We start from the raw sequence: 55,338 nt of genomic DNA on the forward strand, positions 1-55,338 counted from the left end.
TCATCTGGTCGGGGGTGCGGGCCTCGCGGAGGGGAACTACCTTGTAAACGTAGGGCGAGGGGGCGAAGCGGAAGGGTTTGACGATTTTGTCCAGACCCGGCAGAGGAGGCTGGAGGCTCGGGTTACCCGGTTCCGTGCCACGCTGATGACTGGGAGTGTTTAGGAGGTCCTCTCGTAAAGTTGTTGTGTTTTTCATGGCGTTTTTTTGTGCTCCGCTGCCCGGTCGGTTTTATCGGTCCTCACAAGTCAGGCCAGACGACGGGAGGCGGCCAGCGGGCGTAGGCTTCAGAGGGCACCGCGACCGGCCCCTCCCTGAAGGCTGGCCGTGAGGACCGATAAAGCCGGCCGGAGCAGCGGGGGTTTCGGGGGCACTACAAAAAAGCGCCTGAAAAAACACACTGACCGGGGAGGAGGGGCCGCCGCTTCGCGGCGGAAATCCGAAGTTCGAAGGCCGAAGGACGAAGGACGCTTAGGCTATGCCTCTCTCCAGCTGATGGTGAGAGGCTGTTTGCGGGGGTGCTTGCCGTCGTTGGCCAGGGCGCCAGCCCTGGGCGACGTGGGCGAGCGCGGGGGGCCGCCGGAGGCGGGATTCTTAGCCGGTCTTACGTGGCTTGCGACGCGCGGGGCTGCGCCGCGCCGTTGGTCTCGGCGCGGGTTTCCTGGCTTTGGGGGCCTGGCCTGAGAAATCGAATTCGACTTGGCGGTCGTCGTCCAGCCAGTGCTGGAACAGGACCTTGACCGTAGCCTTATCCGCGAGTTCGGGTGTCAGGGGCTGCGGCGGTTCGTCGGGCAGATTCAGGAGCGCAAAGGCGAAGACAGGGCGATGGAACCATTTGCGGAACTTGAGGCGGACGATGCGGTTCCAGAGCAGGTTTTCATAGCCACCCATGCTGAAGGAGGCGATGAGCCCGCACTTGTACCCCGTGATTTGCGGAAGGTGAAGGAAGAAGCCGACCGCGTTGAAACCCTTGGGGCCTTTCTTGGTGCGGTCGCGCTCGCCGACGGTGATCTGGGTAGAAGCGATGGTTCCCTTGCCTTTGGTGTGGAAATTGGTGCAAGCCATGAGGCTGAACTCCGGGGGGAGCAGGTTGGCCGTTTCCGGTTTAAGGGTGACGAAATAGCGGCAGAGGTGTTTGAAGAAGCGGCGCAGGTCTTTGTGGATGGCCTTTTCGAGGTGGTCGTCGCTGCGTTCGATTCGTCGCCAGTCTTTGTCTTTGCCGAGGACATCGTCGAGGGGCGGACGGGTAGTGGAAACCACGAGGTCGCCCGGCTCCAGGAAGGTGAAATGGCGGGCCGACAAGCGGTGACGGGGATAATTGTGGATGAAGGTGCCGTGGCGGTAGCCCTCGGCATAGAGGGGGTCTATCAGCTCGTCGAAGGCGGCGCCGTCGCGGCTGTGATGTAACCTGGGTTTGCCTTCCCTCGGCGGATTGGTGTAACCGAAACGATAGAATCTGTGGCTCATACGCGTGTCTCTGAGTCGCCAAAGATTTTAGGCGAACGCGGAAAGCATACCAGATGTTTGCCGGCCGGGCCTGAAAAAATTGTTTGGGGTTACCGCCGGAATGAACATTCCGACAGAATGACGATACCGCGGGGATGACGCTGCCAGGGGGACGGCGTTCTGTCGGGAAGGGCGTTTGAGCGGTAAGCGGGTTCCGAAGACGTAAGCGGTTTTGGGGTTCTGTGATAAAAAGGACGCGCAGATTGTGAAAGCGTCCTCGCGTAAGCCACCGGAATCTGTCAGAGGACTCGCGCAGTGCGCGAGCTGTGTCGGGGCTTATGGGCGGGCGGGGAATGGTGACCGGCGGTCGGTGACGAGCGATCAGACATCGGGCGTCGGCGAACAAGGTTCAGAGGACAGAGTTCAGGAGGATGGGAAGAGCAAGGGAGGGGGGAGGTTGATGTTCAGCGGCTGATGGAATGAATGTCGCTCCCTTCAACGGGGAACCAGTGGAGCCACTGCTGGCCACGGCGGAACAGGTGAAGGCCATTGCCGGGGCGGTGGGAGGCGGGCGAAAGCTCAAGGGCGCGCTGTTGTTCTTCGAGTGCGAAGAGGACGGTGGGGGCGTGGCGGCGGCGGTGAGGCGCATCGAACGGAAGCTTGATGTAGTGGCCGAGCGCACGGAGGCGGCCGGGAGGGCGGGCGTGTTGAGCGACAAGACAGCGGAACAGATTTTCGAATTGATGAGGCGATTGGAGACTGATCCGAAGAAGAAAAAGGCACAGTTACTGACGGTGTTCCGGATCACAGTTTTAGACGGTCGGACGCAAAGGGAGGCGGCGGCCATTTGCGAGTGCAAGGAGTCGCTGGTGTCGCGGCGCGTGGCGGAGCTTGAGGAGCGATTCGGGATGTCCGTCGAGCAGCTTCGTTATTACGCCTCCAAGGTTTTGGATCTGGAGTCGGCGGCGAAGGGGGGACGCAGCAGGAAAAAGAAACAGGGGGCGCGCCCGGACGCGGATGAGGCGGAACCGGCCGAGGGGGATGATTTCGGGGGTGGGGAGGAGGAGGTGTGAAGTTGTCGTGAAGTATTCACAGTCGAGAAGCGCCCGTGTTTACGGGCGCTTTTGCATTTTTGGGGTCTCGCATCGTGAAGTTTTTCCACTTGGCAGGAGCACTCGCATGTGGCGGGCGCCCGAAGAAGACGAAAACGGTGAAGACAACAGTGAACGAATCGAGAGCGGTGCGGACGGCGCGGCGGCGGCGGCGCTGGACGCAGCTTGAACTGGCCCGGCGAGTGGGGTGCTCGGAGTCGCAGATCGCGAAGATCGAGACGGGGCGGGTGACGGAGGTTGCGCCCTGGCTGAAAGAGGGGATCGCGCGGGAGTTGGGAATCGCGACCTGGGAGGTGGGCCAGTGAGAAGCCCGAAATCCGAAATCCGAAATCCGAAGCCGAACGAGCGGCTGAAACGGTTTCTCGAGGCAGCACCGATAGACGACAACGGCGGCTTCGAACCGTTCATTACGAAGCCGGTGGTCGCGGAGCGGATGGATGTCGAGGTGCGGACGGTGTCGCGGCTGATGCGGCGGGGGGTGTTGCGGTATTACAAGCTGGGGCCGATGGTGAGGTTTAAGTGGAGCGAGGTGGAGGAGGACATGCGGGCGCATTTCCGTGTGTGCTCCGATTCGAGAGGAGGACGCGCGTGAAGACGTTGATTGCGGTTGATCCGGGGCTTTCGGGCGGGGTGGCGGTGAGCGCGTTCGGAGTGGCCGGGTGCCGGCCCATGCCGGCAACCGGTGGTGACCTGGTTGCCTTGCTGCGAGGTATCAAGGTGTCGTCGGACAAGTCGGGCGTGGAGACCATCTGCGTGATGGAGGCCACGAGTGGGTACGTCGGGCGAGCCCAGCCGGCGTCGGCCGCATACCGCTTTGGCGAGAATGCCGGGTTTCTCAAGGGCGTGGTCCAGGCGCTCGGAATGAGGCTGGTGATGGTGCGCCCGCAGGTTTGGCAGAAGAGCTTCGGCCTGGGCACCGCGTCGGCGTGCGCGTCGAAGACGATCTGGAAGAACAAGCTCAAGGCGGAGGCGCAACGGCGATTCCCACACTTGGAGGTCACGCTCAAAACGTCTGATGCGCTGCTGATCCTGGAGTACGCGCTGGGGAGGGGATTTAACCACACGGATGGACACGGATTTTGGGGGCGGCGCGCTCGGCGAGCGACGCCCTACCAAGAACAAACAACAACAAAGCAACACACAAATGAAACACATCGTATTCGACATTGAAACCATTCCGCAGGACGAGGCGAAGCTGCTGGCGCTCGCGCCAGAGTTCACCGCGCCGGCGAATTTGAAGGACCCCGCAAAGATTGAAGCAGCCATTGCGCGCAAGAAGGCCGATTACCTGGCCGATGCGGCGCTGAATTGGAAGACGGCGGAGATCGTGCTGATCGGCGCGGGGGATGACACGGGAATTCAGTCGTTCACCGCCGGCACTGAGAAGGACCTCGTGGGTGAATTCCTGATGCTGTTGGAGGGAGCGCTGATGGATGGCGTGGTCGTGGGCGGGCACAACGTGAAGGGATTCGACCTGCCGATGCTGGTGAACCGGGCTCGCGTGCACGGGTTGAAGACGCCGGGCTCGGTATTGCAGTTCTGGCGGGGGCGGCCGACCTGGCACGAGTCGGTGTTCGACACGCTGGAGCTGTTGTCGTTCGGGCGGTCGTTCGAGGGCAACGGTGTCGAGGATGTCGCGCGGGTGTTGGGGCTGCCCCCGAAGCTCGGTAATGGCCGGGACTTTCCATTGCTGTGGCGGGCGGATCGCGAGGGGGCCGTGGCCTACAACCGGCGCGACGTGGAAATCGAAATCGAAATCGCCCGCATCTGCGGGTGCATCTAGGGGGAAAACCTGAAACGCGGAAATGCTGAAAGCTGAAACCAAAATGAACACGAACGAAATCAGGATTGAGAAAGGTGTCCCGCTGCCGCCGAAGAAGCCTACTGGCAACCGCCGCGGCCGCTGGGTCGATGTTGTCCGGAAGATGGAGATCGGAGACAGCGTGTTGTTACCCGGACACGCGATGACTTCGATTTATGCGGCGTGCAAACGGAACGGGTGGAAGGTGCGGGTTCAAGTTCAGCCCGATAATCCCAGGCTGCGGCTGTGGCGCGTAGCGATGGAGGGCCAGATATGACGAGATCTGAATCGATCACTCACCTGGCCGCGGCGCTGGCGATGGCGCAGGCAGAAATGCCGGTGGCGGTCTTTGATGCGACCAACCCGTTCCTGAAGAGCAAATACGCATCGCTCGGGTCGGTGATCCAAGCGAGCCGGCCGATTCTGGCGAAGCACAAGCTGAGCCTGATGCAGTTCCCGATCAGCGGTGGCGGCGCCACTGGCCAGGGTTCAGGGGAATACATCGGCGTGGAGTCGGTGCTCACGCACGAGTCGGGTGAATTTGTGTCGGAGCGCGTAGTGATTCCGCTCACGGAGGAAAAGGGCAAGACGCGGGTGCAGTGCGCGGGGAGCACGCTGACTTACCTCCGCCGCTACTCGTGGGCGGCGATTCTGGGCATGTATTCCGACGAGGACTCGGACGGTGGGTCGCCCGTGCAGGCGTTCGCGCCGAAAGGGGCGCCGATGTTGCCGCCGCCGCCGATGAAGTCGTTCCAGAACAACTGAGGAGTGCCACCACGGATGAACACAGATGAACACGGATTTTTGGGGGGCACGTCTGCTCCCCGGTAGAAAACAAACAAACAACGAAAGGACAGTTATGGAAGTACCGCAGGAAGGAAAATACGTCTGCAAGCTGAATGGCCAGTTGGTCATTTACGAGGCCTCCACCGGATCACTGTGCGGCGCCGTGCCGTGCGTGATGGTGGGGTCGGCGACCCCTGCCTATGAGGGGTTCACCTTCAAGCACACGCTGGTGCTGGTGAAGGCGGACGGAACGATCCAGACCAAAACGACGGACACGCTGCGCGCGGTGTTCGGTTGGGATGGGCTGGACCCGTTCTGGTTGATGGACAACTCGGAGGACGGCGGGCCGATGCGTTCGGTCGAGTTCGAGATCGTGGGCGGGCCGGAGACAGGGGACAAGGGGGGGGTCTATTTCAAGAGCCAGTGGCTCAACCCGCTGGGTGGGGGGATGAGGACGCCCGTGGCGGCTGATCGGCGGTCCGTACTGGCGAAGTACGGAACGAAGTTCCAAGCGCTCGCCGGTGTGTCAGCTCCGGTCGCGCAACGAGCGGCGGTTCCGACGGCCGCGCCGAGGATCCCCGCTGTTCCGAGGTCTGCGCCGGTTGCTCCACCGCAGGGTGCGAAGGCCACGATGGAAGAAGCGTGGGCGGCGCTGAATGAGGCGCAGACCGGAAAGCCGGCCGAGGCAATCGAGAAGGTGTGGTTCGACACGATTGCGCGGCTGTTCCCGAACAAGAGCAACACGGACCTGAAGCCGCACGAGTGGGGGAAGCTCAAGGCGGAGTTCGAAGACAACATCCCGATGTAGGAGGCGAAAACGGAAAGCAGAAAGCTGAACTACGAAATGAAAAGAGAGCAACAACTGTGTGAAGAGAGAACTGCGCAAGGCCTGGACAAGGTCGCGCGCTACAACTTGAGCGTCCGCAATGCGCCGGGGGAGTTCTTGATGATCCCCAAGACGGAGCTGGAGGTGGACTGGGCCTACCAGCGCAACAAAATCAACCAGCGGCGCGTGGATACCTTGACTCGCACGTGGGATTGGATCGCCTGCGGGTGCCTGGTCGTGGCGCTGCGCGACGACAACAAGTGGTTCGTCGTGGACGGCCAGCACCGGAAACTCGCCGCCGACCAGCGTTCGGACATCCGGGAACTGCCGTGCCTGGTGTTCGAGACGGCGAACCGGCGCGAGGAGGCGCAGAGCTTCCTGGCTATCAACCAGGGCCGCGTGGGGGTCGGCAGCCTCGACCGGTACCGCGCCCAACTGCTCTCCGGCGACAAGACCGCGTATGCGGTGGAGTCCATGCTGAAGAGCACGGGGCATCGGGCTGGGGACAAGCCTTCGGCGCGGACGGTGTCTTGCGTGCAGTGCCTGTACAACCTGGCGAACGAGGACCGGGCTCGGTTCGAGCGGCTGTGGCCGTTGTTGGCGGAGCTGCATCCGGACGGGCCGATGACCGACGCGGTGATCCGGGGCCTGTGGACCGTGGACAAGTGGCTCGGCGAACGAAGCGTCACGGAGCCGCCGTATCGGGAGAAGCTGCTGGTGATCGGGGGCAACGGGTTGAACCACGAAATCCGGCGCGAAATGGCGGTGATCGGGCAAGGCGGCTCGCGCGTGTGCGCGTGCGCCATTGCGAAATACCTGAACAAGCAACGGATGCCGGCGCATCTGAAAATCCGATTGAGCTGACCTATGAAGAATCACGAATTGGTAGTCAGGATCCGGGACGATGAACGGCTGGTGCTGTTGGAAAAGGTGATCACAAGGGGCCAGAAGACCTTTGTGGAGGTGGGATTGGCGCTGGCGGAAATCCGGGATATGAGGCTTTACAAGAGGGAATACGCGAGTTTCCGCGAGTACTGCCAGAAGAAGTGGGGGTGGACGAAGCAGCATGCATACCGGCTGATCGAGGCTGCGCCGATCGCAAAAGGTCACCAATTGGTGACCTCTGAGGGGGCAGCGCGGGAACTGGCCAAGGCGGCACCCGAGCAGCGTGCGGGGGTCGTCCAAGCGGTGGTGGACTCGGGTAGGCCGGTGACGGCGAAGGAGATCAGGCGGCATCTGCCCCCGCCGCCAATGCAGCCTAGCGGCGGGCGGGGGACCGGGAACCCTGCCTTGCCGCCGCCGCCGCCCGGGCAGGTTCTGGATGCGACAGGCTGGCCGATTCCGACGCAGTTGATACCCCTGTGGCAGCGGGCGGACGAAGTGCAGGAGTTGCTGACGATCCTGAGCCGGGTCAAGGGGGCGTTGCGGTCCGCGCAGGAGAAGCGGGATATGCTGTTCGCGGAGGTCAACTTCTCGTCGGCGCTGTCGCAACTGGATCAGGCCTGGACGGACGTGAAGACGGCGAAGCCGTTTGCCGTGTGCCCGAGCTGCCAGGGCCAGGTGCCGGAAAACTGCACGCTATGCCGGGGGCGGGGGCTGCTTTCCGAATACCGGTGGAGCACCTGCGTGACGCGCGAGCATAAGGAGTTCCGGGCCAAGGGGAAAAAGGCGACCACGGAGTGCGGGCCGCACCTGCCATCACGCAGATGAACACGGATCGAAACATGATCCTGCGCCCTTATCAATCCGCGGCGTCGGACGCCATTTTCAAGGAATGGCAGGACAACGACTCGACGTTAGTCGTGATGCCGACCGGCGGCGGCAAGACGATCCTGTTTGCCGATGTCATCCGGCGCGTGTTTCCGCGCCGGGCGTTGGTGATCGCCCATCGCGAGGAACTGATTTTCCAGGCACGGGACAAGATCGAGCGCGTCACTGGGCTCAAGGCCGACGTGGAGATGGGCGAATACCGGGCCGAGGGCGGGTTGTTTGGGATGGCGCGGGTGGTCGTCTCGACGATCCAGACGCAATGCTCCGGCGGGGACGGGGGCGGGCGAATGTCCAAGTTCGACCCGTCCCAGTTCGGCCTGCTGATCATTGATGAGGCGCACCACGCGACGTCGCCCAGTTATCGGCGGGTCATCGACTACTACCGCAGCAACCAGGCGCTGAAGGTCCTCGGTGTTACGGCGACGCCTGACCGCGCCGATGAGGAGGCGCTGGGGCAGGTCTTTCAGTCGGTGGCGTTCGACTATGAAGTGTTGGACGCCATACACGACGGCTGGTTGGTGCCAATCGAGCAGCAAATGGTGCATGTCGAGGGGCTGGATTACTCCAGCATCCGCACTACCGCCGGCGACCTGAACGGCGGCGACCTGGCCGCGGTATTGGAGGCGGAGAAGAACCTGCAGCAAATGGCGTCGGCGTCGGTAACGATCATCGGGGGGCGGCGGGCGCTGGTTTTTACGGCGAGCGTGAAGGCGGCGGAGATGACGGCGGAGATCTTCAACCGGCATCGAGAGGGGATGGCGGCGTGGGTGTGCGGGGAAACCGACCGTGAGGAGCGCCGGCGCACGCTGGCGGAGTTCGCGGCGGGGAAACGGCAGGTGGTGTGCAACTGCGGCGTGCTGACTGAGGGTTTCGATGATCCGGGCGTGGAGGTCGTGATCATGGGGCGGCCGACGAAGAGCCGGTCGCTGTATTCGCAGATGGTGGGCCGCTCGACACGCCCGTTGCCGGGGGTGGTGGACGGGCCGGAGACGCCGGAGGCGCGGAAGGCGGCCATCGCCGCGAGCGGCAAGCCCTCCTGCCTGGTGGTGGATTTCGTAGGCAACGCCGGCAAGCACAAGCTGGTCACCAGCGCCGACATCCTGGGTGGCAAGGTGAGTGAGGAGGCGATGGAGCGGGCCGTGGAACGGGTCCGGGCCGCAGGGGGCCCGGTGAACATGACCGAGGCGCTGGACGAAGCCGAGGCCGAGCTGCGTGAGCGGAGGCGGCTTGCGGAGGCCGCGCGCCGGGCGAAGCTGGTGGCGACGGCGCGGTTCACGACGCAGTCGGTGGACCCGTTTGACGTGCTGTCGCTGGAGCCCGTGCGAGCGCGGGGCTGGGACCGGGGCCGGCAGCTCAGCGAGAAGCAGCGGGCGCTGCTGGCGAAGCAGGGGATCAACCCGGATCGGGTGTCGTACGTGGAGGGCCGGCAGCTCATCTCGGAGATCTTCCGGCGCTGGGACGGGAAGCTGTGCTCGTTCAAGCAGGCCAAGGTGCTCCGCAAGTACGGCTACGATGCCGAGGTCAGCTTTGCGGAGGCGTCAGCCATCATTGATGGGCTAGCCCGCAATGGCTGGCGGCGAGTGCCGGAGCCGGCGGTGGCACCGGAGAAGGGAAGCCCGGCATGGAACTGAGAGGTGATGCGTGATGGAGGAGAAGATGAGGCGTGAGCTGTTCGGAATTCGGAGAGTGAGCCCGGAAGGGTTCGAGTCAGTAACGATGGTGGCTCGTGGGGACGACGGGAGTTTCTGGATGGAGCCGGAGTACCTGGAGTTGCGGCCAGCCGAGGTGGAAGCCCTGCGGCGGAGGGATGCGTCGAAGGTGGAGCGAGAGCCGAGAACGGGCAGGCTGTTTGTGGAGATGAGCGCCCTGTTGCAGCATGTCTGCCCGGAGGAAAGGCGCATCGAGCTCTACCTGATCGCCAGCGAACACCTCGGGATTGTGGGGCAGAGCTTCCCGGGAAAGTGGGACTTGCTGTGAGCGTGGGGAAACAGAGGTTGCTATGAACTTTCGGCGCGTCAGCAAAGGTAGTCCGTGCCCGCAATGCGGCAAGCCCGACTGGTGCACCGTAGGTGACTACGGCGTCGTGTGCATGCGGGTGCGATCCGAGCGGCCCGTGAAGAACGGCGGCTGGTTCCATCCGTTCGACGCCGCCCGCGGGCGACCCGTGCCGCCTCCGCCGAGGCAGCGACCGCCGGGGATCAACGCCACGGCGATGCACCGCGCCTGGCTGGCCCACACGACTCCGGAGGCGCTGGCAGTGTTCGCCGCATCGCTCGGCGTGTGCGCGCGCTCGTTGGCGGCGGTGGGCGCGGCCTGGGCGGCCCCGTACGCGGCGTGGGCGTTTCCGATGTGCGACGGCTACGGGAACGTGGTCGGCATCCGGCTGCGCAACGAGCGCGGCAAATTCGCCGTGCGGGGCAGCCGGCAGGGCATATTCACGACCACGGACCATGGACCACAGACCACAGAACCCCAGAAGACGCTGTTCGTCTGCGAGGGCCCCACCGACACCGCCGCCGCGCTTGACCTGGGCTTGTTCGCTGTCGGCCGGCCCAACTGCTGTTGCGGCGGCCTTGAGGTCCGCACCTACGCGCGCCGGCACCAGTGCGCCACGGCGGTCGTCGTCTCTGACAATGACAAGCCGGGCCTCGATGGCGCTCGCCGCGTCGGTCGCGAGCTGTTGTTGCCCTACGCCATCTACGTGCCCCCGGCGAAGGACCTCCGGGAATTTGTCCGGCTCGGTGGAACCCGGGCCATGATCGAAACCACACTGAAAGGAACTGTTTGGAACCAATGAAAAAACCATCCGCGTATCTGCCGCTGTACGGCAATGACTTCTTCGAGGCCATCGCGGGGTATTCCGATGCCGTCGGCATGGGGTATCTCCGCGCGATTTGGCACTACTGGAACCACACGGGTTGCACCGGGCTGCCTGATGACGACGAATACCTGCGCCGCGTCTGCGCCTGCGAGGGGGCCCACTGGGCTCGGACCAAGGGGATCATCTTCGACAACCGGTATCATTTCCGGCTGGAGGAGGGTGTCTGGCATCAGCCGCGTTGTCGGGAGGAGTGGGAGAAATCCAAGCAGGTGTTCGAGCAGCGATCCGCGGCTGGCAGGGCTGCGGCGATGAAGCGATGGGACAGGGAGTGAGGCCATGCGAGCGACGTGCTTGTACCCGGAGTTGGCGGAGAAGCTCGAGGGCCTTGGGCGGCGCGGCCAAGTGCTGATGGGTATTTGGGCCGGCAAGGGGACGAAGGAGATCGCGGCAGAGATGGGTATCAGCCCGAAGACGGTGGAATACCATCGGGCGCGGCTGTACGGGGTCTTCGGGGTGAATGACCTGGTGAGCCTGTGCCGGCGGGCGATAGCGGTGGGGTTGATCAATCCGGGGTCGGAGGAAGGGATGCCGGAGGCAGTGCGTGACGCATCGCGGACGCATTGCTCGCGCATATGCGAAGCGACGCGGAGCGAGGCGAGTCGGCCAGCGCTGCGGGCGCGAGGACGGAGCGAGCATGCGAGAAATCGAGCAATTTGAAAAGGCGGATGCCGGGGGCAATGCCTGACGCAATGCGCGAGGCATTGCCTGACGTATGCCATTCAGAATCAGAATCAGAATCAGAATCAGATAAGAGACATAGGTAAGAAAGGTATTAAGGTATGAGTGTAGAAGGTAGAGAAGGTACTGAGGGAACAAGGATACCAGCAGATAGTCCTAAGGGACGGCTGCTTCGGTTTTTGTTTTGTGCGCCGCCGCTCGGGCCGGTGCCGGCTCGTCCTGGCGGATTCGCCGCCCGGCTGGCGCGGTGGCCTGTGGACCTGGTCACACACCTCGGGATGGTCCGCTCCAACGCCTACTATGCCGCCGGGTGCCCAGTGGAACTCTGTGACCATGCAGCGGCCCGGGACCTGTGGCGCGTGATATACCGGGACGCAATCGCGGAGGAGGGAGTATGCCGATGATCTTCGAGAGGCAGCCGCGGGAGAGCGCAAAGGCGTTCGCCGCGTTCCAGGAGTATCTCGCGATGGGGCCGGAGCGGTCGCTGGCGGCCGTCGGGGCGAAGCTCGGCAAGAGCAAGGTGATGATGGAGAAGTGGTCGGGCAAGTTCGACTGGCCGGCGCGCGTAGCGGCGCACGGCGCCCACCTGGCTCTGGTCGAGCGCGAGGCCGCCGAGGCCGTGGCGCGAGCCAAGGGGGTGGATTGGGCGGAGCGGTATCTGGAACTCCGGGAATCGGAGTGGAGGGCGCGGAAGGAGCTGGTGGACTTGGCGTGGGAAGTGATCCGGCGCTGGCGAAGCAAGGGGGAGCGGTGCGGCAGCCTGGAGGGGCTGGCGCGCCTGCTGGACCTGATGAGCACGCTCGGGCGACGAGCCTGCGAAGTCGCAACCGAGCGGAAGGAAGTGAGTGGGCCGGACGGTGGGCCGATCCGCGTGGAGATCGAGGCGGCGCTGGACAAGATCTACGGCAAGCCGATACCGGGGGAGGTCATTGAAGTGGAGAGTGCGGAATGCGGAGCGCGGAATGGCGGGGCCTCCTCTCTCCAACTCTCTCCTCCAGAGGAGGAGAGAGGGAGTGGCAGTGAAGCGGAGGCGAAGCGATGACGGCGCTGGAGCGGTACCTGGCGATGGGGCAGCGGGCGGGGTGCCCGCGGGACCAGATGCGGAACTTTGCGCGGATTGACGTGATCCTGCAGGAGCGGCAGCTCGCCGCCTCGGCGGCGGCGCGGCTCTGTGACCAAGCCGACGGGCCGACGGCAGTCGGCTACGGCGGCGCGCGGGGAGGCGGCAAGAGCCACTGGCTCTTGGCGCAGATGGGCGCGGACGACTGCCAGCGGGTGCCGGGGCTGAAGTGCCTCCTGCTGCGAAAGGTGGGGAAGGCGAACCTGGAGCACTTCGAGGATCTGAGGCGCCGGCTCTTCGTGGGGCTCAAGCACGAGTTCTCAGCCTACCGGGGTGTGCTGACCTTCGGGAATGGCTCGCGGATCATTGCGGGCCACTTCCAGGCGGAGAAGGACATAGACGCCTACCTGGGGCTCGAATACGACGTGATCGGGATTGAGGAGGCAACGACACTGTCGAGCCGGAAGCACACGGACATCTCGACGTGCTGTCGGACCAGCAAGTCGAACTGGCGGCCGAGAATCTACTCGACCTCCAATCCCGGAGGGATTGGGCATGCCTGGTATCGGACCAAGTTCATCGTGCCATTTCAGGAAAAGCGCGAAACTGAAACAAGGTTCCTGCCGGCGAGGGTGACGGACAACGCGTACAACAACCCGGAGTATCGGAAGGTTCTGGAATCCCTGCACGGCTGGCAGAGGCGGGCTTGGCTGGATGGGGATTGGGACCTGGCTGCGGGGCAGTTCTTCACGACCTTCAGGCGTGAGGTGCACGTCATCCCGGACTTCGATGAGACCCGAGCCCGCGAGTGGTTTGCGGCGCTGGACTACGGGTTTGCCCACTATACCGTGGTGCTGCTCGGGTGCACGGATGGTGATGGCAATGTGTTCGTGGTGGACGAACACGCCGAGCGCATGTGGCTGCCTCAGCGGCATGCCGAGGCGGTCCGCGCGATGGTGGGCCGGCATCGAGTAGGCGGCAGGGCGCTGGAGCTTGGTGACCTGCGCCGCATCGTGGCTGGAACCGATGTTTTCAGCCGGCAGAGCGATGGGACCACCATCGCGGGGCAATATGCCCGGGAGGGGATAACGCTGAAACCTGCGAACATGGACCGGGTAAATGGTTGGGCGGAAGTATTGCAAAGGTTGGGTGATGTGGAGGCGGGTGTTCGAGCGCGAATGTTTATCCACCAGCGATGCGCGCGACTGGCTGAGACCTTGCCGGCGATGCAGCATGACCCGAATCGGCCCGAAGATGTGCTGAAAGTGGATGCCGACGAGGATGGGGTCGGCGGCGACGATGCGGCCGATGCACTCCGCTACCTGGTCGCGACGAAGTCGCGAACAGTGGCACAGCGGAAGCTGCGCGGGCTCTGAGCGCGGCCCCCTGGGATGGAGGGGGCCAGCGCTCTCCCGGGGGTGGGTGGGCTGCGACCCCGCGTGACTGACTTCTCCAGCGGAGTGAGGGGTGTGGCGTGAAGGATGCGGGAGCGACTGGCGCGCGCACTGCCACCGGCCGGGGGGGAAAGGGCCGGTGAAAGCAGTGAGCGTGACAGGCGCGGACAGGCTTCCGGCCACAAGACGCTGTTATCTTTAGTGCACCGGGCCGCCGAAGGTCCCCTGTGTGGCGCCCGCGGCAGGGGACTTGCGATGAGGCGGCGGGGACCCGTTTGCCGAGGGGCTCCCGCGTCAGCGGGATACGGCAACGGGGCGGCACTACAGATAACAGCTCTTGTGGCTGGAGCCGGAAGCATCCTTCATGACACACCCCGAACGAAGCGTAGCACCACTGGCGGGGTCGCGGTTCGTGGGGGGCGCGGGGGTCGCGCTGTTCTGGCTTCTGCGGCGGCGGAACGAAGCGATGGCGGGCGTCGGCTGAGGGGATAGGGAGCCGTCGCCCGCTGCGCGTAGTGGAGCCGGCGCAGAGGCCAGACTGACTTTGCCTCAAGCGCCAGTCTGCCAGCTTTCAGCATTAGCTTGCGGTGCTGATAGCTGGCAGTCTGGCGCGTTTCGTTTGGGTCGCGGGGGCACGCGCTATCCTCACTTCTGGGCGGGAGTGCGGAGCGCCTGGCCGTGGCTCAAGGGTTACAGGGTGAGCCTTTAGGCCAAGCGCTCCGCAGTCCCGGCCAGAGGTGAGGCTGACATTGGGGGCCAGCGCATGACCAGGCCGCAGCGGAGGCCAGCGAACTTGAGAGCGTTTCCGTAGCTAGGACTGGTGATGCGCTGGCCGGGGTTGGAGTCTGCGTTCTGGCGGTCTGAGTTTCCACGGGTGTCCAGGTGTAGGTTTTCAAAAACCCAGAGAGTTTTTGGTTTCCATGTGTTCCACACTCCTCCAGGGAGTGTGGCTGATTTGCTGTGGCGTGTTCGGTTCACGGGACGGGCGTTCGGTTGCACTGCGACTGTTTCGACGAATCCAGGCCGTTGGATCGCAGTGAAGACGTCCAAGTTTTACATGGGGGTTCTGAAAGAACCCCTGGTTGGATTGCACGAAGAGCGTTCGAGTTTTAGATGCTGTCTCCAAGACAGCATTGGAAGGAAGCGTAGAGTTATCACGGCGTTGAGAGGTGGCGTTGTGGTCGTAGTTGTGTCGGCCGTTATCGGAGGCGAACGGGAAGAAATGGGCTACTCAGCCGCCCACGGAGGACGCTGACGGCGCGCAGGCAACCAACCGGAAAGAACGAGCCACTGCCAAACGAACGGCTGCCACCACGGGAGACGAGGGCGAAACTGAGGAGGCCGACCACACGCAACCCACCACTGCACCGGCAACGAAACGCGCTGGTAATAGAACCCAGCAACGCGACACTGAAAACGCTCCCAACGAACGCCGACCAGGAGATGCCAACGCCTAGCGGCCCTACCGACCTGAAAATGCTCTCTCACACTTTTTTCTTGAGAGAGCATTTTCAGGGCGGTAGGGACGCGGGCAGCACTGGACGCGTAGGAAAACCCGAGACGCCCGACGGGCCGAAGGAGTCGTTTTAACTGACTTGGTCTTCGTCCGGAGCGAGTGGCAGGGCGCATTCCAATTATTGCAGTAGGCGTGCCAGCCTGTTGGGGGAAAGGGAGGCTGGCGCGACTACTGCATCGTGTCTGCGCCCGAACGGAGCGGGTCCGGGGGCGTTGGAATTGCTCAGGGCTTTGGTTCCGCTGCTTGCGTTCGATGACGCGAAGCGGTGGGACATCCAGACTGAGACGAGCGAAGCAGACAGCGTGACAGGCGGGAGGGAGGTGGGGCGACTGGCGCGCTGACTGCTCGCGGACGTTCGACTTGGTTAAGGCGTGTCGACGGCGCGAAGCGGGGGCGCGTTGGATGTGGCGAGATGCTGGTTCCGGGACTGGCGTTCGTGGTCGCGAAGCGGTGGGACGTTGGCTCGTGCTGCGACATCCGAATTGCCCAGAGCGAGCAGCCAGCGTGACAGCCCCGCATCCATTAACACCCCACTAACATTGTCTTTGCGGGGCTGGCGCGATGGCTGCGGTCGGGGTGGTTGGGATCGCGGCTGGCGTTGGTGGTCGTGCCGGCGGAGTGCTGGTTGAATCGTCCATGCGCGAGCCGCAGGACCCCGGAACCCACATTGCGTAAGCACTGTGGGTGGAGGGGGCTGCGGCGGTCGTGTGGGTTGTAGCGGACGGCGGGCCCCGGAGGCGCGGTTGCGTCAGCATCCCGCGCCGGAGGGGGCGCCGGACGCGGGCGTCCGTGCTGTCGTGAGCGACTGGCAGGCGGAGCGCCGGTTGCGCCGCCGAGGCGCAATCCGGCGCGGAGCCTGGCAGGAGCGGTGCCCGGTGCTGGAGGTCGTCAACGGTTTCTTTCGGGAAAAGTGACGACTCCTGATGGCGGGGGATGGCTGCTGATAGCGTGTGATGACACGGCCAGTGGAGCATCGGTTAGAGGGCAAAAAGCGATGCTAAGGTTGCGCCGATGGCAGTCAATGCGACTCATCCTGATTACGACGCCGCGGCCGTGGACTGGTCGCGAGCGCGTGATGTCCTCGCCGGCGAGGATGCGGTCAAGGCCGGGGGTGAGCATTATCTCCCGCGGTTGGATTCGCAGACGGATGAGGAGTTTGCGGCGTATGTGAAGCGGGCTTCGTTCTTCAACGCGACGGCTCGCACGTCTGAAGCCTACCAGGGTTTGATCTTCCGCCGACCTCCGTTTGTGAAGCTGCCGGAAGGCAACTCCGGTCTCGGGCTGGCGATGCAGGAGTTCGCGAATGATGCCGACATGCTGGGCACGTCGTTGACTGCCTACGCGAAGATGGTGGTCGGCGATGTGATCGGTTTGGGGCGAGCCGGAACACTGGTGGATTGGGAATCGGAAGCCGAGGAGCGTGCTTATGCCGTGTTCTATCGGGCGGAGCAGATCATCAACTGGCGGGTGGAGCGGGTGAATGGGCGGAATGTGCCTACGCTGGTCGTGTTGCGGGAGCAGGTCATCGCGAAGCCCCGCCCGGACAGCGATGAGTTCGAGCTGGGGATGGTGGATCAAATTCGGGTGCTGCGGTTGGTGGCGGATGACAATGGCGAGCCGTTTTGTCGGGTTGACTTGTGGCAGGAGCTTGATCCGGGTTCGCGGAAGTTGCGGCGTGGGAAACGGGAGTGGGTGTTGATGGAATCGCGCGTGCCGCGTCGGCTGGGGCGGGCGTTGCCGCTGATTCCGTTTGTGTTCCATGGGCCGCGTCATTCGCGGCCGGATGTGGATCGCGGGCCGCTGGAGGACATCATCGCCGTCAATCTGGATCACTACCGCCTCGATGCTGATTTCAAGCATGGGCTGCATTTCACCGCGCTGCCCACGGCGTGGGTCAGTGGGTTTGATAAGGGCGCGAGCCTGAGGATTGGTTCCAGCCAGGCGTGGGTGAGTGAGACTCCCGGTGCGAATGCGGGCTTCCTGGAGTTCAAAGGTCAGGGGTTGGAGACCTTCGAGCGCGCGATGGATCGCGACGAGCGGCTGATGACGATCCTGGGCTCGCGGATGCTGGAGGAAGCAAAGCGCGTGGGCGAGACGGCGACCGCAATCGAGCTACGCCAGTCCGGCGAATACAGCATCCTCGGTGGTGTTGCGTTCAGTGTGAGCGAATCGCTGACGCAAGTGTTGCGCTGGGTCTATTGGTGGAACTCGACAGAGGAGCTACCGGACGATGTGAGCGATACGCAAGTGTTGATGCAGCTCAACACGGATTTCAGCACGAAGGGTCTGGCAAGTCAGGATGTGCAGGCGATTGTGGCGGCGTGGCAGGCGGGAGCGATCAGCCAGGACACGATGCATGAGTTGTTCCGCCGGGGTGAAGTTCTACCCGAGGGCAGAACCAATGAGGAGGAGGCCGCACTGATTGAACAACAAAGGCGCGAAGACGCGAAGAAGGCGGCTGCTGCAGGTGAGGGCCTGGAACAGCGCCGACTGACGTCGGCGGCAACGAAGTGAGGAAGGATCTATGGCACTGAGAAAGAAATACGATTCGTTGAAGGAAATCCCGGCGGAGGATGTTCGCCTGTATGTGGAGCGCGAAGGTGCGTGGCACCTGGACGTGGACATGAAGGAAGAGAAGGCGAAGCTGGATGAATTCCGCGCGAACAACATCGCGCTCAGTAATCAGCTCGCGGAGCAGAAAAAGCGCTTCGAGGGCATCGACCCGGACCAGGTGCGGAAGCTGGCTGAGGAAAAGCAGCGACTCGAGGAAGCGCAGCAGATCAAGAGCGGCGAAGTGGAGAAGGTCATGGAGAATCGGCTCAAGACCGCTAAGGGCGAATGGGACAAGCAATTCGCGGCGGTGACTTCGGAGCGGGATTCGTTGAATGCTCGGCTCACGGCTATTCAGATTGACCAGGGCGTGATCACGGTGGCGACGAAGCGGGGGCTGCGGCCTACAGCAATTCCCGACATCACCGCCCGGGCGCGCAGTGTGTTCCGTTTGGTGGATGGCGCTCCTCGCGCTTACGAGGCCGATGGTCAGACAGTGCGCGTGGGGAAGGATGGCATCACACCTATGACTTTGGATGAGTGGGTGGAGCAGCAGGTTGCTGACGCTCCTCATCTGTTTGAATCGAATGCGGGCGGCGGTGCCGCCAGCAACGGCTCCGGTGGAGTCGGGAACAAGTCCGTGAAGAATCCGTTCCGCAAGGAAACGTGGAACCTCACGGAGCAAATGAAGTTGCAGAAATCCGATCCGCAGTTGGCGGCGCGGCTGAAGGCTGCGGCCTGAGGCACTGGCGTGCCGGCCACCAAGGATCACAACCGGAGAGAGTGAGATATGGCTAAGACAGCAGTGGCGGACATTATCATCCCCACGGAGTTCGAGAAGTATGCCATTGAGCGGACAGCGGAACTGTCGCGCTTTGGCGAGTCGGGCATCATCGAGGTGGCGCCCGAGTTTGATGAGTTGGCACAGGGCGGCGGTCGCGAAGTGAAGATGCCGTTCTGGAAGGACCTGACTGCGACGCGGCAATTGCTGAGCGATTCGGCATCGCTGACGGTGAACAAGATCACGGCGGATACCGATATTGCCCGCATCCACAATGATGCGCAGGTGTGGAGTGTGAACCACCTGGCGAAGGTGATCTCGGGCGATGATCCGATGCAGGCGATCGTGGACCTGGTGGCAGCCTACTGGGCGCGGACAGATGAGGGGCTGGTTATCTCCTGCCTCAAGGGGATGTTCGCTGCGGCGTCCATGTCGGGCAATCTGCTCGCGATTCACTCGGAGTCGGTGGCTGGTTCTTCGGCGACCACTCGGCTGAATGGCGCCACGTTCGTGGATGCGTGCGCGAAGCTGGGTGACGCGGGCGGGAGGCTGACAGCGGTGGCGATGCATTCGGCGACGGAGGCTGCTCTCAAGAAGCTCGACTTGATCGACTTCCTGCCGGACAGCCAGGGCAAGCCGAGTCTGGCCAGCTTCCAGGGGCGGCGTGTGGTCGTGGATGACAACCTGCCGACGCGGGCTGGCAGCACTGACGGCACGGTGTACACGACCTACCTGTTCGGCCAGGGCGCGTTCGCGAAGGGTATCTCGCCGCTGGACGGCGCGCCGCTGCAAGGCGGGCACGGCACGGAGGGTGTGGAGATGGCGCGCGTGCCGCTGGACAGCGACACGGTGCTCATTAACCGGCGACGCTACATCCTGCATCCTCGTGGGGTGAAGTTCACCAGCGCTTCGGTGGCTGCTGACTCGCCGACGAACGCGGAGCTGGAGACCTCCAGCAACTGGGTTCGGATCTGGGAGAACAAGAACGTGCGGCTGGTCGCGATCACCCACAACAACTGAGCATGAGCCGGGGACGCAGTCGTCCCCGGCGCTTGCGTTTCCTGAAAGGACACACGTATGGGCAAAGAGATTCCGCGCAGCTTCGAGAAGATTCGGAGCGGCGAGCAGATTCAGTATCCGACCTTCACCAATGTCGCCGCGGCGGTGGCGGCGGGCGTGACGGCGGCGAAGTATCCGCGCCGTGTCATTTATCTGAGCGCCGGGGGGACTGGTGCGGTGCCGTGCCTGGCGATCAGTGACGGCACGAACTGGAAGCAAATTGCGATCGGCGCGAACGCAATCTAAGCATGGACGGTTTGCTTCCAATCATTCGTCGGGTGAGGCGTCCGCTGTTGCCGGTGGAGGGCCCGGCGGACGCCAAGCCTGCGGTTGACTCTGTGCCGAGCGAGCAGAAAGCGGTGGTGCCAAAGGATGAGTCGCCGAACCCAAGCGATGAGAAAGCTGCCTCACATCAGGGAGAGCGGTAAGCCGCGGCGGATGTCGCGCCGATGGTGGGCGTGGCTGGCAACGTGGCTGGCGGACCGGCGACGGGAGCGGCAGTCAGCGCAGCCGGCGGTGCCGGCTCCGAATGCGCCGAGCAACCTGAGCGTGTCGGTGGAAGAGGGGTTCTTCATCCTGATTTGGCAGGACAACTCCAGCAACGAGGCGGGATTCCGGTTGTACCGGAAGGCGTTCAACGAGGAGTACTACATCGTGTTTGAACCTGACGCGGACATGACAGCGTACGGTGACTTCGACGTGGAATACGGCGTGTATTACACGTGGTACGTGGTGGCCTTCGGCGAGGGCGGCGAATCGGCGCGGTCGAATGAGGTCAGCGCGCAGCTTGCGGGAGGGGCATGAAGATCCTGCTGCATTCCTATGTCGCCGCGCGGTCGCTGATAGCGCGGTATCTGCACGCGCAAACGGTGCTGCGAGCGGCGGAGTTCGAGACTGATGTGCGGACGGGTGTGAAGGCGGACGATCTCGACGTCAGCGGTTACGACGCGCTGGTGAGCCATGACGTGGTGCCGGCGGCGGTGCGCGGTGCGCTGCCCGGGCGGGTGCTTGGCGGCCGGCGATGGTCGCGGCCGGAGCAACTGACCTGGCTGGCGGAGCGGGATTTTCCGGTGATGGAGTGGAAGCTCGTTGGGAGCCAGGCGGAGGGATTGGCGCTGTTCGACACGTGGGGTGTGGATCGGCTGATCGTGAAGCGGTCGTATGTGGATGGGGGCGCGGGCTGGCATGTGCTGACGCGGAATCAGGCCCGCTATGTGACGTGGGACACGGCCAAAGACATCGTATGCCGTGAGGTGAACGAAGACGATGGGCGGGTGTTTAAGGCGGACCTGTTCGCGGGGCGGATCATGATCGGCTACGTGCTGAAGAAGGCGCCGCTGCGCGACCGGTTGCTTGCGAACGATGAGACGCCGGATGGGTATCGGCGCCTGGCGGTGTATCGGGATGATCGGGTCGCGCCGGATGAGCGGCATCGGGGGTTGGTGGAGTTCGGCGAAGCGGAGAGGGAGGAGCTGCGGCGGCTGAGCCGGGAGTTAACGCAGGCGGGCTTGGGGTATGTAAGCGTGGACTTGATGCGGAAGCCGGATGGGACGCTGGTGGCAATCGAGTTGAACACGGCGCGGGTGGCGACGTGGTGGACGGAGCGCTTTGCGTTCACGCGCGAGCGGTTCGGTGAGGCGCTGGTGGACCTGGTGAGGAGGTTTTGAGCTATGGCACTGACACTGATCAAAGAGGATGGCACGGGGAAGGTGGACGCCAACAGCTACGCGAGCGTGGCGGATGGGGATGCCTATTTCGAGGGTCATCTGTATGGGACGGCGTGGACGGCGGCGACGTCGGGCACGAAAGCGGCAGCGCTGGTGATGGCGACGCGGCTGGTGGATTCGCAATTCCAGTTCAATGGCTATCGCGCGCATGAGACGCAGGCGTTGCAGTGGCCGCGGGAGCGGTGCCCGGACCCGGATCGGAACGCGGTGACGAGCTCGCTGCAGTCGCCAGTGTTGAGCAGCTTCGTGCCGAATGATGAAGTGCCGGCGGGGGTGGCGTCGGCGGTGTGCGAGATGGCGCGAGAACTCTTGATCGTGGACCGGACGGCTGCGCCGCCGGGCGAGGGGATCAGCTCCACGCAAACCAGCACGGCGTCGCACGACTCAGCCGGCGGGTCGAGCTCGCAGAGCAGCACGACCTACAGCAAGGAGGACACACGGCCGATTATGTCGCGGGTTGCGCAAGCGATGCTGGCGAAGTACGGCGCGTTGATCCAGGGCGGCAGCGGCAGCGTGCGGCTGGTGAGAGTATGAAGTGGTTCTGGACAACGCTGGTCTTGGTGTGTGCCGTGGCCGCGGGCGGTCAGGTCCTGACGCTGGCTTGGGATCCATCCCCGTCGGGGGCGGTGTCGGGCTACAGGCTCTACTACGGCACGAATACGCGCTCGTATCAGTTCGTGACCAACGCGGGGCTGGTCCTGACGCAATCCGTTGTGTTGCCGCATCGTGGGCGTTGGTTCTTTGCGGCGACGGCGTACGACACCAACGGGCTGGAGTCTGACTTCAGCAGTGAAGTGTCCTGGGAGAGCAAGCCCTTGCCGCCGGCGATGGCGGGCAAGACTTGGGTGAGGCTGGCGCCGGTCTTTGGGCGGAGCACGAACCTGGTGACTTGGGGAAGTGTGACGGGTGAGGCGACGTGGTTTCCGGCGACGAACAGAGCGGAGTTCTTCCGCGTGAATCGGCTCCTGATGGAGCGAGTGATGGTGCCATGACGAACATGAACCTGAGTGAATTTCTGCGAGGCGTGGACCACGCAGCGGCAAAGGATGATCGCTGGCTCTTTATCGCCAGCCTGGTGGTGATCGGGCTCTTCGGTATCTGGGTCATGCGTTACTTCGTGAAACAGCATGAGCGGCTGCTCGAAGACCACCGCCAATCCCGGGAGTGCTATCAGGAGAGTTTGCGGGGCGTCGTGGCTGAGCAGAGCGCGATGAACGGCAAACTGGTGGTGTGCCTGGACAACAACACAAAGGTTTTGGAGGAGTGCCGGGATGAACTCAGGTGCTCCTGCAGGAGAAAACGACGATGAAAACTACGAAGCGCGGTATGTGGTGTGGTGCGGCCGTGATGGTTGTTGCGGCATTGTTGGCGGTCAATGGCTTGAGCGGATGCTCAACTTTGGACCGGGCGTATAAACAGGAAGTGACGTGGACCAATGCGCCGGTGGTGCATGTGTTCACGAATATGGTCGTGGTGACGAACACGGTGCCCGTGGTGACGGAGCGGACCAACATCGTGTATATGACCAACGCGACGACTGGCGCGGTGGCTGGCTATCTGGCGCGTGAGCCCGTGGCGACGAATTTGGTCTCGGCGGTGGTGACCAACTTCGTGCCGGTGTTCTACACGAACGTCGTGCAGGTGCCGGTGACCAACCTGGTCGCCAAGCCGGAGGCGCTCGCGACGATCGAGGCCACGGGGTCCATCGTCAACACGTTTGCGCCGGGCATCGGCAGCATCGTGGCGCTGGCCCTGGCGGGGCTGTATCATGGTTACCGACAGGTGCGCAACCGGAAGGTCAACGAGGCGCTGGTGCAGGGTGTCGAGACGGCGAGGGCCATTCTCACTACCACGCCGCAGGGGCAAGCGGCGGACGCGCAGTTCGTGAAGTGGTTGATGGATCACCAGAAGGAGGCAGGCGTGTTTACGACGGTGTCCGGACTGGTGGAGCAGCTCAGCGACAATCCGGCGGCGAGGCTGACGGCGCAGGAGATTGCGCAGCGGGTGCAGCAGGCGCAGCAGCAGCGGACGTCCGGGCAGGCCGTGGCGGCGTAGGTTCAACCCTGTCTTTGCTGCCATGAGAGAAGATCAACATCGTTTCCTAACGCTGCTCGGGCAATTGCCGGCGCGGCTCAATTCGGAGCAGGCGGCCTGGGTGCTGAACTGTCAGGCGCATGATGTGCCGATTCTTGTCGGAGCGCGCCTGCTCAAGCCGCTGGGCAATCCACCGCCGAACAGCGTCAAGTACTTCGCGACGCTGGAGGTTCTGGAGCAGGCCAAGGACCGGACTTGGCTCGCCAAGGTCACGAGTGCGCTGAACCAGCACTGGCAGAATAAGAACGCGGCCAGGCGGAGACAAAGGGTCCCAGGCCTGGGCGAGCGGCCGATCATTGCCGAGAGCGCCGTCGCCGCAGCGGCCCGCAACTAACCTCCGTTTGGTAGAACTTCCGCGGGGCACTGCTGGACAGTGCCCCGCGAGTCCCGGAGGCTCACGCCGCCGCTTTGGCCTTCTCCGCTGCCTGCTGCTCGTAATCCTCGAGGGACGGGAGTTTCATCAGGGCACGTTTCGCGTAGGCGCGATGTACGGCCTTGCTGTTGTGCCCTAGAGCCTCCTGAGCGTAACGTTCGGGATAGCCGACGATTTTCGCTCGCTCGGCCCACGCGTAGCGATAACAGTGGAGCGTCACGCCAGTGATGCCAAGCTGGCGGCAACGCTGACCAAACTCGGTTGCGCGGTCGCCGGCACGGACGCGCGACAGATACGGGAACAACGGCCCTTCAGACGGCAGGTCCTTGAACAGATTCAGCGCCTCCGTGCCCAGGTGGATCAGGACCGGCACGCCGGTCTTTTTACGGGTGAAGCTCACCGTGCCGTTCTGCCAATCCACGTCTTCGCCTTTCAAAGCCGCGATGTCGCCCTGGCTGGCGCCGAGGTGCCAGCACAACTGGTAGAGGGTCTTGCGCTCGGGGTTCACTTCAGCGGCAATGATCTTCTGGTGCTCTTCTAACGTGATGCCGCGTTTCTCCTTGTACTTCACTGCGGGCCATTGGCGTTTCGGGACGAGCGGCCAGGGCAGCCAGTTCATGTCCACGCAGAAGTTGTGCAGGCGGCGGAGGAAGACGTTGGTGGAAACGGTTCCGACCTCCAGCGCTTTCAACAGCACTTCGCCCTGCGTCTCGATGATCACGCGCGGCAGGAGTGGTGCGAGTGCCTCGTCCTTGGCGACGCTGCGCCAGCGGTCCTGGTTGGCGCCCCGCTTCGTGCTCGTAAGGCTCTCCAACGCTTGCCGCCAGGTGCGCGTGGCAACGCCGTTGTCGCTGCCGGCGAGGTACGCCTTGGCGATTTGCAGATTGAGGACGGGCTGACGAAGGGAATTATTCTTCGCGTCGACAATCTGCTGGGCCTCGTCCTTGTTGGTGGTCTTGAGGCTGGTGCGTTTGCCGGTGAGCTTGTCCACGCAGTAGAACATTCCGCCGCGGGTGCCACGGTGGATTAAACGGTAACGGGTCTTCATTGTTATTCTCACAACGGCGAGAATAATCCTGACCGGTTCCGAGTACTCAGCGGGTAGTGGGCGAGTAAAAGCCCGTTACGCTGAATCCTGACGGAGTAGTAAAGTTGGTGTCCGTTTTGGTGTCCGTTGTGGACCCCTAGCTTCCTAACTCCTTGGTGCTACAGCACTTAGAGATGGAGGCGAGGGTCGGAATCGAACAGGTTTTGGTGCTTCGGTCGCACCAGCCCATTCAATCATAACTCCCGCACTCACAGGCCCGTCGCGTGACAGGCAACGAAACCGCCTGTAAAATGGGCGTTTTCCGGCGTTTCGTCAAGTCGCTGATTACTCTGCCATTACTCACCAATTAGGAGGAAACAACCCGTTCAGTGAGGCGTTGCTGGCACTTTTGCTGGCACTAAAACCCACCGAAAACCACGTGAAATCGGGGCAATCCTGCGACATGCGTCCGCAACGTCGCATCATTGCCTCAGTGGTGGTCAGAGTGTCAGATTCGTCGAAGAGGATGCAGCGCATGCCCGGCATCCGCCGATGAGGTAATCCGTAGTGTTCATCCCGCCCGTGCCCGCGCCTCTGGTTGCTCCGCGCAACCTCGCGCCAGCGGTCGGAACATTTTTCCGCCCGCTGTCACTCCGTTGCTGATGCTCCGCCGCCCGGCGGCGCGGGCACAGGCGGGTGCGTTTCGCCAGGAGCGGGGCTGCTCTCTCGGGGCAGGTGAAGAGAGCAGTCCCGCTCCTTCAGAACGAAACGCAAAACATGAACACAACGGAAGACCTCATCTCCACTGGATGCCTCACCATCGCTCCGCAGCCCGCGAACAACATCGTCAAGCCCATCAAATTCCCGGCTCAACCGCAGGAATGGAAAATCGTATCACTTCGGGAATGTCCCACACCCGACACCATGCAACAGTGCGAGACACCGGATCAGGCAGCCGCCTATTGGAAAGCGCATATCGCGACCCATCCTTACTTCAATTCTGAATGTGAATGTCTGGTGGTCTTCATCCTTAACACCCGCCGCCGTATCAAAGGCCACTACCTGGTGTCCATTGGAACGATGGATACCATTCTCTGTCATCCCAGGGAGGTATTCCGTTTAGCCATCATGGCGAGCGCCGCCGCAATCATCATCGCGCACAATCATCCGAGCGGCGAGCCGACTCCATCCGAGGCCGACATCAAAATCACCCGTGACCTCATTCGAGCGGGCCAACTTCTCAAAATCGAAGTTCTCGATCACATCGTCGTTGGAAACCCAAACCACAGCAGTCTTCGCAGTCTTGGCTACTTTTACAGCTAGCCGCTCTCGGCTTCCGCAATTGGAAGCCATTTTCATCCTCATGGCACATCAATCCTCAAAGCATATGAGGAATTGTGTTCGGCGGACGGATCATTCCGAGCCGCTTGGAGGTCGCTCCCGCTCCTTCTCAGCTTCGGTGACGAGGATCTCACGAACTACGGGCTGGCCGTCCGGCACGAGTGATCGCTGATTTGGCGGCAATGCCATCAGGAAGGACAGTTCCATCCGCTGCATCCCGGTTTCGATGCGGCGCAGGGAGTGGCCGCGAATCAAGACCTCGTGCGTGGCGAAGACCAATCGGAGACGCTGCTCCTTCCCTTCGTTCTTGAGTTCAGCGAAGGCGAACTGATCGAAAGGCAGAAGCAGGCTTTGTTCAGCCGACACTTCGATTTTGACCGCGCGAGCGTTCGGATCGCTCGCCCAACATTCGGGTGACTTTGTGCTCATAGGTTTCAGTGGGTTGATGACGACGACGGGACAATCTCAGACGACAAAAGCTGTTAGCGGCACGACGGCCAAAGCGCAGCATATAGCCGTGCAGCCGATCCCAAAGACGGACGCCGGAAAGAGGAGTTAACCCGGCCGCGAGTTCCATTGCCAGCGGCCTGTGACCGGAGCGCGTGACGTTCTCGCGCAACTGCTCTTTGTCCGGGGTAAAGATTCGGATGCCGCGCCGCCCCCGCGAGATGGTCACATACCACTGTTGCGCATTGGTCGCAGCCTTGATGGTGGAGTCGGAGAACAGGACGTGATCCACCGTCTTGCCTTGCGAGCCGTAAGACGTGACAGCATAGCCGGGAAGGAATTCGCGGAAACTCGCATCCAAGACCCGACCATCGGTGAGTTCAATGCCGCCGTCGGAGCGAACTGACTTCACCGCCACCAGCTCCCCGTTCGTGACACGTCCACCGGAGGCCAGCTTGCGATTAGCTTTCAGGTGCAGCCTGTCGCCGGTTGCCACCGCGATCTCGCGCGACTGGCAGACCGAGATGCGGTCGAGCATCTTGGTTGAGACGGTGACAAACCGCCCGCCGACTTCAACCAACAGCCCGGACTTGAGGATTCCCGATAGCTTGCCCATCGCCCCAGGCTCGGCCTCGCGCACCTTTTGGTTGAAGACAATAACAGCATCTTGCGGAAAGAACCGCTCATCGCGCTTTTGCGCGTTGGTTAGGTCCACTCGTTCGAGCAACTGAACTGTGGAGTCGTTTGCGCCAAGCAGTCCCTTGGCTTTGAGCGCATCGCGCACACGCGAGTTGACCCGGTGAACTTCCGCCCAGGTCTGCGACACCACCACCGCCGAGGCATTTTGTTCCGTGAGCCGGAGATATTCGTCGGCAAGTTTGTCCGCTTGCTCACCCAAGCCGCACGCCACGACCACCCCCATCTTGTCGAGGCACTCGAAGGATTCCCCCATCTTGCCTGCCGCTGCCAACTCGACGGCCTTCCGATAGCCCTTGATGAGCGTCCGCTCCTCCAAGTTGCGAGCGAGTTCGGGATCTTGTCGGCGAATCTTGCGCAACTCGACTGACCTGACGCCGGCATGGCGCTCAATCGCAAGGAGCGCATCTGAAGCCTCAACCGCTCCGTGTTGCCGGGTGTCACCAGACAGGATTACCCGCGCATTTCGTGAGCCGGCGAGGCGAAGCAGTTCGAGCATCTGGCGTCCGCCAATCTGGCCAGCTTCGTCCACGACGACGACCACACGTTCCGCCAATTCCCCTTTGGCAAGAAAACTGGCGACCGTGGCAGGCGACGGGAATCCCGCCTTCTCCATGTCCACGACCTGTTGGCGTTGCGGTGCAAGAACGGCAACCGACCGTCCTGCCTGACGCAGTTGCTCGACGAGTTCATGCAGCACGAAACTTTTCCCTGTTCCCGCGCCACCACGAAAGACAGAGACGAGATTCGTCGAGGCGAGCAACCCTTCAATAGCCTTTCGTTGCTCGTCATCGAGTTTGGGATTTGAAGGCAGTGGATTCGCCACCAAAGGCCAACAATGTCCAACCCCCTCCTTCGCGGTCTGAACAATTTCCCATTCCCGCAGTAGCACGTCGCGCTTTGTGATTTCGCTCGGGCGCTCCGCATCCCGGATGTAACCACGCTGTTCGGTGAACGTCTTGAGTTCGGCGACGGAGAACTTCTCGCCGCGCGCACGACCCAACGCCTCCTGCCATACTTGGCATTCCAGCACGACCGAGTTGCGGTCGAACAGGTGGTCCTCCGCCCATTGAACCGCCTCGACGATGGACACGGCCTCTCGTTGCTTTTCATCCCTCGTCACAGCCTTTGTCAGTCCATGCAGAAGATCACGTTCCGCTTGGCTCAATTGCGCGTTCCACAACTTCCGTAGTTCATCGCGGCTCAAATCCTTTTGCTTCCGCGTTCGTTTTTCGGTCGCCAGACGAGCGCGCAGGCCCGCGACGTTTGCACCAGCCAGTTCTGGCTTCTCGGCCAGCAGCTTCGCCAGCGCCTTGTCCACTTCCGCATCCCGTTTGGAAAACCGATCGCACAATTCATTCGGGATACCCTCAACTTGAAAATCACCACGTGGCAGATTGCGAATACGATAGCCGAAACCACGCAACTCACGGGCGAATTCATGGTAGTAAGCGTTCTCAGCGAATTTACGGGCGCGCAGCAACTCGTAGTTCTGAAGCGCCTTCCAGCGATTCTCGGAAGCGTCGAAAGTTGCGTTGAAAACGATGCAGTGGGTATGCAGGTGCGGATCAAGCGCCCGTGACGTGTCGTGAGTGAACAAGGCAGCCGTAAAGTTCCCGGTGCGCCGGTCGGAATGCTCGCCATCGAGACGGATGCGTGTCGAGGCGAAGGCCTCGAACTCGCGCAATGCCGACTTCACAGCCCGCGCATGAGCTTCCAGCACACGAGCGTCCTCGCCAAGAAATCCGGCCAGTGAGACCGACTTTGGCGGGGAAAAGGTGAAGTCGTAGAAAATCCGGCGGTTCGCGGCGTTGCCGTCACTATCAGCCCGAGTGGTGTTCAGTCGCTGAGTCAGCGTTTCGCCCGTCGCGGGGTGCTGATTCTCGCACAGGCGAAGAAACTCATCCGCACGGACGCGACCAGCAAGTCCGAGACGTTGTGCGCCCGATCCGATCCATTCCCCAGATACTCGCTGACCCTCGTCGTAGTAATCGCCGACGCAAAGGTGCTCCTCAAAGTATTCCCGCGCGCTTTTGAGGTTGTATTGCGTCTTGGCCGTCAGCACGGCCACAAGCATTCCACCGCCGACTTCTCAATCGGTGTGCCAGCTACACTTCCAATCCTCAAGTGGCCGCCACGCTCCGGCCATACCAAGTCCGCGAATTGTTGCAGACTTTGCAGACCGAGAGCATCACGGGCACTTCCACCAACACACCGACCACACACGCCAATGCCGCGCCCGAACTTGCCCCGAAGAGCGTGATGGCGACGGCAACGGCGAGTTCAAAAAAGTTGCTTGCGCCAATCAGTGCCCCCGGCGAGGCGACGTTGTGCGGGACTTTGAGCCAGCGCATCATCAGATACGTGATGCTGGAGTTGAAATAGACCTGAATCAGAATCGGAATCGCCAGTAAGATGACAGCGAGCCATTTCGTCGTCAGATTCTCGGCCTGGAACGCGAAGATCAGCACCAGCGTCAGCAGCAGCGCCCACATCATCACCGGATGGAACTTCGGCAGGAAATTCTTCTCAAACCACTCCTTGCCGTGCGACTTGAGCAGCAACGTGCGCGTCAGCCAACCCGCCGCCAGCGGGATCACGATGAACACCACCACCGACGTGATGAGCACTTTTGGCGGCACGATGACGTTTGCCACGCCGCAGAGGAACATCACGATCGGCGCGAAGGCCACGAGCATGATGAGGTCGTTCACCGCCACCTGGACGAGCGTGTAAACAGGGTCGCCGTCGGTAAGGTAGGACCAAACAAAGACCATCGCCGTGCAGGGCGCGGCAGCCAGGATGATGAGTCCGGCAGTGTATTCCTTCGCCATCTCGGGCGTGACCCACGCAGAGAAGATGTGCTGCATGAACAACCACGCGAGCAGCGCCATGCTGAACGGCTTCACCAGCCAGTTGACGATCAACGTCACCACCAGACCTTTAGGCCTTTTGGCGATGCCGCCGATGGCGGTGAAATCCACCTTGAGCATCATCGGGTAAATCATTAGCCAGAGCAGAATCCCAATCGGCACGTTCACTTGCGAGCCCTGGCCGCACTCCAGCTTGCTCAACGTGGCGGTGAGGTCGGGCAATAGCTTGCCAAAAGCGACGCCAACCACCATGCAGACAAGCACCCACACGGTCAGGTAGCGCTCAAAGAACGCGAGGCGTTTGGGTTCAGGGGCTGGAGTGGAAGTCTGCGGGGCAGATTGCGTTTTCATCGTAAATGTCAGGGTTTCTCAGCTATCCAATCTGTCACTCGGTCTTTGATGAGGCCACGCACGACTCGATAGTGCGCCAATTGTTCCGCCGCCACCTGTTGTTGTTTGGGGCGTTCAGGAAAATCCCAGAGCAGCATCTTCGCTGCACCCGGAAACACCGGGCAACGCTTGGCGTTGATCTCGTCGCACAGCGCGATGACGTAATCGAAGGTGCGCCCGGACTTGAAGAGATCGAAAACGGACTGCGTTTGCTTTTTGGAGATGTCAATGTTCGCTTCCTGCATGACTACAATCACCGAAGGCTTCAATGTGCCCGGCTCTAATCCGGCGCTTTCGACTTCAAAGCCGTTGCCGCCGATCTGTTTCAGCCACGCCTCCGCTATCTGGCTGCGGGCGCTGTTGTGAACGCAGAAGAAAAGGACTCGTTTCATTTCACGGAATGGACTGCTCTCGCACGACGGCACGTCGTTCGAAATCCGGTTCAACCGCAGCAACCCGGTCCGGAGCAACAACCGCCGCCCGAGCCGCTGTCCGCGCTCTTGCCGCTGAGCACGCCGAATCCGCCCAGCACAACTCGCCGAATCGCCACGCCCGTCTCCGGATGCTTCGTCAGCGGCTTGGCGTTCATGTTCTGTTTGATCTCGAAATAGCGTGGTTTCTCGCCGGCCTTTACCGGAATGGTTTCGTAAACGTATGTGGTCATATCAATTCCTTGTCAGTTGAGATTTGTGGTGTGAAAAAGCTGTCGCAACTTCTCCGGCCCTACCGGTTCTTCGGCGACCCAAGCCACGATGGCGGTGCGCGACGAGAATGTGCCGGCGACTTCCCGGATGTAGGGCAACTCATCCGCGCCGCGCGCCACGAGCAAGGGGTCGCGCGAGCCGCTTTCGGCGAAGCTTTGGTTGATGACCCACGCGAACGGCTCGATCTGGGCGCGGCGCAAATCGTCTTGCAGCGCGGCAGCTTCGTGAACCGGGGTGGCTTCGGGCAGCGTGACGACGAGCACGCGGGTGAAGCTGGCGTCGCGCAGCCGGGGCAGGAGGTTCAGCACCTCCTCGGGCATGTCGCTGGCGCGTTTGGCGACTTCGCGGTGATACGCCTCGGTCGCATCTAGGAGCAACAGCGTGTGCCCAGTGGGTGCGGTATCGAGCACGACAAAGGCGTCTTCGCCCTGCGCCACGGTGCGGGCGAAGGCGCGGAACACTGCAATTTCTTCGGTGCAGGGCGAGCGCAAATCTTCTTCGAGCAAGGCGCGTCCGCTGGCGTCGAGGCTCTTGCCGGTGGTGCTCATTACCTGCTCGACGTAGGCGCGCGTCTCGGCTTGCGGGTCAATCCTGCTAACCTGCAAACCTTCGATGTGTCCCGCCGCTGCGGCGACGTGCGCCGCCGGGTCAGTCGTGCTGAGATGCACTTTGAAGCCGCGTCGCGCGAGTTCCGTCGCGATGGCGGCCGCAATGGTTGTCTTACCCACGCCGCCTTTGCCCATCGTCATGATGACGCCCCGTCCAGCCTTCGCAAAGTCATCCACCAATTCGGTCAGCGACTCCAGCCGAGGGAGAGATAGTGCTGAAGCGGCTTGAGCCAATGCCGGTAGAAACCCGTTGCCGTCCTGCGCCAGCGCCCGCAGCGCCGGGAGGCCAAGTAAATTGTGCGCCCGTAGCGGCACTTCGGTGACGGGCAGCCGTGCGAGGAAAGTTGCGCCCGCCGTCAACGCTTTCGCTCCCCGACTTTCCAAGGCCAGCGCAACCGGGTCGGAGTCGGATGCTTTGAACAGCCCGTTCAGGATGAGCCGTTGATTACGCACCCCAATGGCGGCGAGTTCGCCGCTGGTGCGTTCGGCTTCGGCAAGTGCGGCTTTCTGCGCGCGGCTCACGAGCACCAGAGTCGTTCGCTGGCCATCGGCCAACGCCGCGACGGCGCTTTCGTAAATCACCCGTTGCTTCTGCAATCCTGCCAGCGGTCCGAGACAGGAGTTGCCGGTGGTGTTCGTGTCCAGAAAGCCGGTCCAGGCCGTCGGCAGCGTCATGAGCCGCAGTGTGTGCCCGGTCGGCGCGGTGTCGAAAATGACGTGGTCGAATTCGGCAGTGGCTTCGGGTTGGCCGAGCAATCGGGAAAACTCATCAAACGCGGCAATCTCCATCGTGCAAGCGCCGGAGAGTTGTTCCTCCATGCCGCGCACGATGGCGTCCGGCAGTTTGCCGCGATACGGACCGACGAGTCGCTCGCGGTAAGCGTGGGCGGCGGCTTCCGGGTCAATGTTCAACGCCAAAAGATTCGGCACACCGGGAATCGGCGTGGGCGCGCCGTCGAGTTTCTGGCCCAGCACTTCGTCGAGATTGGAAGCCGGGTCGGTGCTCACGAGTAAAACGCGCTTGCCCTGATCAGCCAGGGCGATGGCGGAAGCGCAGGCCAGCGAGGTTTTTCCGACGCCGCCCTTGCCGGTGAAAAAGAGAAAACGGTTGGGCGCGTCCACAAAGGCGCTGAAGGAAGCAGCGGGCTTTGCCGGGGATTTCGTATCCATGGTAGTCATAAAGCATTTCGGTCGGCGCGAACCGGCGTGGCCGCGCGCTCAAGGCCGACGATGGCCGCGAGTTCCTCCCGGTTGGGATAGCTGTTGTGGCCGACAATGTTGCCGTTGAGCAGAATCAAAGGCAGGCAGCTTGTCCCGTGATCGTTCACCGCTTTTACTACGGTCGCGTTGCCGGCAAACGCCTCGTATTGATGGCTGGGATTGTAGCGCTCCACCTGGACGCCTTGGTTGCGAAGCCATTCCAACGCGGCGCTGAACTGAACGAGTTTCGTGTCCACGTTCGGCCCGCAGACGCCCGACGAACAGCACATGGGCGGATCAAACACCTCCAGCTTCACTGTCTTGTTAACTATGCGTGTCATTGCGGCTTCCTCTCTCAGAATGTCGCCAACAAATAGAATCCCGCGACGACCAGCAGCACGCCCGCGACGACTCGGATTGCCGCCTCTGCCTTCTGTGCCTTGAGGGATGTTTTGCCGAACGCCACACCGAACAGGATGGCCCCGAGCGGCAGGCTGAAACCCACACCAAACGCTGCCATCAGGACCATGCCCCAGAGAATGTGCCCCATCAATATGCTGGCACCGATGACGATGAAGATTCCAGGATTGCACGGCAGCGAGGCTGCCGCCACGCCGCCGCCCATCAGCAACCCAACAACCACCGTGCCCAGCATCCCGTGGACAGCGGATTGCGTTTCAGTCTTGCGAACCAGTTGCGGCAGTTTCAGCGGCAATAACTTGAGTGCGGCCAATCCCAGGACAACCGCGATAACACCCGCAAACAGCTTCCAGTATCTGCCAAGCAGCGCTTGCGCAGCCTGTCCCACAAACCCTGCGACGAATCCCAGAACAATCAGCGCCAGCGTGGTGCCGATCATGAACGAGAGCGCGGAGGCGAAGGCTGTCTGCCGGTTGGCGTCTGCACGCGTGCCCGAGTAGGCCACCAGCATCCCCATCGCGGGCAAGGTGCAACAAGCGCTGGCCAGGGCGCTCACCAATCCCAGCAGAAAAGCCAGCGGCAAGGCCGCCGGTCCCATGCTGGCCGATTGGAGTGTTTCGGTAACCCACTGAGTCATTGGGAGCGCTCCTTACTAGCCTCACTTGGGGCAGCAACCTGCGGCGGCAGATGGACCGCACCCGCCCGCGCTCGAAGCAGCGAGGAATCCCTGCACCAGTTTCGATTCGGTGATCTCGCCGGAAACGGCGCTCATGCCGCGCCCCTTGACCATCGCCAGAACGCCCGGCACGGACATCTGCTTTGCGATCTGGTCGTAATCCTGCGTGCCCGCCTTCAACGTAAAGAGAGCGCACTTCTTGCCTTGGGCCTCGATCAGACGCACCGCCCCGTTCATCGGCGTCGAGGGGGGATTGCCAGTTGTGCCCTCCTTCCCAGGGAGATAAACGAACACCGCGTCGGTCTTGGCCGCCACCGTGTTCAGTTCGGCGAGCGCCCCGAGGCTCGTGCCCACAATTGATTGTGCCGCATCGGCAGCTTCGGCGGGCTTCGCGGCGGGGGCACTATTGCCGGTGGGCGTCTGCGACCCGTCGAGCGATGCAAAGGCCGGTGCGGTTGTCTCCGCTGACGCCCCACCATTCTTGATCATGGCTCGCACCACCAACGCGCCCGCTGCCACCAGCACCAGGGCGCCAACTACCCAGCGGGTTCCTCCGGCAGCGCCGCGGGAGTGGCACCCGCAATCAGCCCCACAAGCCGAGGCCTGTTGTTTCAGTAATTCCATGTTGTCGGCCGGTTTCCCGTCCTCGTTCGGTGCTTTCATTTGTCTTTGCTCCTGGTTTCGTTGTTTCTTTCTAACCACAACACTTGTTTGCGCCCGGCGAATGAGCGTCTGGCTTGTCTCCACAGCATGGATCGGCAGCCGTCGCGGGATTGCCGAGTCCGGCTCCGGTTAGCTTGTCAGCGAGTCGGAGGATCGCCTGATGCGGAGAATCCTTCACCCTGGCAGCCATGCTCACCGCGCTTGCCATGTCTGCTTTGGAAACATCCAACAATTGCGCCTGCCGATAGTGATACTTGAGGCACGGCTCGCAGTTGGCGGCAATCGCCGCGCCGATGGCCACGAGTTCCGCCACGGCCGGACTGAAAATGCTGTTCGCGCCGTTCGCTAGGTTCAGCGCCGCTCTCAATTGATCGCGCTCCGGATAATGCCCGCTGGCTAGCACCCGGTCGCCCACGAGTAACAAGGGCAGTGCGGCTTCGCCCCTTTCGGTGAGTGCGGTCTTGACCAATTCGTTCTCAACGAACGCGGCGGGATTCTGCGAGAGATTGAAGCGCTGCACTTCCACGCCTTGTTCCTGCACCCATTTCACGTCGGCCGCAAACCGCACCAGCTTCGGATCAACCTCCGGCCCGCACACGCCAGTCGAACAGCACATGGCCGGGTCAAATATCTCCAACCTGCGCACCGGCTCGCTCACCCCTTGGGTCTTGAGGGAGCGGGAATCCGTTTGCGCGGGCTTGCACGCCGTGATTTCCAGGCTGGTCACGTAATCGCTCGGCTTCGTCCCGTCGGGAAGGTGAGCGATGATCTTTTGGTAAAGCGGGTCTTGCCAATCCACCATGCCGTCTATGTAAGCGGACTTCGGCTTGAGCACGATGTCTCCCAGCCCAGCCTCCCGCGCCATCTGCTCCGTCTCAGATACGAGCACCGCGCCGGCCACACAACCCACCAACGCTTCCACGCTTTCGGCCACTGCTGGCGGTAGCGGTTTGAGCAGCGCCAAGTCAGATACCGCCACGCGCCCAATCGGCTTGAGCACGCGCGCGATCTCCCGCCACACCTGCGGCTTATCAGGCGAAAGGTTGATGACGCAGTTGGAAATGACCGCATCCACCGAGTTGTCCGCCACCGGCAGATGCTCGATTTCCCCGAGCCGAAATTCCACGTTGTCCAGCCCCGTCCGCTCTCGATAGGTCGCAATGTTCTTCCGGGCCTTGGCCAGCATCTCCGCCGTCATGTCCACGCCGATGGCCCGCCCAGTCGTTCCAACTTTCTTCCCGGCAATGAACACGTCGAATCCTCCCCCCGCGCCCAGGTCCAGCACGATTTCGCCCGGCTGGAGCGCGGCGAGCGCGTTGGGATTCCCGCAGGAAAGGCCCATGTTCGCCCCCTCCGGGAGCGCAGCCAATTCTTCCGGAGTGTAGCCAATGTGCCTGGCCAGGTCCTCGGACGCCACCGGTGTTGAACCGCAGCACGTCGGCGACGGGCCGCAGCACGAACCGCCGCTCTCGGCGATTTTGCCGTAACCTTCGCGGACCTTCTGCCGCACCGTTTCGGAATCAGTGTTTCGTGTCATAGCTACAAGAACGACTGCGCTTCAATCGCCCACCCACGGATTTGCCACCATGGTGTTCATCAAAATGTTGTTCATCAGGAGCGTGGCGAGGCTGAGGTCGTAGCACGTCCGATAATCGGGGCACGCCACGCACTTCTCCCAAGCCTCGCACTTGACCTCCAAGCTCCGCCCTTGCGCCCCCGTGCCCGAACCGACAACCAATGCCGTGAACGCCTGCCCCTCCAGCTTTTCCTTGCGCTTCAACTGCGTGAATTCAGGAAACATCCCCCCGTAACACGCTTCCCGGTTCGCTGGGGCATTCATCTGTTCATCCTCCTCGCTTGGTCCTTCCGCCCCGCCCCGTATGCCTCAAACACTCTTCTGATCTCGTCACGCACGCGGCGGAACACGACGAGCTTTTCCTCATCTGTGCCGGTGGCGTGCGCCGGGTCGTCAAAGCCCCAATGGTAACGGTTCACCTGGCCGGGGAACATCGGACACGCTTGGTCGGCGTTGCCGCAGACGGTGATGACAGTCTCGACGGGCTGCTTCAGGAACTGGTCCATGTGTTTCGAGTGATGGCCGGAAATATCAATACCAATCTCCTTCATCACCTGAATGCCGAGCGGATGGACGTATCCGGCGGGCTTTGACCCGGCGCTTTGCACATCGAGAATTTCGCCCGCCGCCGCGCGCAGGATGCCTTCGGCCAGATGGCTGCGGCAGGAATTGCCGGTGCAGAGAATGAGGACGGTCGGTTTCACTTTTGACATTGGCGTTTGCATAGTTCCGCAGGGTCTTGTTTCAGGATTCGTTTAAGGGCCTTCTGGTCTTCGGTAGCGCGCGGATTGCCGTCGAGCGACTTCGCGACCCAGTCAATCGCTTCGCACACCTCCACGGGGGCGTTCTTGCCCGGTAGCTTGTAGTAAATCCAGCGGCCATCCTTGCGCGACTCCACCAACCCGGCCTGAAAGAGGATGGACAGGTGCTTCGAAATGGTGGATGGAGCGAGGCCAAACAGCTCCGTGATCTGGCAGACGCACAATTCGCCCTGCCGCAAGGCCAGCAGCGTGCGGATGCGGTTCTCGTCCGCCAGCGCCTTGGTAATGTTCATGAACGCGCGCATAGTGTATTTCTGCATTTCGTCACACAGCGAAATATAAATGCCGTATCTTTCCCTGCAAGTCAAATCACTCTTCCCCGAGCTAGTATTCCGCTCCGCATCAGCACCTGCCCGCAGGCAATGAGAACCCAACGTCCGCTTCCCCGGACACAACTGCGCTTATGCCTACCGTGCGAGCCGCAGCGCCAGGTCAGCCACGCGCAGGCCGGTGTTGCGGGCTGTGCCGAGGCCGAGATCGTCGCCGCTGATGTCGTCTTTCGTCGATAGCACCGTGCCGCCTTGGAACGCGGGCGGGCGACCGCCCACGGGAATCATGCCGAAGCAAAGCATCGCCGTTTGAATCTGCTCAATGATCAACTCCTGCCCGCCGTTGCGGAACGCGCCCGTGGCAATGACACCCACCGGTTTGCCGTCCAGCAGCATCTTCGGCTCGCGCAAGGGCGCACAGCGTTCAATGAATGCCTTGGTCAATGCGCTCAAACTGCGGAAGTAGGAGGGCGAGCCGATGATGAGCCCGGCTACGGCCGGGTCTTGGAGTTTCGGCAGGATGGCCGTGAAGTCGTCCTTCGGTGGCGTAGGCGACCAGCCGGCGATGTTCAGTCCACCCAAGTCTATCAACTCCACCTGAATCCGTGCATCAAGTCCCTTGGCGGCGTCCAGCGCGGCTTGAACGGCTTTGGCCGTGGTCATGCCTTTGCGTGGGCTGCACGAGATGCCAAGAATCTTCAGCGGCTTGCCGCCACCCGATTCGGCGGCGAAGGTGGAGACGGTGGTTGCAGCCATCGCGGCAACACTCGCAGTGGCGAGGAAGTTGCGGCGGGTCACATGTTCATTCATGGAATGTCCTTTCGATCTGCTTGGTTTGTTGGTTCGCGGTCACGGTGTCCGCCTTGTCGGGAAGCACCGCAGATTCAACCGGCCAGCAACTCCGCCCCGCGATCCGCGATCTGGCGGATGCGGGCAGCAGTGACACGCGTTGCGCCTTTCTCGAATTGGAAGTCGCGCTCCAGTTGCAGGTGGGCAAAGTCGCTGAAGCCCGCCAGTTCCATCGTCTTGCGGGCGCACTCTTCCTTACAGCCGTCAATCACCAGCACTTTGGCGGCGGAGCGGGTGTTGGCCAGGATGCCTTCCACTCGACCGCCAATGCCCGCGAGGCAATACATCTTCCCGGCGAGGTCCAGCGTCATCTGGCGTGCGGCGCGGTCCGAGAGACCGCCCACATCGGAAGCGCCGGAGCATGGGAAGATGAGCTTGGGCGCGGCCTGACAGGTGCATTGAGTTGGAGTAGTCGTGGGATTCAATTCGATTGTTAGCGAGGGTGTTCAATTGGTTCGGATTCCGGCACTGTGGCGGCTGGCCGCGAACTGCGGCTCGCCATCCAGGTGTAAAGCACCGGCACGAGGAACAGCGCGACGAAGACGTTCAGCAACAGTCCGCCAATCGCCGCCGCCGCCATCGGGCGGAGCAACTCGCCGCCTTCTTCCAACGCGAACGCCAGTGGTGCGAAACCGAGCACGGCGGGCAGCACGGTCATCAGGCGCGGACGCAACCGGCTCAGGCCCGCGCCCAGCGTGGCTTCGAGCAGCGGCTTGCCCGCGGCGCGCTGGTGCTCGGCCGTTTCGATGAGCAGCACGCCGTCAATCACGTTGGCCGCGAGCACGATCATCGCGGCGATGATGACGGTCGCGCCAAACGGCTGGCCCGCGATCCACAGGCCGTAGCCCATGCCGGTGAGGCAGAAGGGCGCGGCGATCAGAATGACGAGCGGCAGGCGAAGGCTGTTGAACTGCGCCGCCAGCACGATGAACGAGAAGAACACCGCCAGTCCGAGAATGCGCTTCACCACGCCCTGCATCTCGGCCATCTGCCGGGCCTTGCCGCCGATGGTGTAGTTGTAACCGGTGGGCCACGACACCTCCGCGAGCGCCGCGCGCGTGGCGTTCTGCGCGGTGCTGAGATCCACGTTCTGCGAATCGCAGCGCACGATGACCTGCTTGATCTGATTTTGGCGCACGATCTCGACCGGGCCGGTGGCGGAGCGCACTTTCGCGACTTCGCGCAGCCGGACGTGGTCGCCGGCGGGCGTTGTGAGCACGAGATTCTCGACGTCGGAACGCGAGCGCAGGCTGCGCTCGGGGACGAGCACGCGCAGGTCGTAAAGTTCACTGGCCTCGCGGAAACGCGTGGGCACGTCGCCGCCGATGTAACCGCGCAACGTGCCGGCGATGGCGGCCACGGTCAGCCCGTGCTCGGCGGCTCGGGTGCGGTCAATCTCCACCTGCCATTCGGGCTTCGAGTAATCGAGCGAGACGTAAATGTTCGCCAGTTCCGGGCGCTGGCGCAGACGCGCGGCGATGTCGTTGGCGAGGGTGAAAAGCGTGTCAATTTCCGAGCCGTTGATTTCCACCTCGATCTCCGCCTGGCCCAGCGTGCGGATGCCGCGCATCTTGGCCTGATAAACCGCCAGCACCGCTCCGGGCGCATGCACCTTGGCCACCTTCTTGCGCAGCTCCGCGATATAGTCGGTTGTGGAGATGTCGCGCTCACCGGACGGCACAAGTTCGATGTCCACCTCGCCTTCGTTGCCGATCTTGTTCGTGTAGAGCCCGCGCACCGCCCCGCCGATGAGCGTGAACACACTGCGCACCCGCTTGTCGCCGCGCAGGAGCGCCTCGATCTGTGCGGTGATGGCGTCCATGCGTTCGAGCGCCGCCCCCGCCGGCATCCGCACTTTCACCACGATGCGGCCGTCGTCCACGGCCGGGAAAAACTCCGCGCCTGCTTTTTTGAAAAGCACGACTCCCAACGCCGCGACGGCGACAAACACAATCAACGCGACCACACGGGCGTTCAACGCGCGGCGCAGCAGCCAGCCGTAGGCGGCTTGCAGGCGGCGATTGAGCCGTTCGCTCCACGAATCCTCGTGATGTTCCGCGCGCAACAGCGTCGAGCCGAGCATCGGCGTGAGCGTGATCGCGCCCAGGCCCGCGATGACCATCAGGCCAAGCACCACGAGCACGAGTTCGCGGAACAGCAGCGTGATCATGCCCGGCACGAGCAGGAACGGCGCGAACAGGGCGACGAAGGTGATCGTCGCGGCGAGGATCGCCCCGCCGACTTCGCGCGTTCCGGCCTCGGCCACCGCCGCACGCGGCTCGCCTTTTCGCAGGCTGCGCAGGCGGGTGATGTTTTCGACCACGATGATTGAGGCGTCGGGCAGCACGCCGATGGCGACGACCAGTCCGCCGAGCGAAAAGATGTTCAGCGAAAAGCCCGCCAGCCGCATGACGAAGAAGTTCACCAGCAAGGCGAAGGGCAACGCGATGCCGATGATGAGCACCTGGCGCGGACTGCCGAGGAACAGGAACAGCACGAGAATCACCAGCGCCAGCGCCTCCAGCGCCGTGTTGCGCACACCCTTCATCGAATCCACGATGTAATCGGCCTGGTTCTCCAGCAGCTTGTAGGACAGACCGGCGGGAAAGGCGGGCGCGAGTTCGGCGAGGCGGCGCTCGACGTTGCGCACGGTGAGGACGGTGTTGGCATCGGCTTGCTTGATGATGTTGGCCTTTACGGCAGGCTTGCCGTTGAGCCGGGTGATGAGCCGGACCTCCTCGTGGGAATCCTCGACCGTCGCCACGTCGGCAATGCGGATGCGGGCGCTGCCTTCGCCCCGAACGAGGACGATCTGGCGGATGGTTTCGAGGTCGTTGAATTCGCCCAGCGTGCGGACGATGGTCTCGCGGTTCGGCCCGGTGACGCGCCCGCCGAGGCGTTGCACGTTTTCCTCGCGCAGCCGCCGTTCGACGAGTTCGAGGCTGAGACCGTGTTTCTCCAGCTTGCCGCCGTCCACCAGAATGCGGATTTCGCGTTCGAGTCCGCCCGCGACATCCACCGCCGCCACGCCACCGGCGGCGAGCAGCCGGTCGGTGAGCCAGTTGTCCACCCAGGTGCGCAGTTGCGTGAGGTCCATGCGGTCAGACTCGAAGGCGACTTGCACGATGGGCAGTTGCGAGGGGTCGGCCTTGATGATGACCGGCGGATCAATGTCCGGCGGGAGATCCTTTTGCGAACGCGCGAACGCGGCGAGCGTGTCCTGATACGCCACGTCCACGTCCACCCCGTAGCGGTAGTTCACATCGAGTTGGTAAAGCCCTTCGAGCGCACTGGACGTGAGATAATCGAGGCCATCCACGGACGCGATCTGGCGCTCGATGGGATCGGCGAGGTTGCGGTCAATGTCCTCGGGGGTCGCGCCGGGCCAGACGATGGAAAGCTTGATGAGCGGATACTTGACCGACGGCAGGAAATCCACTGGCAGCGTGCCGATGTTGAGCGCGCCGAAGATCGCCAGCCCGAGCGCGACAATGGCGGTGGAAATGCGGCGGGTGATGGCGGTGCGAATCATGGCTTCGCTTCTTTCGCGGCGGGCTTGTTGCCTTCGGGTTTGGCGGTGGGCTTGCTGCCACCTTCAAGGCGCACGGCCGCGCCATCCTTCACGCGTTCGATGCCGCCCACGATCACACGGTCGCCGGTCTTCAGTCCGGTGCGAATCCACACGCGACCATCCTGCTCGAATCCGGCTTCCACCGAGCGGCGCGCGGCTTTGTCTTCGGCGAGCACGAAGACGAATGGCTTCACTCCGTCGCCCAGCACGGCTTCTACCGGGACGGTCAGCGCCGAGGGTTGCTCCTCCAGCACGGCGCGGATGCGGGCAAACATGCCGGGCGAAAATGTGGCTTCCTTCGGCAGCTCCGCCTCGAACGAGCGCGTGCGCAAGCGCCGATCCAGTTCCGGGTAGGCGCGGACGATTTCGAGCGTGAAGGACCGGCCCGGCAGCGCGTCAAACGTCACCTGCACGCGGCCGCCTGCGGCCAGCGCGAAGGCGTGGTCCTCCGGCACGGCGAAGCGCAAGACGAGACTGGTGGGATCGTAAAGGTCCACAAGCGGCGTGCGGGGCGCGACGTAATTGCCATCAGCCACCCGCACGCGTGACACCACACCAGCCCACGGTGCGCGGATGGAATAATCGTCGGCGGCCTGTTCGGCCTGGGCCAGCGCGGCGCGGGCACGCTCCAACGCGGCCCGCGCGGTGTCGAGTTGATCGCCGGCAATGGCCTTTTCCTTCACCAGCGCCTCGATGCGGCGGAATTCCTGTTCCTGACGCCGCAACTCCTCTTTGGCCGAAGCCTGCGCCGCTTCCGCAGAAAGCTGCCGGCCAATCCGCAGCAACTCCTGTCCTTCGGTCACGCGGTCACCTTCGCGCACGCGGCAGCCGAGCACCGGCCCTTCGGCGGGCGAAGCCAGCCCGGCGACGGTCGTCGGTTCAATCGTCCCGGTGACGGTGAGCAGCCGGACAAAGGCACGGTTCGTCACGACTTCAACTGTCACGGCAGCGGGCGGCGGCGTGGGCTTGCCGGAGCTGGCTTTGCCGCAACCGGTGACGGCGAGCACGACCGCCAGAGCAGCGGGCGAAAGACGACAAAGGATGCGAAATGATTTCATGGCTTGGAGGAGGAACTGTTGCCCTTGCTGGCGACGGGATCAGCTTGCAGCGCGGGCAAGACGGCGGCTTGCGTGAAAACGTGGCCCGCCGCGAAATCGCGCGCGGCGAGCGAAATGGAATGGTCCGCCAGCGCGCGGGCACGGAGCGATTCCGATTCGACGGTGGCGGATTGTGCGTCCAGCACATCCGTGATCGTGCCCTGGCCGAGTTCGTATTTGCGCTGTTCGATACGCAGACTTTCCTGTGACTGCTCCACCGCTAGCCGGGACGCTTCGATCCGTGCGGCGGCAGCGCGGACACCGGCCTCGGCATTGGCCAGTTCGAGCCGGCGCTGCAAGGTCGTTTCCGCCGCCGCTTCCTCGCGGGCACGCTGGTTCGCACGCGCCTCGCTCACGCGCGATTTGGTGCGACCGAAATCCCAGATGTTCCACGTCAGGGCAACGCCGGCGAACCCCAGATCGTAATCCTCACCGCTGTGGAAATCGGCGCGCGGGCCGTAGGTGGCGACGCCTTCCACGGTGGGCCAATAGCCGGAACGCGCAGCATGCACCTGTTGCCCAGCGGAAGCGGATCGAGCTTGCGCGGCGGCTTCATCGGCGCGCAACTCCCGACTGGCAATCACGTCAGCCGAAGTTGCGGCGGGCGTGTTCAATGTGTCGGCGAGTTCCCACGCAGCGGAAGGTTCGCGGCCCATGAGCACGGCAAGAGTGGCCTGGATGATTTCGAGCCGGTTGCGCGCTTCGATGGCGCTTTGTTCCACGCGCGCGAGACGCACCGCGACGCGCAGCCGGTCCACTTCGGCGGCTTTTTGTTGGCGGAGCAACGCGTCAATACGTTCCACCTGCGCGGTGAGCGTCGCCCGGGATTGGTCCAGCGAACGGATGACCGCGCGCAACGCGAGCGCATCTTCGTAAAGCGTCACCACCCGCACCGCCAGGGACTGACGGGCAAACGCAAGATCACTGGAAGCGGCCTCCGCCAGCAGGCGCGCGGCGTCTTGTTCAGCGGCCAGCCGTCCGCCGGCGTAGATGGGAACTGAAACCCCTGCCGTCGCCTGCCAGGTGTCCCGGGTGAAAATGCCCGGCTGGTTGTTTTCGGTGGCGGGTTGCAGGCGATAGGGATCGCTGGTGTGATTCGCGCTGCTTGCGGCGAACAGTTTCGGCAAACGCGCGGCCGTGCTGCCCTTGGCCCGTGCGCCGGCGGCGTCAGCGTCGGCGGAGCGCGCCAGCAACGTGTGGTTGGCGGAGAGGCTTTCGCGCAAACAATCGGTGAGCGTCAGCGCGTTGGTGGTTTCGGCTCGAAGCAAGCCACCTTTCAGCAGAAAAACCAGAACCACGGCGGCCAACGTGCCGGCGCTTGGGCGATGTAGCTTTGTGTTCATGGAGCGGTGTAGATGAGCCATACGCCGCCGAGCATGACGAGAATGCCGCAGATGATTTTGACTGCGGCCAGTCCTTTGGACTGTTCGTTCCAGTTGAGGAAGCGTTGGACAACTTCCGTTGAAGTGCCCGCCAGGATGATCACCGAGCAGTGACCCATGCCGTAAGCCAGCAACAGACTGGCCGCGTAGAATGGCGCTGCCCCACCCAGTTTGAACGTCACCGCCAGCATCGGGGCCATGTAGGCAAACGTGCAGGGGCCAAGAGCGATGCCGAACACCAGTCCCAGGATGAGCGCCGCCAACAGCCCCTTGCGCTTCATCCCCACTGGTCCCGCGCCGGAGAAATTCAACGGAATTACGCCCACCAAATGCAGCCCCACCACGAAGAAGATGAGCGCAACGAAGTAATTCCCGTAGCGCCCCACGTCACCCATCATGCGGCCAGCGGCGGCGGTGATTGCGCCGATGGCTGCGATGGTGACGAGAATGCCAACTGCGAACAGGGTGGAAGTCCAGAACGCTCGCTTGGCTGTCACCTGGCCTTGTTCGCTGATGAATCCAACGATGAGCGGGATGCTCGCGAGATGGCAGGGGCTGAGGACAATGCTCAAAATGCCCCACACGACGGCGGCAGACAGCGCAACCAGCGGCGCGCCCTCAACCGCGTGACTCAGATTTGTGAAAAGTTGCTCCATAAATCAGTGATCATCCGCAGCAGGAGGCAACGCGGATTGGTTGGTGCTCGCCGGCTGGCTTGTTCCATTCAGGAAGTTTCGCACTTCGGTTTCCACGTAGGCATTGAGCTTGATCGGCTCGTGAACCAGTTGCCAGGTGTCACCGAGCAGCTTCCAGGCTCTTTCCTTGCCGTCGGTCCGTCGGACGAGCACCAAAGACGGGCAAGGCAACTTGTAGTCGGTCAGAAAGTGAGCGTTCTCCGGCAGTTCGTAGTTCACAGGCGTAAACGCCAGTCGGTCACTGGCGAGTTCGCTGCTGAACTCCTGCTCGATCACGAGCTTCGCGAGCTTTTCAATCAACAGGCAGGTTTCACAACGCACCGTGCCGTGGAAGTAATACGCGATGACTTGTTGAGCCGTGGCGTTGGTGTTGACCTGATTTGTGCCGGTAACGACTAGCTTCGCATCCAGTGCGGCCACGAGCGGACAGCACGCCCCGCCATTGTTGATGCGATCAGCATTTCCCTTTCGTTGCGTCGAAGATAGCACCGCGACAGCAGCCAGGGCCGCGAGCACGAGAAGGATTTGTGTGCGCGGCTTCACTTGCACTCGCCCAGTTTACACGCCTTCGCGATTTGTTCGGGCGACAACTTCATCTTGTCAGCGAGTGCTTGAGCGATGGTGATCTGGCGACCAGTCATCGTCGGGCGCGCGTCCAGCCACTTTTGCAGGTTCGCTGCGTTGACGAAGAAACCCTGCTTGAAGCAGCCGGCGGATACCCACTTACCCTCAGCATCCTTCTTCTGACCAAACCAGGCCACAGCACTTGCGGGTTCAAGCGACGCAATCTGGCCATTTAGCGTTTTCACTCGAATCAATTCGCCGGTCAGTCCGTCCTTCGCTTCCACTTCGATGTCCTGCTTCAACCGCGCCGCCACTCCCATCGAACAATGCGTGCAACACCCGTGTCCGTGTGTTGTGCCAAACTTCACCCCGCAGGCGTCCTCCGGATACACGGCGCGGTCACAGAACGCGCACCGCGTCGCCAGTTCCTTGGACCACAGCACGTCCCAGGTGAGCACATTGCCGGGACTGCCCTGCTGTTCCTTCACGGCGGCGTCTTTGTCGGCAAATGCCTTAATGGTCGGACGCCCCTTGGCATCCATGCCGTAAAGGTAGATGGCCGTAGTCGCGGGGATGAGGTTGTCGCTTGCCCAATCGCTGACGCTGACTTTCGCGTCCACCGCTTTGGCGTCAGCGCCGACGAGACTGGAGAAGTAGATGAAGTAGCAATGCGGCGAGCATAGGAGGCGTTGTTCGGTCTCGCCCTTCACCAGCGTTTTGGCTTTCCCATTCACATCGCCGTCGCACATGAAGCACACTTGGTCGCGCGGTCGGGCGTCCGCTGCGACGGGTTGCTCCCGGACAATCACGGCGCTTGACTTACCGCTTGCCTCGACTCCGAGTTCCTTCCACTTGCTCAGGATGTCCTCCTTGCCGAAGAATCCCGTGTGTCGGAACAGTTCCTTGCCGTCGGCGTCATAGAAGATTTGCGTGGGGATCATCTCGATGCCGTATTTCTTGCCCTCATCGGGATTTTCCCAAACGTCAATGAACTCCGTCTTGAACTGGCCGGCGTAATCCCGCTTTAACTCGTCCAGAATGGGTTTCATCATTTTGCACGGAATGCACTTGCCCGCGCCCAAGTCCACGAGGCGCGGCAATTTCGCCGTCACTGCCGGGCCGGGTGCGGCCTGGCTGGTTGCTGAAACACTCGCCTCTGCTTTGATGTCGCTGTTGGCTGGCGTCTTGTTCTGCTTCAAGACGACCGCGGCCACAACTGCCGCTGCAACGGCGACGAGGATGAGAATCTTTGCTGGTGCTTTCATGGTAATGAGGATTGCGGTGTTTACGGTTTGATTTTCTGGTAGAGCGCGGGCAGGCGCGTGCGATACAGCTCGCTGACCTGCGCTTCCATTTCGGCCAGCGGCTTCACCGGGATGAGGTCCATCACCTCGGCGGGCGTGAGGCCGGATTCCAGCAACGTCCGCGTCGCGCCGCAGACCGTGCGTTTCAACGCCGGAGCGATGTCGCCATCAGTCAGGCCAAAACCCGCCGCCACTTCGCGCAAGGCTTGCAGTTGAAACCACAGGTAGGTTGCGCCCATGCCGGAGAGCAGTGCATAGCCTTCCAGCTTTGACTCGGCCACTTCGGGCGATTCGCCCAACGGTTTGAGCAGGGCCACGAGTTCGGTCTTGTCGGCTGCCGTCAGCACCGGACCGAACGCAGCCGGATTGAAGCCCAGGTGAATCACTGACGGCGCGTTCGGAATCACCCTCGCCAGACGGTCGAATCCGCCGAGCAGTTCAGTCAGCTTTGCGATGGTGAACTTGGGCGCGAGCGATACCACCAGCGCGCCGGGTTTTATGCTGCCTTTGATGCCGGCGAGGACTTCCGCCATCACGGGCGGATGCACGGCGAGGAACACAATGTCTTGCGCCGCTGCTGCCGCACTCTGCGCGACCGTTTCGATGGACGGAAATCGCGCCTTCAGTTTGCCCAGCGTTTCCGCGTTACAATCGCTGACAACGATTTTGGCGGGCAGTTGCCCGGCCCGCTGCCAGCCTTCGAGGAAAATGCGGGTCACCCGTCCGCCGCCGACAAATCCAATCGTTCGATCACTCATAGGTGTCCTTTCACTTCTCTCCAAGCTCAGTTCACGCCGCCGCTTGTTGCAGGATGGTCTTGATTTCAGGGATGCTCGGCACTTTGCCAGTCACCTTGATCGTGCCGTTCACGGCCAGCGCGGGCGTCATCATCACCCCCAGCGCCATGATTTGTTTGAGGTCCGTGACCTTGTTGATCTCGGCCGCGACGCCGAGTTCTTTGACGGCCTGTTCGGTAAATTGCGCCAGTGTCTTGCACTTCGAACAACCGGGTCCGATAACGAGGATTTGCATGATCTATTTCCTTTCTCTTGAGGTTAAAACAACGCTCCGTAAATCAATCCGGTGATCGTGGCCATGATCACCACCAGCACGACATACACAACGACCTTCTTGGTGCCCATGATGCTGCGGAGCACCAACATGCTGGGGAGCGAAAGCGCAGGGCCGGCGAGCAGCAGTGCCAGCGCGGGGCCTTTGCCCATGCCGGAGCCCATTAGGCCCTGAAGAATCGGCACCTCCGTCAGCGTGGCGAAATACATGAACGCGCCCACAATCGAGGAAACGAAGTTCGCCATGAATGAATTGCCGCCCACCGATTGGCTCACCCACACCGAGGGGATCAACCCTTCCTGGCCCGGTCGTCCCAGCAGCATTCCGGAGACGAACACGCCGCCGATGAGCAGCGGGAAGATCTGTTTGCCCAGCGTCCACGTCGCGTCCAACCACTCGCGGCCTTCGCCGGGATTCCTGGCACAGAGCACCGCCAGTCCAGCACAGCCCACGATGAAGGCAATCAGTGGTTCATGGGGGAACGCAAAGCTCAGGATGACTACCGGCAGCGCCGCAAGCGCCAGTTCTCTCCACTTGAACCCAAACCAGAGTCCCAGCGCCACCCCCAACCCGGCAGCGAATGCCGCCGCCACGGGCCATTTCCACGCGAAGATTTCAGCCCAGAGGCCGGTCGTTTCCGCTGGTTTGCTCCAATTCGCGAACACCAGCACGCCCACCATCGAGGCGAAAAACAGCACGTTTTGCCAAAGCGGACGTTTGACCTCCACTTCGGGCATCTCCGCCGCCGCTTCTGCCTTCGCTTGCTCCTCACGTCGGAAGACCAGATGCATGGCGAATCCGACAATTACACTGAACGCCACCGCCCCAATCGCTCGTGCCGTGCCCAGTTCCATGCCGAGAATCCGCGCCGTCATCACGATGGCCAGGACGTTGATGGCTGGGCCGGAGTAGAGGAACGCCGTCGCGGGTCCGAGACCAGCCCCACGCATCCAGATGCCGCCAAACAGTGGCAGCACGGTGCAGGAGCACACCGCCAGGATCGTCCCAGACACCGAGGCCACCCCGTAGGCCAGCGCCTTGTTCGCCTTCGGCCCCAGGTAGCGCATGACCGAAGCCTGGTTGACGAAGGCGCTGATTCCCCCCGCGATGAACAGCGCCGGAATCAGGCAAAGCAGAACGTGCTCCTGTGCATACCACTTGGTCAGTTCCAGCCCTTCCTTGAGCGCGTTGTCGAAACGAGGCACGCCCACCGGCAGGAAGAACAGCAAGATAAAGACAGCCGCGAACCCGCCGAGAATCTTGAGTTCCCGGCTCCAGTTCGCATTCCCGACATCGGCTTCACACGCGCCATTCATGATTCGATAATCCTGCGCTTATTCGACATTTAGCTAATCCAGCAAGTCCACACTCAAAAAAAGGGATTCCGCCCGCGTCTCTACGCACGGGTCTTCTCACGCACCGAAGCCACGCACTGGAAGAAGTTCATGACGCACGGCGTCACCAACCGGTAGAACACTTGAGCACCGCGCTTATCGTCGTCCACGATGCCGGCGTGCTTGAGTTGGGACAGATGCCGGGAAACGGTGGGCATTTCCGATCCGACCAATGCGGCCAATTCGCATACGCACCGCTCGCCCCGGGACAATTCGTCCAGCATGAGCAGACGACCCGGATGGGCCAACGCCTTGAACACCTGCGCCTGTGCTTTGAACTGCGCGACTGACGGTTTACTTGCCATCACGAGTAGGAATTTAGCAAAGTGGCTAACAGTGTCAACCCCCAGTTTCTCCCGACTTCCATTGTCGCCCCAATATGCCCGGTCAACGACCAGGATCGTGATCCGCAGGCTTGGCTGAAGTTGGCGGGCGAACAGAAGGGGTGGAGCACTCCGCACAGCCAGTCTGCTCTCGCGGTTCACAACCAATGACTTTGCCGCGCCGGTCAAACTCGAATTTGCAGCACTCGTCGAGCATCTGCTTCAACTGCGCCCGGCCACGCTGCACGCGTGACTTCGCGCCGGAAAGGGAAATGCCGAGACGCTTTGCCAGTTGCTGCTGCGTCAAACCGTCAAGCTCGGTCAGAACCACCGCCTCGCGATACAGTTCCGGCAGGCTGTAGATCATCCGGCGGAACGACGCCTTCAGTTCCTCAATTTCGCCATCGTTCGCATCTGGATCGGCAGGCAGCGTCTCCGGCACTTCGACCGTTTCCTTGTGCGTCCGGTAATGGTCAATGATGGCGTTGCGGGCAATGAGGTAAATCCAACCTTGAAGCTTCGCCGGGTCTTGGAGTTGCCCCAGCCGCTTCTGAATCTTCACGAAGACATCCTGCCGGATGTCCTCCGCCGACGCCGGGTCAGACACCCGCGAACGGATGAACTGCCCCAGCTTGTCGGCGAATTCATGCCAGATATGTTCCAGCGTTGCGTTCATCAGTCCGTCAAGGTTTCACGGCTTCGATGCTGGCAGACGCTACATAATCCTCCGCCTTCCGACCCGGAAACCACCCGCCGATAATCTCACGGCTTTCACCTTTGCGCACGATCCGAATGTTGATGAATCCAGCCTGATTCAACATGGCTTTGAGGTCATCCACGAGCGAAGCGCCTGCCACACAGCCCGTGTAAAGCTCCCAATCCTTGCGCAGTTCTTCAGGAATCTGCGCGATGGCGACGATGTCGGAAACCGCGATCCGTCCGCCTGGTTTCAGCACGCGGAACGCCTCACAAAACACGCGCGGCTTGTCCGGCGAGAGATTGATGACGCAGTTAGAGATAATGACATCCACCGTCGCGTCCGCCACTGGCAGGCTCTCAATCTCGCCGAGCCTGAACTCGACGTTTTCGTATCCGCCACTGACTTTGTTTTTTCGCGCCTTGCTCACCATTTCCGGTGTCATGTCCACACCGATAACGCGACCCGTCGGGCCAACCGCCCGCGCAGCAAGGAACGCATCGAAGCCCGCGCCACTGCCCAAATCGAGCAGGGTCTCGCCGGGCTTCAATGCGGCGATTGCTTGAGGGTTGCCACAGCCCAATCCGAGGTTTGAGCCTTCAGGCACTGCGCCAGTGTCTTCAGCAGAGTAACCCACCCCTTGCGATACAACTGCGGCATCATGGTCAACCATGGCCGTCGTTCCGGAGGGGCTGCAACACGTCGGCGCACAGCCGCAGCTTCCGCCGTCCTGAGCAATCCGTCCGTAGCGTTCACGAACGGTCTGTTTCACTGTGTCGTTTTCGAATTCTTGTGTCTTCATCGTTCTTGATTGTGTTCCGGACTACATGTCTTCGCAGTCCCTTTCAGCATTAAAGACGAACGAATCTGAAAAAGGACGCAGGACTTCTTGGTCCGTTTGCCAACCGCGTGTTGGAAGTCACGCGGACTGCATGCGCACTTTGTGTGGCTGCTACATCTGCCATCTCGCGCCATGTGCTGAACTGTTGGTGTGAGCACGAGAACGACTGTAGCGTCCGGCGACCAACGCTGGGGCATCTACCACACCGACCGGGAATACGCCCGCTTGATGGGCGATCCGTTGCGGACTGTTGTTGAAGCGCCCACCAAGCTCGCCGCCAAGGAAGCTGCCGCTCGCCTTGGTTTCAGTGAGCCTTGGGCACATCCCCTCGGTCCGGAGGAAATCCAACGCGCGGAATGGTTGCCCAAGCGCCGGCACACCCAGCGTCCCGAACTCACCCGCAAGTCTTCACGCGGAATCCACATCTGACTATGCACGCACCGACGACCGCTCAAATCCGAACCGCCATCCAAGTGCTGAAACGATTCGGCGAACACATCAACCGCAACGCGGCGAATCTAATCGTTGAGCTGCCGGAGACCCGACTCGGCGCTCACGTGGGAGCGCGGGCGAAGGTGGTGAGCATCGAACAAATCAACCGCATTCAAGCCGTGACCGCGCAATTAGAGCAGTGGCGGACCGAGCTCAGCCAGCATCAGAGGCAGTGCGTTTCTCATCATGATTAAGACAGGACAAGCCTTACCCCTTGTTGCCACAAGGATTCTGCGTCCGCGAATGAGTCGCGGTCTGAGCGCGGAACAACCGCGCAACATCATCGGCTCGCGGCCACGGCAACAGCCTGTCCGTGAACCTAATTTGGCCAAGCACAGGGCGCATCCGCGCGCTGTCCATGTCCGCGAACAGCCCGCGATTGCGTTCTGTCCACGCCCGCAGACACGGCAAGGAACTGTCCTTGGACAAGGACAAGCAGCGGCTTCCGCTATCCGCGAACAGGCAGCGGCAGCGGCCAGAACTCAACTGCCGTCACTCCATGACCTCGGTCGGTCAACGTCCTCAACTGCGCCGACGACGAGGACTTTCCATGGCTCGCACTTGGCAATGGCATGTCCGCGTCAACGCATCCGCGTGTCCGTCTCGCCGCCGAGCGCATTCCCCGTCCACATCCACCACGCTCCCGCGTATGACCTCATTTGATCCAGCCAGTGTCCGGCAGGCGGTCGCTGAGTTTACGCCGCGCCGTCCAGAGAAGTTCCAGGACCTGATCCCGGCCAAGGATGTCATCGCAGAACTCCGGCAGAAGCGCGCGTCGTATCGCGCGATTGCCGAACTGCTCACGCAGCATTGCCTGCCGACCAGCAAGACGGCTGTCGCCGTGTTCTGTCATGAGGTGCTTGGCGAAATCGTTCGTCCGCGACGGCGTCCCGGGCGCAAGCGGTCCGTTGTCCCCGCCGTGTCCAGCCCTGAAGCGGCCCAACAGCATCCACCGGACGCGCTCCCGGTCGCAGAACCACCGGCCAATGTCAGCAGCGAGGACTCTCAACAGCCGCGCCCGCGCGGGCCGCGCATTGCCCAGGTGCGGATGCTCAAACTCCAGACCACATGAAACGACTCGATTTGATCCTCAACGGCAAAGGCGGCGTCGGCAAAAGCTTCTTTGCCGTGAACTTCGTCCAGTTCCTCAAGGACAAAGGCATGCCGCACGTCGCGATTGACTCCGACAACGAGAACTCGACGTTGAAGCGGTTTCATCCAGACGCACGATTTCTCGACCTGGACAACCGCCGCGAACTCGACGGCATCTTTGCCGCGCTGGAGAAATCTCAACTCGTCGTCATGGATTGCCGGGCGGCCTCGACCGACCTGTTCATTGAATACTTTGCCGAGATAGACCTGCCAGCCGTTCTCGCGGCGATGGGTGGGCAACTCACGCTCGTCATGCCGGTGAATCACGAGGCCGACAGCGTGGACCAGGTGCAGCGGCTCGCCGACCAGTTCGGCAAGCAGTCCGGTTACGTCGTGGTGCGCAACGCCGCACACAGCGACAGCTTCGCGCTGTTTGAATCCTCGGAGGTGCGGGCGCAGCTCAAGGACAAGCTTGGCGGGCGCGAAATCGCGATGGCCCGTTTGCAGGATTGGCTCGTGGAGATGCTCAATGCTGAGAACGTGACCATCACCGCCGCGGTCAAGCACGCTGCGTTCAGCCTCCTTGATCGGCAGCGCCTTCAGACCTGGCAGCGCAAGCTCTACGGCGAAATCGAATCGGTCACGGAACTCCTTTTGCCGACCAAGTAGCCTATGCCAAACATCGAACCCGACTTTGACGACGACTTCGAGCGGGCGGTTGCCGACTGGCGCGAACGATACCGACTGCGCGAGGACGATGCGGTGCTGCTGCTGGTCGACCTATTCCGCATCCACCAGCGACATTGGGATGACCTGCGACGGCGCGAATTGCCGTCGTTTGAACTGGTGCGGGCCGACATCGCAAAGCTCGCGGAAACGACGCGGACATTTCAGGCACAGTCAGCGGCCCTGCTGGACGCCTTGAAGAAGCTGCCCTCGACGCATCTCGCGGCCCGAATCACCCGGACGGCGGCATTCTTCGCCGCGCTCGCCAGCCTGCTGGCTGGATACCTGATCGGGAGGGCGTGGCCGTGAAACTGGACTTCATGCCAATCAGTCCGATCGCATTCCCGCCAGACCTCGAAGTGATGTTCCGGCATCCCCAATACCTCCTGCTGGCTGGCGCGATTGGATTGGCACTGGTAGCCGCGTGGCTCTTGTTCGCACCGGCGAAGCGGGGATTTGTTGCGCGCCTGGGCGGGTTGACGTGGCGGCGAAATCAGTTTTGCCGTGGCTGGCTCATCACCGGCGACACCGGCTCAGGCAAAACCAGCTCTGGAATCAACCAACTCGCGCACCAGGTCTTCCAGAACGAGCCAACGTGGGGCGGCCTGTGCATCGACGAAAAGGGGGTCTATTGGGAGACGCTCGCTGCTATGGCCCGGCACTACGGGCGCGAGCACGACCTGATTCATCTGCAAATCCGCGCCAACGACGCGGATGGCCAGTGGACGCCGCCGCACCGCTACAACCTGACCGGCGACCGAAGCATCCCATTCACGACCTACGCCAAGTTCGTTGTGGACACCGCCACCAGCCTCGGCCAGGGCGGCGACAAGGGATTCTTCAAAAGTCAGGCGCAGACGCACATCGCCCATGCGCTGGAAATGCTGTTCGAGTTGAACCGACCGGTGACCCTGCGTGGCGCGTTCGAGCTTCTGTCCGACCGCGAGATGCTGGAGGAAGAAATGGAGAACCTCGAATCGCTGCTGGAAACGCCGCGCCGCGAAGCCGTTTACGCCCACTTCGCCAACCGCTTTCTGACGCAACCCGACGAGCAGCTTGGCGGTGTCCGCGAAACCATCGCCAACTATCTCCAATACTTCCTCACCCCCGAAGTGGCCGAAGTGTTTTGCACGGGTGAGAGCACGTTCCACTTCAACACGATTGACCAGGGCCGAATCATCCTCACCACGATGCCGCAGAAGTTTCAGACCGAGCGCCGTTACGTGAACACGTTCCTGAAACTGCTCTACTACAACCATGCCCTGCGCCGATTCGACCAAGCCAAGGACGCCCGCGCCAAGAACAACCTGCTCATCCTGTGGGCCGACGAAGCACAGCGATTCATGACGGCGAGCGAGGATGGCACGAGCGACTACAATTGCGTTGATGTGATCCGCGAAGCTGGCGCGACGGTGGTCGCCGCCGCCCAGAGCACGACCTCACTCGTGCCACCGCTTGGCAACGACAAGGCGAAGGTGCTCACGCTGAACCTCCGCAACCGCCTCATCTTCCGCGCCGCCGACGAGGCCGACGCCGTTCAGGCCGCCGACTTTCTCGGCAAGAAACGCGTCGTCAAACGCTCTTGGGGCTACAGTGCCGGACGGGCAAGCAGCAACTACTCCGAAACCGAGGAACACAAGATCAAGCCCCACAAGCTCCGCAACCTGCGTGACCACG

The 55,338-nt window shown here is 62.3% G+C and carries 65 protein-coding genes and 1 pseudogene (1 of these 66 only partly in view); 35 read left to right on the forward strand and 31 right to left on the reverse strand.

All coding sequences use genetic code 11. From position 1 onward, the window contains the following. A partial coding sequence (locus P5205_09355) for a hypothetical protein (protein HSA10563.1) occupies positions 1–196 on the reverse strand: 196 nt, incomplete at its 3' end. 396 nt (positions 197–592) lie between these two features. After that, positions 593–1,465 carry a hypothetical protein gene (locus P5205_09360; protein HSA10564.1) on the reverse strand — a complete coding sequence of 291 codons (873 nt, stop codon included), beginning with the start codon at positions 1,463–1,465 and terminating at the stop codon, positions 593–595. 458 nt (positions 1,466–1,923) lie between these two features. Here P5205_09360 and P5205_09365 point away from each other — a divergent pair, with 458 nt between their 5' ends. The 28 genes from P5205_09365 (at position 1,924) to P5205_09500 (ending at position 23,813) form a co-directional block, all read left to right on the forward strand. After that, a complete protein-coding gene (locus tag P5205_09365; GenBank protein HSA10565.1) occupies positions 1,924–2,517 on the forward strand; it encodes a hypothetical protein in 594 nt (197 codons plus the stop codon). Between the two features lie 137 nt (positions 2,518–2,654). Beyond that, positions 2,655–2,861: a helix-turn-helix transcriptional regulator gene (locus P5205_09370; GenBank protein HSA10566.1), complete on the forward strand. Its 207-nt coding sequence runs from the start codon at positions 2,655–2,657 to the stop codon at positions 2,859–2,861. Continuing rightward, positions 2,858–3,148, forward strand: coding sequence for a helix-turn-helix domain-containing protein (locus P5205_09375; protein ID HSA10567.1), 291 nt, complete (start codon positions 2,858–2,860; stop codon positions 3,146–3,148). The genes P5205_09370 and P5205_09375 overlap by 4 nt, the downstream gene beginning before the upstream one ends. Further along, the gene (locus P5205_09380; GenBank protein HSA10568.1) at positions 3,145–3,726 is read left to right on the forward strand and encodes a hypothetical protein; all 582 of its coding nucleotides are present in this window, start codon (positions 3,145–3,147) and stop codon (positions 3,724–3,726) included. Before P5205_09375 ends, P5205_09380 begins: the two co-directional genes overlap by 4 nt. Further along, positions 3,701–4,339 (forward strand): hypothetical protein, encoded by a 639-nt coding sequence (locus tag P5205_09385; GenBank protein ID HSA10569.1) that lies wholly within the window; start codon positions 3,701–3,703, stop codon positions 4,337–4,339. The genes P5205_09380 and P5205_09385 overlap by 26 nt, the downstream gene beginning before the upstream one ends. Before the next feature lie 43 nt (positions 4,340–4,382). Beyond that, on the forward strand, positions 4,383–4,634 hold the full coding sequence (locus P5205_09390) for a hypothetical protein (GenBank protein ID HSA10570.1): 252 nt from the start codon (positions 4,383–4,385) through the stop codon (positions 4,632–4,634). Further along, a complete protein-coding gene (locus P5205_09395; GenBank protein HSA10571.1) occupies positions 4,631–5,122 on the forward strand; it encodes an ERF family protein in 492 nt (163 codons plus the stop codon). Before P5205_09390 ends, P5205_09395 begins: the two co-directional genes overlap by 4 nt. 94 nt (positions 5,123–5,216) lie before the next feature. Further along, positions 5,217–5,951, forward strand: a complete 735-nt coding sequence (locus P5205_09400) for a hypothetical protein (GenBank protein HSA10572.1) — start codon at positions 5,217–5,219, stop codon at positions 5,949–5,951. 36 nt (positions 5,952–5,987) lie between these two features. Further along, positions 5,988–6,833 (forward strand): hypothetical protein, encoded by an 846-nt coding sequence (locus P5205_09405; protein HSA10573.1) that lies wholly within the window; start codon positions 5,988–5,990, stop codon positions 6,831–6,833. A gap of 3 nt (positions 6,834–6,836) precedes the next feature. After that, positions 6,837–7,679, forward strand: a complete 843-nt coding sequence (locus tag P5205_09410; GenBank protein HSA10574.1) for a hypothetical protein — start codon at positions 6,837–6,839, stop codon at positions 7,677–7,679. After that, positions 7,676–9,370, forward strand: coding sequence for a DEAD/DEAH box helicase (locus tag P5205_09415; protein ID HSA10575.1), 1,695 nt, complete (start codon positions 7,676–7,678; stop codon positions 9,368–9,370). Before P5205_09410 ends, P5205_09415 begins: the two co-directional genes overlap by 4 nt. 55 nt (positions 9,371–9,425) lie before the next feature. Next, the gene (locus tag P5205_09420) at positions 9,426–9,716 is read left to right on the forward strand and encodes a hypothetical protein (GenBank protein HSA10576.1); all 291 of its coding nucleotides are present in this window, start codon (positions 9,426–9,428) and stop codon (positions 9,714–9,716) included. A gap of 22 nt (positions 9,717–9,738) precedes the next feature. After that, entirely contained in the window at positions 9,739–10,536 is a 798-nt protein-coding gene (locus P5205_09425) for a hypothetical protein (protein ID HSA10577.1), read from the forward strand. Continuing rightward, complete coding sequence (locus P5205_09430) at positions 10,533–10,892, forward strand: DUF1376 domain-containing protein (protein HSA10578.1); 360 nt, start codon at positions 10,533–10,535, stop codon at positions 10,890–10,892. Before P5205_09425 ends, P5205_09430 begins: the two co-directional genes overlap by 4 nt. Before the next feature lie 4 nt (positions 10,893–10,896). Next, on the forward strand, positions 10,897–11,277 hold the full coding sequence (locus tag P5205_09435; GenBank protein ID HSA10579.1) for a LuxR C-terminal-related transcriptional regulator: 381 nt from the start codon (positions 10,897–10,899) through the stop codon (positions 11,275–11,277). Positions 11,278–11,692: 415 nt separating this feature from the next. Further along, on the forward strand, positions 11,693–12,340 hold the full coding sequence (locus P5205_09440) for a hypothetical protein (GenBank protein ID HSA10580.1): 648 nt from the start codon (positions 11,693–11,695) through the stop codon (positions 12,338–12,340). Beyond that, entirely contained in the window at positions 12,337–13,734 is a 1,398-nt protein-coding gene (locus P5205_09445) for a terminase family protein (protein ID HSA10581.1), read from the forward strand. Before P5205_09440 ends, P5205_09445 begins: the two co-directional genes overlap by 4 nt. Positions 13,735–16,279: 2,545 nt before the next feature. After that, entirely contained in the window at positions 16,280–17,782 is a 1,503-nt protein-coding gene (locus P5205_09450; protein HSA10582.1) for a DUF4055 domain-containing protein, read from the forward strand. 10 nt (positions 17,783–17,792) lie between these two features. Further along, positions 17,793–18,560, forward strand: coding sequence for a hypothetical protein (locus P5205_09455; GenBank protein HSA10583.1), 768 nt, complete (start codon positions 17,793–17,795; stop codon positions 18,558–18,560). A 48-nt stretch (positions 18,561–18,608) separates the two neighbouring features. Beyond that, positions 18,609–19,619, forward strand: a complete 1,011-nt coding sequence (locus tag P5205_09460; GenBank protein HSA10584.1) for a hypothetical protein — start codon at positions 18,609–18,611, stop codon at positions 19,617–19,619. 57 nt (positions 19,620–19,676) lie between these two features. Continuing rightward, on the forward strand, positions 19,677–19,904 hold the full coding sequence (locus P5205_09465; protein HSA10585.1) for a hypothetical protein: 228 nt from the start codon (positions 19,677–19,679) through the stop codon (positions 19,902–19,904). Positions 19,905–20,051: 147 nt separating this feature from the next. Continuing rightward, positions 20,052–20,462: a fibronectin type III domain-containing protein gene (locus P5205_09470; protein ID HSA10586.1), complete on the forward strand. Its 411-nt coding sequence runs from the start codon at positions 20,052–20,054 to the stop codon at positions 20,460–20,462. After that, the gene (locus P5205_09475) at positions 20,459–21,325 is read left to right on the forward strand and encodes a hypothetical protein (GenBank protein HSA10587.1); all 867 of its coding nucleotides are present in this window, start codon (positions 20,459–20,461) and stop codon (positions 21,323–21,325) included. Before P5205_09470 ends, P5205_09475 begins: the two co-directional genes overlap by 4 nt. 3 nt (positions 21,326–21,328) lie before the next feature. After that, entirely contained in the window at positions 21,329–21,919 is a 591-nt protein-coding gene (locus P5205_09480) for a hypothetical protein (GenBank protein ID HSA10588.1), read from the forward strand. Then, the gene (locus P5205_09485; protein ID HSA10589.1) at positions 21,916–22,377 is read left to right on the forward strand and encodes a hypothetical protein; all 462 of its coding nucleotides are present in this window, start codon (positions 21,916–21,918) and stop codon (positions 22,375–22,377) included. The genes P5205_09480 and P5205_09485 overlap by 4 nt, the downstream gene beginning before the upstream one ends. 5 nt (positions 22,378–22,382) lie before the next feature. Beyond that, the gene (locus P5205_09490; GenBank protein HSA10590.1) at positions 22,383–22,694 is read left to right on the forward strand and encodes a hypothetical protein; all 312 of its coding nucleotides are present in this window, start codon (positions 22,383–22,385) and stop codon (positions 22,692–22,694) included. Continuing rightward, positions 22,691–23,440 carry a hypothetical protein gene (locus P5205_09495; protein ID HSA10591.1) on the forward strand — a complete coding sequence of 250 codons (750 nt, stop codon included), beginning with the start codon at positions 22,691–22,693 and terminating at the stop codon, positions 23,438–23,440. Before P5205_09490 ends, P5205_09495 begins: the two co-directional genes overlap by 4 nt. Positions 23,441–23,462: 22 nt before the next feature. Continuing rightward, positions 23,463–23,813 (forward strand): hypothetical protein, encoded by a 351-nt coding sequence (locus tag P5205_09500; GenBank protein HSA10592.1) that lies wholly within the window; start codon positions 23,463–23,465, stop codon positions 23,811–23,813. A 61-nt stretch (positions 23,814–23,874) separates the two neighbouring features. Here the strand turns inward: P5205_09500 and P5205_09505 are convergent, their stop codons facing one another. Continuing rightward, positions 23,875–24,900 (reverse strand): tyrosine-type recombinase/integrase, encoded by a 1,026-nt coding sequence (locus P5205_09505; GenBank protein ID HSA10593.1) that lies wholly within the window; start codon positions 24,898–24,900, stop codon positions 23,875–23,877. 756 nt (positions 24,901–25,656) lie between these two features. Here P5205_09505 and P5205_09510 point away from each other — a divergent pair. Continuing rightward, positions 25,657–26,202 carry a JAB domain-containing protein gene (locus tag P5205_09510; protein HSA10594.1) on the forward strand — a complete coding sequence of 182 codons (546 nt, stop codon included), beginning with the start codon at positions 25,657–25,659 and terminating at the stop codon, positions 26,200–26,202. A 90-nt stretch (positions 26,203–26,292) separates the two neighbouring features. Here the strand turns inward: P5205_09510 and P5205_09515 are convergent, their stop codons facing one another. The 28 genes and pseudogenes from P5205_09515 to P5205_09650 all read right to left on the reverse strand — a co-directional run bounded on the left by P5205_09515 (position 26,293) and on the right by P5205_09650 (position 51,312). Further along, positions 26,293–26,649: a hypothetical protein gene (locus P5205_09515; protein HSA10595.1), complete on the reverse strand. Its 357-nt coding sequence runs from the start codon at positions 26,647–26,649 to the stop codon at positions 26,293–26,295. Further along, on the reverse strand, positions 26,576–29,434 hold the full coding sequence (gene mobF, locus P5205_09520) for a MobF family relaxase (protein ID HSA10596.1): 2,859 nt from the start codon (positions 29,432–29,434) through the stop codon (positions 26,576–26,578). The genes P5205_09515 and mobF overlap by 74 nt, the downstream gene beginning before the upstream one ends. Before the next feature lie 52 nt (positions 29,435–29,486). Then, entirely contained in the window at positions 29,487–30,587 is a 1,101-nt protein-coding gene (arsB, locus tag P5205_09525) for an ACR3 family arsenite efflux transporter (protein ID HSA10597.1), read from the reverse strand. A gap of 8 nt (positions 30,588–30,595) precedes the next feature. Then, positions 30,596–31,018 (reverse strand): arsenate reductase ArsC, encoded by a 423-nt coding sequence (locus tag P5205_09530; protein HSA10598.1) that lies wholly within the window; start codon positions 31,016–31,018, stop codon positions 30,596–30,598. 50 nt (positions 31,019–31,068) lie between these two features. Then, entirely contained in the window at positions 31,069–31,290 is a 222-nt protein-coding gene (locus P5205_09535; GenBank protein ID HSA10599.1) for a zinc ribbon domain-containing protein, read from the reverse strand. Between the two features lie 12 nt (positions 31,291–31,302). Further along, entirely contained in the window at positions 31,303–33,108 is a 1,806-nt protein-coding gene (gene arsA, locus P5205_09540) for an arsenical pump-driving ATPase (GenBank protein HSA10600.1), read from the reverse strand. A 5-nt stretch (positions 33,109–33,113) separates the two neighbouring features. Continuing rightward, positions 33,114–33,479 (reverse strand): arsenite efflux transporter metallochaperone ArsD, encoded by a 366-nt coding sequence (gene arsD / locus P5205_09545; GenBank protein ID HSA10601.1) that lies wholly within the window; start codon positions 33,477–33,479, stop codon positions 33,114–33,116. A 14-nt stretch (positions 33,480–33,493) separates the two neighbouring features. Next, a complete protein-coding gene (locus tag P5205_09550) occupies positions 33,494–34,195 on the reverse strand; it encodes a cytochrome c biogenesis protein CcdA (protein ID HSA10602.1) in 702 nt (233 codons plus the stop codon). A gap of 21 nt (positions 34,196–34,216) precedes the next feature. Beyond that, on the reverse strand, positions 34,217–34,897 hold the full coding sequence (locus P5205_09555) for a hypothetical protein (protein HSA10603.1): 681 nt from the start codon (positions 34,895–34,897) through the stop codon (positions 34,217–34,219). Positions 34,898–34,928: 31 nt separating this feature from the next. Continuing rightward, positions 34,929–36,434 carry an arsenite efflux transporter metallochaperone ArsD gene (arsD, locus tag P5205_09560; GenBank protein HSA10604.1) on the reverse strand — a complete coding sequence of 502 codons (1,506 nt, stop codon included), beginning with the start codon at positions 36,432–36,434 and terminating at the stop codon, positions 34,929–34,931. Between the two features lie 21 nt (positions 36,435–36,455). Continuing rightward, positions 36,456–36,737, reverse strand: a complete 282-nt coding sequence (locus tag P5205_09565; GenBank protein ID HSA10605.1) for a hypothetical protein — start codon at positions 36,735–36,737, stop codon at positions 36,456–36,458. Next, a complete protein-coding gene (locus P5205_09570; protein HSA10606.1) occupies positions 36,734–37,186 on the reverse strand; it encodes an arsenate reductase ArsC in 453 nt (150 codons plus the stop codon). The genes P5205_09565 and P5205_09570 overlap by 4 nt, the downstream gene beginning before the upstream one ends. Continuing rightward, a complete protein-coding gene (locus P5205_09575) occupies positions 37,174–37,554 on the reverse strand; it encodes a metalloregulator ArsR/SmtB family transcription factor (GenBank protein ID HSA10607.1) in 381 nt (126 codons plus the stop codon). The genes P5205_09570 and P5205_09575 overlap by 13 nt, the downstream gene beginning before the upstream one ends. Before the next feature lie 147 nt (positions 37,555–37,701). After that, positions 37,702–38,373: a flavodoxin family protein gene (locus P5205_09580; protein HSA10608.1), complete on the reverse strand. Its 672-nt coding sequence runs from the start codon at positions 38,371–38,373 to the stop codon at positions 37,702–37,704. 74 nt (positions 38,374–38,447) lie between these two features. Then, positions 38,448–38,837 (reverse strand): putative zinc-binding protein, encoded by a 390-nt coding sequence (locus P5205_09585; GenBank protein HSA10609.1) that lies wholly within the window; start codon positions 38,835–38,837, stop codon positions 38,448–38,450. 8 nt (positions 38,838–38,845) lie between these two features. Continuing rightward, positions 38,846–41,944 carry an efflux RND transporter permease subunit gene (locus P5205_09590; protein HSA10610.1) on the reverse strand — a complete coding sequence of 1,033 codons (3,099 nt, stop codon included), beginning with the start codon at positions 41,942–41,944 and terminating at the stop codon, positions 38,846–38,848. Then, positions 41,941–43,041: an efflux RND transporter periplasmic adaptor subunit gene (locus P5205_09595; protein HSA10611.1), complete on the reverse strand. Its 1,101-nt coding sequence runs from the start codon at positions 43,039–43,041 to the stop codon at positions 41,941–41,943. The genes P5205_09590 and P5205_09595 overlap by 4 nt, the downstream gene beginning before the upstream one ends. Continuing rightward, on the reverse strand, positions 43,038–44,303 hold the full coding sequence (locus tag P5205_09600) for a TolC family protein (GenBank protein HSA10612.1): 1,266 nt from the start codon (positions 44,301–44,303) through the stop codon (positions 43,038–43,040). The genes P5205_09595 and P5205_09600 overlap by 4 nt, the downstream gene beginning before the upstream one ends. A gap of 116 nt (positions 44,304–44,419) precedes the next feature. Further along, on the reverse strand, positions 44,420–45,118 hold the full coding sequence (locus tag P5205_09605; GenBank protein ID HSA10613.1) for a cytochrome c biogenesis protein CcdA: 699 nt from the start codon (positions 45,116–45,118) through the stop codon (positions 44,420–44,422). A 3-nt stretch (positions 45,119–45,121) separates the two neighbouring features. Beyond that, positions 45,122–45,700, reverse strand: coding sequence for a nitrophenyl compound nitroreductase subunit ArsF family protein (locus P5205_09610; protein ID HSA10614.1), 579 nt, complete (start codon positions 45,698–45,700; stop codon positions 45,122–45,124). Continuing rightward, positions 45,697–46,263 carry an organomercurial lyase gene (gene merB / locus P5205_09615; GenBank protein ID HSA10615.1) on the reverse strand — a complete coding sequence of 189 codons (567 nt, stop codon included), beginning with the start codon at positions 46,261–46,263 and terminating at the stop codon, positions 45,697–45,699. The genes P5205_09610 and merB overlap by 4 nt, the downstream gene beginning before the upstream one ends. A gap of 291 nt (positions 46,264–46,554) precedes the next feature. Beyond that, positions 46,555–46,833 (reverse strand): annotated as a pseudogene (locus P5205_09620) (thioredoxin family protein). A gap of 173 nt (positions 46,834–47,006) precedes the next feature. After that, positions 47,007–47,783, reverse strand: coding sequence for an NAD(P)-binding domain-containing protein (locus P5205_09625; protein HSA10616.1), 777 nt, complete (start codon positions 47,781–47,783; stop codon positions 47,007–47,009). 31 nt (positions 47,784–47,814) lie between these two features. Continuing rightward, a complete protein-coding gene (locus P5205_09630) occupies positions 47,815–48,057 on the reverse strand; it encodes a thioredoxin family protein (GenBank protein ID HSA10617.1) in 243 nt (80 codons plus the stop codon). A 23-nt stretch (positions 48,058–48,080) separates the two neighbouring features. Beyond that, positions 48,081–49,412, reverse strand: coding sequence for a permease (locus P5205_09635; GenBank protein HSA10618.1), 1,332 nt, complete (start codon positions 49,410–49,412; stop codon positions 48,081–48,083). Positions 49,413–49,492: 80 nt separating this feature from the next. Then, positions 49,493–49,795: a metalloregulator ArsR/SmtB family transcription factor gene (locus tag P5205_09640; GenBank protein ID HSA10619.1), complete on the reverse strand. Its 303-nt coding sequence runs from the start codon at positions 49,793–49,795 to the stop codon at positions 49,493–49,495. An 82-nt stretch (positions 49,796–49,877) separates the two neighbouring features. Next, positions 49,878–50,489 carry an RNA polymerase sigma factor SigZ gene (sigZ, locus tag P5205_09645; GenBank protein ID HSA10620.1) on the reverse strand — a complete coding sequence of 204 codons (612 nt, stop codon included), beginning with the start codon at positions 50,487–50,489 and terminating at the stop codon, positions 49,878–49,880. A 7-nt stretch (positions 50,490–50,496) separates the two neighbouring features. Further along, positions 50,497–51,312: an arsenite methyltransferase gene (locus P5205_09650; GenBank protein HSA10621.1), complete on the reverse strand. Its 816-nt coding sequence runs from the start codon at positions 51,310–51,312 to the stop codon at positions 50,497–50,499. A 189-nt stretch (positions 51,313–51,501) separates the two neighbouring features. Here P5205_09650 and P5205_09655 point away from each other — a divergent pair, with 189 nt between their 5' ends. The 6 genes from P5205_09655 to P5205_09680 form a co-directional block, all read left to right on the forward strand. After that, on the forward strand, positions 51,502–51,780 hold the full coding sequence (locus tag P5205_09655; protein HSA10622.1) for a hypothetical protein: 279 nt from the start codon (positions 51,502–51,504) through the stop codon (positions 51,778–51,780). 2 nt (positions 51,781–51,782) lie between these two features. After that, positions 51,783–52,037, forward strand: coding sequence for a hypothetical protein (locus P5205_09660; GenBank protein ID HSA10623.1), 255 nt, complete (start codon positions 51,783–51,785; stop codon positions 52,035–52,037). Positions 52,038–52,492: 455 nt separating this feature from the next. Then, entirely contained in the window at positions 52,493–52,915 is a 423-nt protein-coding gene (locus P5205_09665; protein HSA10624.1) for a hypothetical protein, read from the forward strand. Next, a complete protein-coding gene (locus P5205_09670; protein ID HSA10625.1) occupies positions 52,912–53,604 on the forward strand; it encodes a hypothetical protein in 693 nt (230 codons plus the stop codon). Before P5205_09665 ends, P5205_09670 begins: the two co-directional genes overlap by 4 nt. 3 nt (positions 53,605–53,607) lie before the next feature. Then, on the forward strand, positions 53,608–53,970 hold the full coding sequence (locus P5205_09675) for a hypothetical protein (protein ID HSA10626.1): 363 nt from the start codon (positions 53,608–53,610) through the stop codon (positions 53,968–53,970). 11 nt (positions 53,971–53,981) lie between these two features. Beyond that, positions 53,982–55,338, forward strand: the 5' portion of a protein-coding gene (locus tag P5205_09680) for a type IV secretion system DNA-binding domain-containing protein (GenBank protein HSA10627.1). 110 nt of this gene lie beyond the right edge of the window; 1,357 of the gene's 1,467 nt are visible here — the first part of the coding sequence; it begins with the start codon at positions 53,982–53,984; the stop codon falls past the right edge of the window.

The sequence above is a fragment of the Candidatus Paceibacterota bacterium genome (genome assembly GCA_035452965.1).
Taxonomy (GTDB): domain Bacteria; phylum Verrucomicrobiota; class Verrucomicrobiia; order Limisphaerales; family UBA8199; genus UBA8199.

Bases quoted from the DNA above. Each gene is read 5' to 3' on its own strand.
- P5205_09360 (HSA10564.1), bottom strand. From the start codon at position 1,465: ATGAGCCACAGATTCTATCGTTTCGGTTACACCAATCCGCCGAGGGAA.
- P5205_09365 (HSA10565.1), top strand. From the start codon at position 1,924: ATGAATGTCGCTCCCTTCAACGGGGAACCAGTGGAGCCACTGCTGGCC.
- P5205_09385 (HSA10569.1), top strand. From the start codon at position 3,701: ATGAAACACATCGTATTCGACATTGAAACCATTCCGCAGGACGAGGCG.
- P5205_09390 (HSA10570.1), top strand. From the start codon at position 4,383: ATGAACACGAACGAAATCAGGATTGAGAAAGGTGTCCCGCTGCCGCCG.
- P5205_09395 (HSA10571.1), top strand. From the start codon at position 4,631: ATGACGAGATCTGAATCGATCACTCACCTGGCCGCGGCGCTGGCGATG.
- P5205_09400 (HSA10572.1), top strand. From the start codon at position 5,217: ATGGAAGTACCGCAGGAAGGAAAATACGTCTGCAAGCTGAATGGCCAG.
- P5205_09405 (HSA10573.1), top strand. From the start codon at position 5,988: ATGAAAAGAGAGCAACAACTGTGTGAAGAGAGAACTGCGCAAGGCCTG.
- P5205_09410 (HSA10574.1), top strand. From the start codon at position 6,837: ATGAAGAATCACGAATTGGTAGTCAGGATCCGGGACGATGAACGGCTG.
- P5205_09415 (HSA10575.1), top strand. From the start codon at position 7,676: ATGAACACGGATCGAAACATGATCCTGCGCCCTTATCAATCCGCGGCG.
- P5205_09425 (HSA10577.1), top strand. From the start codon at position 9,739: ATGAACTTTCGGCGCGTCAGCAAAGGTAGTCCGTGCCCGCAATGCGGC.
- P5205_09430 (HSA10578.1), top strand. From the start codon at position 10,533: ATGAAAAAACCATCCGCGTATCTGCCGCTGTACGGCAATGACTTCTTC.
- P5205_09435 (HSA10579.1), top strand. From the start codon at position 10,897: ATGCGAGCGACGTGCTTGTACCCGGAGTTGGCGGAGAAGCTCGAGGGC.
- P5205_09440 (HSA10580.1), top strand. From the start codon at position 11,693: ATGCCGATGATCTTCGAGAGGCAGCCGCGGGAGAGCGCAAAGGCGTTC.
- P5205_09445 (HSA10581.1), top strand. From the start codon at position 12,337: ATGACGGCGCTGGAGCGGTACCTGGCGATGGGGCAGCGGGCGGGGTGC.
- P5205_09450 (HSA10582.1), top strand. From the start codon at position 16,280: ATGGCAGTCAATGCGACTCATCCTGATTACGACGCCGCGGCCGTGGAC.
- P5205_09455 (HSA10583.1), top strand. From the start codon at position 17,793: ATGGCACTGAGAAAGAAATACGATTCGTTGAAGGAAATCCCGGCGGAG.
- P5205_09460 (HSA10584.1), top strand. From the start codon at position 18,609: ATGGCTAAGACAGCAGTGGCGGACATTATCATCCCCACGGAGTTCGAG.
- P5205_09465 (HSA10585.1), top strand. From the start codon at position 19,677: ATGGGCAAAGAGATTCCGCGCAGCTTCGAGAAGATTCGGAGCGGCGAG.
- P5205_09470 (HSA10586.1), top strand. From the start codon at position 20,052: ATGAGAAAGCTGCCTCACATCAGGGAGAGCGGTAAGCCGCGGCGGATG.
- P5205_09475 (HSA10587.1), top strand. From the start codon at position 20,459: ATGAAGATCCTGCTGCATTCCTATGTCGCCGCGCGGTCGCTGATAGCG.
- P5205_09480 (HSA10588.1), top strand. From the start codon at position 21,329: ATGGCACTGACACTGATCAAAGAGGATGGCACGGGGAAGGTGGACGCC.
- P5205_09485 (HSA10589.1), top strand. From the start codon at position 21,916: ATGAAGTGGTTCTGGACAACGCTGGTCTTGGTGTGTGCCGTGGCCGCG.
- P5205_09490 (HSA10590.1), top strand. From the start codon at position 22,383: ATGAACCTGAGTGAATTTCTGCGAGGCGTGGACCACGCAGCGGCAAAG.
- P5205_09495 (HSA10591.1), top strand. From the start codon at position 22,691: ATGAAAACTACGAAGCGCGGTATGTGGTGTGGTGCGGCCGTGATGGTT.
- P5205_09500 (HSA10592.1), top strand. From the start codon at position 23,463: ATGAGAGAAGATCAACATCGTTTCCTAACGCTGCTCGGGCAATTGCCG.
- P5205_09505 (HSA10593.1), bottom strand. From the start codon at position 24,900: ATGAAGACCCGTTACCGTTTAATCCACCGTGGCACCCGCGGCGGAATG.
- P5205_09510 (HSA10594.1), top strand. From the start codon at position 25,657: ATGAACACAACGGAAGACCTCATCTCCACTGGATGCCTCACCATCGCT.
- P5205_09515 (HSA10595.1), bottom strand. From the start codon at position 26,649: ATGAGCACAAAGTCACCCGAATGTTGGGCGAGCGATCCGAACGCTCGC.
- arsB (HSA10597.1), bottom strand. From the start codon at position 30,587: ATGAAAACGCAATCTGCCCCGCAGACTTCCACTCCAGCCCCTGAACCC.
- P5205_09530 (HSA10598.1), bottom strand. From the start codon at position 31,018: ATGAAACGAGTCCTTTTCTTCTGCGTTCACAACAGCGCCCGCAGCCAG.
- P5205_09535 (HSA10599.1), bottom strand. From the start codon at position 31,290: ATGACCACATACGTTTACGAAACCATTCCGGTAAAGGCCGGCGAGAAA.
- arsA (HSA10600.1), bottom strand. From the start codon at position 33,108: ATGGATACGAAATCCCCGGCAAAGCCCGCTGCTTCCTTCAGCGCCTTT.
- arsD (HSA10601.1), bottom strand. From the start codon at position 33,479: ATGACACGCATAGTTAACAAGACAGTGAAGCTGGAGGTGTTTGATCCG.
- P5205_09550 (HSA10602.1), bottom strand. From the start codon at position 34,195: ATGACTCAGTGGGTTACCGAAACACTCCAATCGGCCAGCATGGGACCG.
- P5205_09555 (HSA10603.1), bottom strand. From the start codon at position 34,897: ATGAAAGCACCGAACGAGGACGGGAAACCGGCCGACAACATGGAATTA.
- arsD (HSA10604.1), bottom strand. From the start codon at position 36,434: ATGACACGAAACACTGATTCCGAAACGGTGCGGCAGAAGGTCCGCGAA.
- P5205_09565 (HSA10605.1), bottom strand. From the start codon at position 36,737: ATGAATGCCCCAGCGAACCGGGAAGCGTGTTACGGGGGGATGTTTCCT.
- P5205_09570 (HSA10606.1), bottom strand. From the start codon at position 37,186: ATGTCAAAAGTGAAACCGACCGTCCTCATTCTCTGCACCGGCAATTCC.
- P5205_09575 (HSA10607.1), bottom strand. From the start codon at position 37,554: ATGCAGAAATACACTATGCGCGCGTTCATGAACATTACCAAGGCGCTG.
- P5205_09580 (HSA10608.1), bottom strand. From the start codon at position 38,373: ATGAATGAACATGTGACCCGCCGCAACTTCCTCGCCACTGCGAGTGTT.
- P5205_09590 (HSA10610.1), bottom strand. From the start codon at position 41,944: ATGATTCGCACCGCCATCACCCGCCGCATTTCCACCGCCATTGTCGCG.
- P5205_09595 (HSA10611.1), bottom strand. From the start codon at position 43,041: ATGAAATCATTTCGCATCCTTTGTCGTCTTTCGCCCGCTGCTCTGGCG.
- P5205_09605 (HSA10613.1), bottom strand. From the start codon at position 45,118: ATGGAGCAACTTTTCACAAATCTGAGTCACGCGGTTGAGGGCGCGCCG.
- merB (HSA10615.1), bottom strand. From the start codon at position 46,263: ATGGATGCCAAGGGGCGTCCGACCATTAAGGCATTTGCCGACAAAGAC.
- P5205_09625 (HSA10616.1), bottom strand. From the start codon at position 47,783: ATGAGTGATCGAACGATTGGATTTGTCGGCGGCGGACGGGTGACCCGC.
- P5205_09630 (HSA10617.1), bottom strand. From the start codon at position 48,057: ATGCAAATCCTCGTTATCGGACCCGGTTGTTCGAAGTGCAAGACACTG.
- P5205_09635 (HSA10618.1), bottom strand. From the start codon at position 49,412: ATGAATGGCGCGTGTGAAGCCGATGTCGGGAATGCGAACTGGAGCCGG.
- P5205_09640 (HSA10619.1), bottom strand. From the start codon at position 49,795: ATGGCAAGTAAACCGTCAGTCGCGCAGTTCAAAGCACAGGCGCAGGTG.
- sigZ (HSA10620.1), bottom strand. From the start codon at position 50,489: ATGAACGCAACGCTGGAACATATCTGGCATGAATTCGCCGACAAGCTG.
- P5205_09650 (HSA10621.1), bottom strand. From the start codon at position 51,312: ATGAAGACACAAGAATTCGAAAACGACACAGTGAAACAGACCGTTCGT.
- P5205_09660 (HSA10623.1), top strand. From the start codon at position 51,783: ATGCACGCACCGACGACCGCTCAAATCCGAACCGCCATCCAAGTGCTG.
- P5205_09665 (HSA10624.1), top strand. From the start codon at position 52,493: ATGACCTCATTTGATCCAGCCAGTGTCCGGCAGGCGGTCGCTGAGTTT.
- P5205_09670 (HSA10625.1), top strand. From the start codon at position 52,912: ATGAAACGACTCGATTTGATCCTCAACGGCAAAGGCGGCGTCGGCAAA.
- P5205_09675 (HSA10626.1), top strand. From the start codon at position 53,608: ATGCCAAACATCGAACCCGACTTTGACGACGACTTCGAGCGGGCGGTT.